Here is a 46,527-nt window from a genome sequence, read left to right as displayed (position 1 = left end):
GGTTCCGCGAAATAGTGCACAGAAAAAATCAGTGATGAGGTAAATGATAAGCTATTGATTTCACTTTGAAATATGGTGCCGCTTAGCAGACTCGAACTGCTGACCCCATCATTACGAATGATGTGCTCTACCAACTGAGCTAAAGCGGCCCGGAACCATAGTTCCAAATTCCCGAAGGAGTATCGATCTTTATATGACCGAACGGTGCGCTGATAACCAAAAGCATGCAGGAAAGCAAGCTCCAAAACGCATATTCTTCACGTTTGTTCAGGCCAATTGGAAACAAAGCCTCCATTATGCGTTACAGGAGGCTTTGTTATCTTAACGATGGCAATTATACGTTTCGACAGATACGGTTGCGAGCCTGCTCATATTCCTGAGCCAGTCGGCCAACCATCTGCGCTGCGGGTGCGATTTCCTTAATTGCACCAATGCCTTGTCCGCATCCCCAAATGTCCTTCCATGCTTTCGTGCCTTCCTGGTGGGCTTTGTCGAAGTCCATCTTGGATGGATCAGCCTCCGGCAGGTGATCAGGGTCCAGGCCGGATTTAGCAATGGATGGTTTGAGATAATTGCCCGCTATTCCAGTAAAGTAGTTGGAATAGACGATGTCAGCAGCGTTGGATTCGACGATCATCTGTTTGTAATCGTCAGAAGCGCGAGCTTCTGTTGTCGCAATGAATGGCGAGCCGATATAGGCAAGGTCTGCGCCCATGGCTTGGGCTGCGAGAATTGCCCCACCATTGGCAATCGCGCCAGAAAGGAGCAGGGGGCCATCAAACCATTCGCGAATTTCTTGAACGAGCGCAAAAGGTGAAAGCGCCCCTGCGTGACCACCAGCGCCTGCGGCAACGGCAATGAGACCGTCTGCGCCTTTGCGGATCGCTGAGTTGGCATGACGGTTGTTGATGACGTCGTGCAGTACTATCCCTCCGTATGAATGGATAGCTGCATTGACTTCAGGAACAGCGCCCAACGAGGAAATGACGATAGGGACTTTGTATTTCACACACAGACCAAGGTCATGTTCGAGCCGCTTGTTGGAGCGGTGCACGATCTGGTTAACCGCGAACGGAGCGGCTGGGCGGTCAGGGTTTGCGGCATTGTAGGCAGCGAGATCTTCGGTGATTTCGGCCAACCATTCGTCAAGCTGCGCTTCAGGGCGCGCATTGAGCGCTGGAAATGAGCCGACCACGCCTGCCTTGCATTGCGCCAGCACCAAAGCCGGATTGGAGATGATAAACAGTGGCGCTCCGACCACGGGAATGCGCAGCTTGTTTTTCAAAATATCCGGCAATGCCATTTCATCCTCCAAAAATTGACGTTTCCGTAAACGTAATATGTCTAGCACGGCTTTTGCCAAGAGCAACCTGAAAAATTGGAGAAGGTCCTGCGCAATATTAGTGCTCGCCATAAGGCTGTTTTGCTAAAGGTCAGGGGAAAATCATGCTTAAAGTTAATATTTGGTATCTTTGACAGTTCTCGCGGGTAGCCAAAATGGGTCTAGAACAGGTAAATGCCTTGATTCAGACGTTAATTTCGCTGAGGCTCATTTAACCGGCTGTGCCCGACGGACCCAGCCAACAGACGCAACCAAGGAAGAGCAGCCCTTTGGAAAGTATCGAACGCGCAATCAGAAATGCATTCGCAAAGTCGGACGCGCATAATCCGGCCACTCGTCAGCGCATTTATGAAGCGGCTTGGGGTGCGCACGAGCGCGCGTTGACGGCAAATGCTGCCCTTAGCGAAGATCAGAAGCAGCAGCGACGTCAGAAGATCAAAGATGCCATTTCAGAGATCGAGGCTGAGTTTAAATCCGGTTCTGTAGCAAATGCCAAGCGAGAGCCGTCGCTGGGTGCACCGGATTCGTCCGACCCTGTTTTGGGCGAGGATGCTTACGAAGCTGGTCCTGCGCTTGATAACGCAGATATCCGCTCGACTTCGAAAAAGAAAAAGCGTGGATCAGCCGATTTAGGTTACGAAGCGGGCGTCTCTCGCAAAGATCGCAAGAAAAAGCGCCGCTCACCACTTATCAGTGTCGGCATCCCGGTAATGGTCATCGTTATTCTGGGGTTGATTGGCTTCTCGCTTTACAACAGCTTTGCGGATTTCACGCGCGGTAATGGTTCCAGCCCGCTTTTGACCGATAATCGCATGGCGCCGATTAAGGAAGGTGAAGATCCGGAAGGACGCACATGGATCAATATTTTCACGCCTACCGAAGCAACGCGCATGTCAGTGCAGGGTAGTGCAACGGCCGAAATCATGCGCGAAGGCACCAACAGCTTCGCACGGGTTCTGTCGAAGGGCCCTAATGACAGTGTCACATTTGACGTGGGCGAAGGTGTGCTGAACCAGCTTATAGGCAAAAAGGCGACCTTTGACATTGTTGCCCGCAGTGACGATGGCAAGCCAACGCAGATGTCGGTTAATTGTGATTTCGCAGGTCTTGGTGATTGCGGACGCAGACGTTATGACGTGCGTGATTCCGTGAGTGATTTCCTGTTTGATCAGGATTTTCAGGCAGGTCAGTCCGCCGGTCGTGCAGGCAAGATTACGATCAATTCTGATCTCAGTGGTGCAGGCAAGCCTGTCGATATTTTTGCAATTCGCGTCACCACGGCTGCTGAGTAAAAGCATACTCAGCTCAGCAGTTTCTCCAATGTTTCAAGTCGATCCGCTTCGCGGGGTGGCTTGTCCCAGCGAAGACGTGAAAAGCGCGGAAAACGCATGGCAACGCCCGACTTGTGTCGGGTGGAACGGTTCAGTCCTTCAAAAGCAACTTCAACCACTAGTCCATGATCTGGTTCCGCGCGGACTGAGCGAACGGGACCAAAACGCTCAATCGTGTTTTCGCGAACAAACTTGTCGAGAAGCTTTAACTCCTCATCAGTAAAGCCAAAATAGGCTTTTCCTACTGGCACCAGAACAGGCTCGTCTTCGGGTCCGGTCCACACGGCGAATGTGAAGTCGGAATAATAGCTCGATCGTTTGCCATGCCCACGTTGGGCATAAACAATCACAGCGTCCACGGTGAATGGATCGCGTTTCCATTTGAACCACGGCCCTTTGGGACGTCCCGTAACATAGGCACTGTCATAGCGCTTCAGCATCACGCCCTCAATCACCGGGTGAGGCGGGTTCAGGCGCAGGTTTGCCAGTTCGCTGAAGTTGTTGAACGGCAATACGGGCGATAGATCGAACCTATGCTTGTCGAGCTTTTCAATGAAGCGCGTAAGTCGCGCGCGCCGTTCAGAGAAAGGCAATGGACGCAGGTCTTCCCCTGTTTGCTGCGTGCCCTCCTGCAAAAGATCATAGACGCGTATGAACGCGGGATACTCCTTTAATTGCTTTGCTGAGACGGTCTTGCGGTTTAGTCTCTGTTGCAAATCGGAAAACGTTGCAGTTTCAATGCCAGTTTCACCGTGATGCCCTACGAGCAACTCGCCATCAATCGAGCCTTCAAAATCCATGGCTTCGAGTATATCTGGAAAAGCACCTGAAATGTCGTCACCAGTGCGCGAATAAAGCCGTCGAACACCATTTTCCGATACCGCCTGAACGCGAATGCCATCCCATTTCCACTCGGCACTATAGTCAGATGGATCGAGCGTTGGAATTTCAGATTCATCAAAGGCAGTCGCGAGCATGACTGGCCGGAAGGGCGCATCGGTAGTGGCTACGGGTTTTGAACCATGACCTTCAAGCCATGCGAACAGCGCTGAAAAGGGTGGTGCCTGTCCGTGCCAGAGTTCTTCAATTTCGACGACCTCCACGCCGCCAAAATCCGCCAGCGCCTGTTTGGCAAGACGAGCAGAAACACCGATACGCAACCCACCTGTGACAAGCTTAAGCAGCGCGTATCGTTCTGAAATGCCTAGCAGATCGAGCCAGCCTGCCACAAGCAGCGGCCCCTCGCGGCGCGAGGCGTTTCGCAATTCATGCACGACCACACTGAGCGGCAAATTGGCACCCACTGGCGTTTCATTCGGACCGGGCCAGATCAGTGAAATAGTTTCGGCAAGATCGCCAACATAATCATAGGAATAGGCGAAAAGCGTGGGATCGCTGCGCTCGGCTATCAATGCGCGCAGCATCGCGGGTTTGACACTCTGCAGTTCCAGATCACGCGTGATGGCTGCGAGTGCTAAGCCACGGTCAGGATCGGGCGTGGTACGAAAATAATCGACCAGCAGCCGCAATTTGCCGTTGCGCTGTGGTGTGAGGACAAGCCGATCAAGGAGTTCAGCGAATGCGCGCATCAATCGCCCTCATCTTCATAGCCGACCAGATGCAGGGGGCGTGCGGGGATGCTTTGTAATTCACACCAGCGAACGAGGGCTTCTTCGCGCCCATGTGTGACCCAGACTTCTGCAGGCTTTATCTCGCTGATGGTTGCCGTCAGCTCGTTCCAATCACAATGATCAGAAATAATGAGCGGCAATTCTACGCCGCGTTGCTTTGCGCGCTGGCGGATACGCATCCAGCCCGATGCGAAGGCAGGCAACGGATCGGGAAAACGCCGCGCCCAGCGGTCAGAAAAAGCAGATGGCGGGCCGACCACGATTTTTCCTGCAAAGTCGGGCGAGGCTTCGCCTCGTTCAAGCGTTGCAGGTTCCAGCTGACCAAGCTCAATGCCTTGCGATTGATAATAATCGCAGAGCTTTTGCAGGCCGCCGTGAATATAAATCGGCTCATCATAGCCTGCATTGCGGATAAGCTTGATCACCCGCTGTGCTTTGCCGAGCGAATATGCGCCCACAAGATGTGCGCGCTCGGGAAACTGAACGAGTGACTTCAGCAAAGTTGCGATTTCGTGTGAAGCTTCGGGATGACGAAAAACGGGAAGGGCAAAGGTTGCCTCCGTGATGAAAACATCGCAGACAATTGGTTCAAACGGCGCACAGGTTGGATCAGCGGCGCGTTTATAATCGCCTGATGCGACGATCCGTGTACCATCTTTCTCGACTGCAATTTGCGCAGAGCCAAGCACATGGCCAGCACCGTGGAAGCTCACCCGAACACCATTGATGGTCAGTGTTTCACCAAGTAGAGCTGGTTGTGTGCTGTCTGCAAAATCGACGCCATAGCGGATCGCCATGATGTCGAGTGTTTCTTGCGTCGCAAGTACATGAGTATGTCCGGCGCGCGCATGATCAGAATGCCCGTGCGTGATCAGCGCGCGGTCTACCGGACGCACCGGATCGATATAAAAATCGCCGGGTGGGCAATAAAGGCCTTTTGGTGTGGAACGCAAGAGCTCGTCAAAACGCATGATTGATTAGATAGGTCAGTCACTTCTCCCTGGAAAGAGCACAGAAACCGGACTGCTGACAAAAAGAGAACAAAAGTGAACAAACATCTTGGCGGAAAGCGTTGCGAGCATTAGATTGGGGGAGTGACGCTGAACCTGACCCCGACTTCTGAGACTGCAGCTTTCCATCTGCCAGACCGTTTTGTGAAATGGTTTGCGGAAAAGGGCTGGTCGCCGCGCGCCCATCAGTTGGAGCTGCTTTCGCGTGCAGAACAAGGGCAATCCACGTTGCTGATCGCCCCTACTGGCGCAGGTAAAACGCTGGCTGGTTTTCTGCCCGCATTGGTTGATCTGGAGCGGAGTGGCGGCAAAAAGCCGGGTATGGCGAAGCGTGGTGTTCACACGCTTTATATTTCGCCGCTCAAGGCACTTGCTGTCGATATTCATCGCAATCTGACAGTGCCGGTTGAGGAAATGGGTCTCGACATCACCATCGAGACGCGGACAGGCGATACGCCTGCACATAAGCGCCAGCGACAGAAGCTGGCACCGCCTGACATTTTACTCACCACGCCGGAACAGCTTGCACTCTTGATCGCATCCAAAGGGGCCGAGCAGTTTTTCAAAGGTCTGCGCTATGTGGTGCTCGATGAGCTGCATTCACTAGTCATTTCCAAGCGCGGTCATTTGCTGGCGCTGGGCCTTGCGCGCCTGCGCCGTCTGCAACCGCAGCTGCAGACCATTGGTCTTTCGGCAACGGTGGCCCAGCCGGACGAATTGCGCCGCTGGTTGGTGGAGCAAGATGGAACAGAGCCAAAATCCGGTCTTGTGACTGTGCATGGCGGTGCCAAGCCTGAAATCACCATTCTTGATTCCGAAGAGCGTGTCCCCTGGGCGGGGCATTCTTCGCGCTATGCCATTCCGGATATCTACGAGGCCGTTCGCGCACACCGAACGACATTGCTCTTCGTCAATACGCGCAGTCAGGCTGAAATGCTGTTTCAGGAACTCTGGCGCGTCAACGAGGATACGTTGCCGATTGCGCTTCATCATGGATCTCTCGATGCCAGCCAGCGCCGCAAAGTGGAACAGGCCATGGCAGCCAACACCTTACGAGCCGTGGTTGCTACCTCGACGCTCGATCTTGGTATCGACTGGGGCGATGTCGATCTGGTCATTCATGTTGGTGCGCCAAAGGGGGCAAGCCGCCTTGCGCAGCGTATCGGGCGCGCCAACCACCGTATGGATGAGCCAAGTCGCGCCATTCTGGTGCCTGCCAATCGTTTCGAAGTGATGGAATGCCGTGCAGCACTCGACGCCAACTATCTTGGCGCGCAGGATACGCCGCCGCTGATCGATGGTGCGCTTGATGTGTTGGCGCAACATGTGTTGGGCATGGCTTGCGCCGAGCCGTTCAACGCCGATCAGCTTTATAGAGAGATTCAGAGCGCGGCCCCATATTCGAACCTTTCGCGAGAAATTTTTGATCGTATTCTCGATTTTGTGGCCACCGGAGGTTATGCGCTCAAAACCTACGAGCGCTTCGCCAAAATCCGCAAGACTGTTGATGACACATGGAGGGTTTCCAATCCGCGCATTGCGCAGCAATATCGTCTGAACATTGGCACGATTGTTGAAGCACCGGAACTGAATGTGCGCCTCACACGTGGTGGCAAGGGTGCCAATGCCCGTGCTGTTGGAAGAGGTGGTCGCGTTCTGGGGCGGATTGAGGAATATTTTCTCGAAACGCTGACACCGGGCGACACATTTCTTTTTGCAGGCAAGGTGCTGCGATTTGAGGGCATTCGTGAGAATGAATGCATGGCTTCTAATGCCGCAGGACAGGATGCGAAAATCCCGGTTTATGCAGGCGGGAAATTCCCGCTTTCCACCTACCTCGCTTCGCAGGTACGCGCGATGCTGGCGGATCGTTCGCGCTGGCAGTTCCTGCCGGAACAGGTACGGGAGTGGCTGGAACTGCAGCAATTCAAATCTGTTCTGCCACGCACAGATGAGTTGCTTATTGAGACTTTTCCAAAAGGCGGGCGCTTTTACATGGTGGCCTATCCTTTCGAGGGACGGCTCGCACATCAAACGCTCGGCATGTTGTTGACGCGTCGTCTGGAGCGCATGGGCGCCCATCCTTTAGGGTTTGTTGCTACCGATTACTCGCTGGGGCTGTGGGGCCTCAAAGACATGGGAGCAATGATCAGCGCTGGCAAACTCAATCTTACACGCCTGTTTGACGAGGATATGCTGGGTGACGACCTCGAAGCATGGCTTGATGAAAGCTATCTTCTGAAGCGCACCTTTCGCAATTGTGCCGTGATTTCGGGGCTTATCGAACGACGACATCCGGGACAGGAGAAAACAGGCCGTCAGGTGACGGTCTCGACCGACCTGATCTATGATGTGTTGAGAACCCACGAACCGGACCATATTTTGCTACAGGCAACCCGCGCCGATGCTGCGACCGGGCTTCTGGATATCAAGCGTCTTGGTGACATGCTGGCGCGAGTGAAGGGGCATCTTCTGCACAAGCCGCTTGATCGCATTTCGCCGCTGGCGCTGCCCGTCATGCTTGAAATCGGACGGGAACGTGTTGCAGGTGAGGGCGATGAGTTGCTGCTTGAAGAAGCGGCGGATGACTTGATCAGAGAAGCGGTAGGATGAACACAGCAGTCTGGGGAAATGGTGAAGCTTATAGTCTGGCGCATGCGGAAGTGCGCGGGGTTGCGACCATTTATGATCCCTGCGGTGCGCTCTTTCTGCCGGATCTGCACATGCTGGTGGTCTCTGATCTGCACCTCGAAAAAGGCTCGTCCTTTGCCCGACGCGGACAGCTCATTCCGCCTTATGATACAGCAGCAACACTCGACATGCTGGCAGCGGTCTTAGCACGCTATCAACCCCGCACGGTAATCAGCCTCGGCGACAGCTTTCATGATGCGAAGGCCAGTGAACGACTGCCATCGCTTTATGCTATCCGGCTCAAATCACTGATGGAACATCGCGAGTGGTTCTGGATCACTGGCAACCATGACCCCGACCGTCCGGCGGACCTGCCCGGTGATTGCGTTGAAGAACTTGCTGTTGGGCCGCTTACTTTCCGACATGAGCCATCGCGGACACTGGCGCAAGGCGAGGTGGCTGGTCATCTTCATCCCGCAGCACGGATTGTTCGGCGCGGACGCTCGGTGCGACGTCCGTGTTTTGCAAGCGATGGCGATCGGCTTATTATGCCCGCATTCGGTGCTTATACAGGCGCGCTCAACGTGCTCGACCGAGCGTTTCGCGGGTTGTTTGTCGATGCAAGCTTACGCGCCTATATGCTAGGGCAGGGCAAGGTTTACCCGATTGCACACGGCGCGCTGGTGGGTGGCTAGAGCGCCGTGCGCCCTCCTGGGCGCACAAAGGTCACTCTAACGCTCTATATTTACGGCATAATTTTACCTTAAACTGATTCAAGTTTAAGTAATTATACCGCAGTGGCCTGATTCCGACATTTGCATCCCTGGGATACAGGTGTCGGACAAATGTCGGAATCATAAAGACCACTAGCAAGTTTATGAATCTAGTGGATTTTCGGAGTTTGACGTTTGAAACAGTGTGTGTCAGTCGGGGTTCAAACATCAAATTCAATCCACTAATCTTTCTTGAACAAAATACGACCAGCCCAGCCGGTGAAAACAGCCAGGAACACCGCGAACAAACCATAGTAGAAGCTGTATTTGTGCGCGGCATCATAGATGCTTTGCTCGACGCCGGCCTTCACGATTTCAAGGCTGGCATTGGCTTCGCGCAGGAAAACACCGTTGCGGAACAAAAGCGCGCGTGCCCGATGGCGTCCGACTGGCACATTTGCTGACAGGTTCAGTGTTGCTCGGAACAATGTGCGCGAAATAAATTCCACACCGCCAATGCGCTGGCTATAAAGCCCTTGCCGCAGTTTCATCTCACGCAATTCATCGCCGAACTTCGGAATATTGCCCGACAGGCTCGCAGGGTCTTCCGGCCTCAGATAAAAATTGCGGACACCAACTGAAAGCTGGCGGTAGATTTTGTCATCCGCAATATCCTGCAAGTTGCGTGTCGAAGCCAAGGAGTAGGAAAGCGGGACACCAAGGAAGGTTTCAGAATCTGCATTTACCCAGACACCCAGATAGCGTTGTTTTTTGCGTACGACCAGATCGCGCGCTGGTCCTTGCAGAACGACGATAATGTCGTAGCGTCCCTGCCGTTGGATCATCGGATCGGCATTATCAAGCGCACCAAAGATCGTGAGATCCGTACCGCCAAAATTAGAGGTAATGGCGATCGTTTCGGTTGAAAGGCCAATCTCGATGGTTTCTTCAGCCGGGTTTTGGAGTTGCGGCACACCATTGCCATCACCGATGGAGTTGATCTGCGCTGATACTGGCGTTGCTGCAAAGCCGAGTAGCAAAGCGGATATGAGGCTGAGTTTCCTCATGTCATATATCCGCAATGGTGATCGAGAATAGATTGTCTGGCCGCACAAAAAGGCCGAATGCAAGACGCAGGCCTACAGCGAGAACCAACAAGGCCAGCAATAGGCGCAGCTGTTCGCCACGCAGTTTCTGGCCCGCGCGCGCGCCATATTGCGCACCAATCACGCCGCCGAGCATCAGGAGAAACGCCAACACAATGTCGATGGACTGGTTGGTTGTCGCCTGCATCACGGTGGTGAATGCTGTGACAAAGGTGATCTGAAACAGCGATGTACCAACCACAACATTGGTGGGGACATGCAGCAGATAGATCAGCGCAGGCACCATGATGAAGCCGCCGCCGACACCCATCACCGATGACAAAAGGCCGATAAAAAAGCCGATGCCGAGCACAGGAATGATGCTGACATAAATGGTTGATGCACGAAACCGCATCTTGAACGGCAGCTTATGTATCCACGTGTGCTGACCCGGACGGCGGATTGCGCCTGCCTGTCCTTTTTTTACACGGCGAAGCGCACGCACGCTTTCAACCAGCATCAGTCCGCCAACCGTGCCGAGGAAGAAGACGTAAAGGATCGAAACGATCAGATCGAGCTGTCCTAAGTCTCGCAACCACGAGAACACGAAAATACCGAGTAGTGACCCGACTATACCACCCGCGACCAGAAAAAGGCCGAGCTTGATGTCGAGCGTTCGCCGCTTGAAATGCGCAAGCGCTCCAGACACCGATGAAGCAATGACCTGATTGGCGCCTGTGGCCACGGCAATTGCCGGTGGAATGTTATAAAAGATCAGCAAAGGTGTGATCAGAAATCCACCGCCAACACCGAACAATCCTGAAAGAAAACCAACGGCAGCGCCCATGCCGAGCAGAACCAGCATGTTGACCGATAATTCCGCAATGGGAAGGTAAATACCCAATTCCGAACCCGGTTTTTACAACGCACAACACGCAGCCCGTTGCGGTCGCGCCATGCCGCAAGGTCTGTCTTGAAGCCCCAGAGCAGATTTCGATCTCACTGAATCGATCGACGCTCTAATCGCTTGTTTTAACGCGCATCTTAGTCGTGAAATCGTTTCTGCACGTTTAAGGATGCGTTCTAAAGGTCTTGCTCTCTCAAACAGGGGAAGTCAAACCCGGATTGAGAATAGAGTTACTTTGAACGATAATGAGAAAAGAAAATGGCACATTGTTGTTTGTGAACAACATTATGCCCCTCCGTGCTCCATAAAAACGTCATATTCTGACGGCGCGACTTGGAGTGCGTACCTTGTCCGGAAGGCCGTTTTCCCTTTTCGGGATGTGCTGATTATTCGTATGAGCCTTGCCGGTTGCTCAGTACAATATTGATGTGTTCTTTCGGGGTAATAATTGAATGCGTCGAAGACGGATAGAATTGCGCTTTGATTGCAATTGGGTCCGATATTTTATTATCGATGAGGCTGCCGTTCTTTATCACATAAAGATATGGATTGGTAATGCTTGCACTATAGGCTCCTGCAAACTTACTCCCGGATGTGATGCCGAACGAGGTCGCTGCATCAGAATAATAATGCCCATTCGTGACAGCCCAGTCTTCTGTCGGAGCGGAGCGCGCCATCGAGGTTTTTTTGCCGTCCGGCGTTGAGAAATTGAGATTGTACGAAAGCGCCATATAGATATTTTTTAGTTCTGAATTTCCGGAAAGAACTTTGAACAGCGACTTATATGGGTGGATTTCTTCAGCCGGAATGAGACGGCCGTCCAATGACGATATCTCGAAATCAATCGCATCCCCTTGGAAGCCTTTGACATCCTTGTCCAGTGCAAGGGGTATTTTAGCAATTATGCCATTTTCCATCTCGTTATTTACATGCAAAAGCATCACATGGCCCCCTTGTTCTAATGATTAAATAATGAGTGGCGGCAATTGGATTCAAGCTGTTACTTCTGGCAGAAAGTAAATCCGTTGATGGACCGTTTTGCAGCGGTTAGCGACGTTGACACTGTGGAAAATCTTTGTAATTCGCAAAGGTACAGCGAGGCGGGAGGGATGTGCCATGATGAAATACGGTATTCTGGCTCTTACGGCATTTATCCCGTTACCAGCGATGGCGAATTGTATACCGCCTTGGCAGACGCAATTTGCGTGTAATATTCCCGAGCGTAATGCGCGCGCAGAGTTTTGTCGCATCGCCGACCCAAAGGCCCATCCGGATAAAAAAGAAGCCTATTATAATTATGTGATCGGAACCAAGCCGTCGGAACTCTATTTCGAAACCAATTCCACGTGGTTTTCGACAAAAGACACGAATATCGATCACCCAACCGATATGACGATGGCAATGGGCTATGCACGCGGTGACTACGTCTATGCGTTTGTTGTGACTGAAGACAAGCGTGAAGCGGACGGCATCAGAGATGCCGAAGTGCGCGTTTATTCATCGACGGATAAATTTACCAACGACACCAAAGACAACGAGACCGCAAAATTATACTGCGATCCCGCGTCGATTATCGCCGATCAAGACAGCATCAGACCTTGATCTGACGTTTACTTGTTCTTCTCGAGCAGGAGTTGCACGAGCTGCTGATTGACCTCGCCAGTTGGCTCTTGCCCATGGGCCTTCTGAATTTCAGCAATGGCATTGCGGGTCTTATTGCCCATCAGCCCGTCTGCTGTCCCTACATCATAGCCATTCTTCTGGAGGATGAGCTGGATGTTTCGAACGGCTTTCTTCATATCGACCGAGGCAGTTGTGACGGGCTTCTCATCGGACCAGCCCTCGGGCATATCGACTGAATTGGCTTCCTGATTAAGCGGCTTAGCCTTCCAAAGTTCAACGCTGCCCTTCGCACGTTCAAGCTGCTGGGGCTTCATTGCTTCGCCGATCTGGTCACGTTTGTCGGCTGCATCCTTGTCGCCAGCTTTGGCCGCAAGCGCAAACCATTTATAGCTCTCTTCGAGATTAATCTGCATTCCTAGACCCTTGGCGGCCAGAATGCCGAGATTATACTGGCTATCCTTGACGCCGAGTTCTGCGGCTTCGGTAAACCAGCGCACGGCAGATGCATTGTCGGGTGTACCATTGGCGCCTGATGCAAAAAGCACAGCGAGATTATGCATAGCGCTGGCATTACCCTGCTTGGCTGCCTGCTGATACCAGTCGACTGCTTTGGTAAGGTCACGGGGCATGCCGAGCCCCTTCTCATTGAAATTGCCCATGCGATAGAGCGCTGGCGCAAAGCCTTTTTGGGCCGACTGATCATACCACTTTGCAGCTTCGGCCAGGTCTTCCTCAACGCCACGGCCTTCCATATAGCGATTGCCGATTTCAAAAAGCGCACGAGAGTCACCGGTCATTGCTGCTTCACGCAATGCTGCGGGGCCAGCCTCAACAGGCACTTCGGTTACAGTAACTTCCGGTTCTTCAGCCGGTGTCGTATCGGCAATTGCCGGCTCTAGAGGTGCCGGAGTTGGCATTGGTGCATTCAAATTGCTTTCCTGCTGCGGCTTGGCAATCTCTGTCTCAGGCACAACCACTTCTGGCATTGGCTGCGCTTTAGGTGCAGGCAAAGCTTCATTTGCGGGAGCGATGGAAGCAGTCGTTTCTTTGTCGATTGCGGGGGCTTCTGTCTTTGCGGAAAGCTCTGCCTGTTGATTGGCTTCGAGGAAAGCCGAACCTGCCTGCAAGCCAGCAATTGCCAGCATCACAGCACCAATTGCCAGCAGAATAGGTTTGCGCTGACGATTGAAAAGATCGCTGATCGATCCTTTCTTCTTCTGCGAAGCTTTTTCAGATTGCTGTTCGAGCCTGGTCGATTCCTCTGCTGCCTGCTGCGCAGTACGACGTGCTACGCTGATCAGGTCGGCTTTGCCACCTGTTTCAGCTTTCGTACCTTCTTGCTGACTGCGTTCTTCGCGCACACGCTTCATGATCGTGTTGAGGTCAAGCACGCTGTCATTGTCGGGCTGAACTGAATCCAGAGACGCACTCAGTTCTGGTTCCTGCCGCGTCTTCGGTGTCAGCTTTGCGAGTTTCTCATCTGCGTTTGGCGCATCGACAATCGGCTTCGAATGGTTCTCGGAGGCCTGATTTGCCAAGGTTTTGGGAGCAAGGTTCGAAAACGTTTGCGGTGCGGCAGAGTAAGGGTTTGCGACCGGCTTGGCTTGTGGGTTTATCTGCGGGAGATGTGGTTGCGCATCGATCTGCTGTTCAAGGCTTGCAAGTCGATCAACGACTTTAACGAGGGTCTCGTGGACAGCCTCAAATGTCTTGCCGTTCCGCTCATCAGCATTACGGGCAAGCGCCTCAAGCGATTTCATATCGTTGGCGAGCTGTAGTGCAATCGCAGTGTCATGTTGCGAGCCATGCTTCAATACATGGGCAACAGCAGTTTCAGCGGCTTCGCGAGCTGCGTCCAGAACCGTTTCGCGATTGTCTGAAATCGAACGCTCGATTGCATCAAGGCGTGGCTTGATTTCTGCAAATTCGGCTGACGGCTTGGCCAGTTGACGCGCGAGATTTGCGATCTGGCTTTCGAGGCCGCGAATAGCTTCGCTTTCTGCAAGCGCGATTTCTTCCGCCTGAGGCGTTTGCAACAAGCTAAGCGATATCTGTTGCGAAATATCGTCCAGACGACCTTCAAGCGTATGGAGCATGCCACCTTCGGCGTAATGGCTTGCATATTGCGCATCGAGGCGCTTGGTCAGTTCCTTGAACCGATTGTCGACCTTTTCCAGAAGTACTGGATTTGGCTCAAGAGCCCATTTTTCCGCAGAAGCGAGCTTTTGGTCAATTGCTTCCAAACGTGCATCGACATTGTGGTAATCGGACTGGCTCAGGTTTTCCATAACCTTGCCAACCTGATGGGCAAGGAGATTGATTTGCTGTGCCAGCTGATCGATTGCCTGTTCAGGCAAACGCGATCCTTCGCTTAAGGCATCAATGCGCTGCGAAAGTTCACCGAGGCGGCGAAAGAGCGTGTCGGCATTTTGTTCGGCAACAGAGCTGTCGAGTTGCTGCGTTAGTTCATTAAGGCGACGTTCGATGCGTTGCAGACGAGGTGCTTCTTCGTGATCCGAGTTCTGATGGCGGTTGGTTGCGATTACGGCACGGCTGATTGCATCCAGACGGCTATCAATCTGGCGCAATACGCCGTCGTCAGAAAACGAGGTGCCCGGCGCTTGGCGCTGTTCCGCAAAACGTGGTGCAAAAGCCGGGGCTGGTCGCGTGTTATGCTGTTCGGCCTTATTCTGCTCATCGCTCAGGCGGCGCAGATGCTCAGCAATTTCTGCGAGACCTTCAATACGCCTATCGGTTTGCTGTGGTTCAATAGCGCGGGGACGAGGTGCAGCGCTGCCAAGCTGACCTAAGCGCTTTTCCAATTCTGCCAATGTGTTGTGCAACTCGTTCATAGCACTCGACTTCGGTGCCGCAGGCGTATGGCGCTCACGCAGGGCGTTGAGTTCATCTATGATAGAGCGTGAACCGGATGCCTGATGAGTGTTTGCCATGTGAAATTCACTTTTCCAAAAATAGAAGCTAGCCGAAAGCCGAATTCACGAACGAGTCGAAGCCATGATTGCTGAGGCTATATTCTTACAATCGTGGTAAATAAGTCGTTAAAATCTATTGCTGATTGCATAAAAACGGCCTCCTTTGGGGAGGCCGTTTTGGTGTTAAGTTTTGGAAAAGCCGGTATTATTCGGTTGCGAGCACTACACGTGGACGCAAAGTTAGGGCTAGGGCCAAGAAGACCAGGCAGGCAATCGTAACGAATACCGGCAGGCCGTGGGTCAAATATTGTTGAGCGATGCCGGCAAAGAGTGGTCCGATCAATGCGCCGACACCCCACATGAGGCCCATACTGGCATAAATGCCGACAAGTTGCGCGCCTTTGAACTGGCTCCCCACGACACTCAACATTATGGTATAAATACCGACGAAAGCACCACCCCACACAAACAGCAGCGTATAGGTGAGCCATGGCATAGTAAGAGCCCATGGCCAGACGGCTGCGCCTGCGGCTGAAAGGGCTGCGAGAATGATGAGCAGGCTCTGACGGCTCATTCGATCACCCAGAAAACCAATAGGAATTTGGAGGACGATTGCACCGAACATCATGACGGACATGAGCTGCGTTGCCTGATTTTCGTTCCAGCCGAGATCGACGGCATAGAGCGGCAGAAACGATAGGCCAGCCGATTCAATGGCAGCATTCAACACTGTTGCGGCGAGTGCGACGGGCGCAAGTGCCAAATAATGCAGCGGGCTTCCATGTGGTTTGTCGGTAATCGGCGGCGCGCTGACTTTGGGGCTTGCAATCAAAAATGCTGCTACAATCGCAAGTGCAGAGCCGATCAGATAGGGCAGGAACCCACTTGATCCCACCAATGAAAGGATTAAAGGCCCAAGCGCAAACCCAAGTGACAGGGCAGCTGTGTAAATGCCCATCGTCTTGGAGCGATTCTCGTCCGTACTCAGCGAATTGAGCCAGGTTTCTGAAACGACGAATAATGTTTCTGATGCTGCTCCCAGCAATATGCGCAGTGGGAACCAAAGCCAAATCAGTGGTATTGCGGGAAACAGGCCGAGAAGCAGCGCCGCAGCGGCGAGGGCTACGATAACCAACAAGCGCATGCCGAGCAATGCACTAAGGCGCGGAAGCAAAAAGGCCATGCAAAGTACGCCGACCGCATGCATTGCGGCGTTGGCACCGATAATGGCTTCGCTGAACCCCATTTCATCCAGGTCGAGTGCAATGAGCGCGGCACTAAGACTATATGTCAGGCCGAATATCATTGCAGTACTTGTGACCGCAGTGCGGGAGAATACGACATTGGAAGGGGTTTGTTCAGTAGTCACAGCGATGATCCGAAGGGCTTGATATTAGAAATACTTAGATATCAAGCGGGACGAGCAATCAACTGGTTATGACAATTCTTTTCTGGTTGTACTTGAAGTGTTAAACCAGTTTTCGAGACGTTTAGTCATCGTGACGAAACAAAGAGGAATGCCGAATGAATCCGCCCGCCTATTCGACTTTCGCGCGTACGCCGTCTGTTGAGGAGTATTTGCATCTTCGCGCGGTGGCCGGATTAAGTCCGTTTTCGAAAGAGGCGGCAATTCAAGGACTTAAAGGCACTGCTTTTGCCGTTGTGATTGTGCACGAGGATAAAGCGATTGGAATGGGGCGGTTGATTGGAGACGGAGGCTGCTTTTTTCAGGTGGTAGATATTGCAGTCGATCCACAACATCAGGGGCGAGGTCTTGGTAAGGCGATTATGGACGCCATTATGCAACATGTGAATGCGGAGCTTCCTGATTCAGCCTATGTGAGCCTGATCGCCGATGTGCCAGCTAACAAGCTTTATGAAAAATTCGGCTTTCAGGAAACTGCACCAAGATCGCTTGGGATGGCATATCGGGTAAAGAAAACGGCTTAGATGCTGCCGATGGTCTATAAATTACAGCCTTTCTGTTAGTGCAAACTTTCTAAATTATCTGTAACTTTCAGTAGCATGTTGCTGATGTTACGTTGGATTTGCGTTCCGACTTCTGGGCAGGGGCATCGGTTCGCAGTCGCTCCAGCAGCCCTCGCTGCGGAGCGACTTTTGTTAGTGGTTGCTGCACTAACCATTTGCAACTGCAACAAACTGTCATTTTTGTTTTTCACGATCGTATTTATTTATGGGGTGCACCCTGTTTGCAGGAAGGCACCCGTATCGCGCACCCCAAGCCCCCCGCCCAAATGCGCGATGCGGGCCTTTGTATTTGATGAGGCTGCTATCTCTTCAGTTGCTTGCAAGTCTAGCTGTAATCATACAGAAATAGTATGATTATGTACTTGCTCGTTTGATTTGCTTTATTCAAACAATACTGTTATCAAGCCGCCTCTTGGGAGGATTAAACCGCCTGCGCGCGCTCAGTCGCTGCCGGGCGGTTTTCCATTTCAGGGTCGCTTCGAAAACTGTTTCGCACTTTTCAAGCTACGCATTTAAGATGCGTGTCGTAGCCAAGTTCTTGGGCTCGCATATCAGCTATGCATATTTGCATCTTGTAATCAGCATGGCTGCTGCCTATTTTCGGGATGTTCAGTTTCACTCCTCCTCCCAGAAACTGAACTCGAAGCGCGGCACTCCTCCTCCCAGTCGCGCTTTCCAGATCAGCCCGCTTCGCACTCCTCCTCCCAGCGAAGCGGGCTTTCTTGTCTTCAGCCCCGAATTTGGTTTTTATAATTTCACCACAGCTGGTGATCTGTTTTCACGCGCGCTTCTCCAGCATTTTTCAATTTGGCACAGCACTTATTATGCAGTCGCCGCTTGTTTAATCGTTATTGAATTCAGCTCGAAAGTTGAAACCGTAGCTCGCTGATTGTCGGGCTTTAAGCAAAGTGATCCCCACAATTTCCTGAAAAACAGCGGTGCACGAATAAGTGTAATTTTTGACGTTTACGGAAACGTCAAAGTGCGCTAGTTTTGCCCTAGATTTGGACTCTGCCTTTCAAAAAATGGGAAAGTAGATATCCGAAAGTGGTAAAAATGGCTGGTTTTTTGAGTTTTAGACCCCATTTTTGTCAGCAAGGACATGCTGTCATGCATTTGAGTGCTTGATGTGACAGACATGCCAAACATAGGTGGGAGCCTGTTCCGCTTCATGCGGGGCTGAGCGGGTTATTGATTTGGAGGATTTCGATGCCGAGCTATCGCGCGCCAGTTGAGGATACAAATTTCGTTCTCAATGACGTTCTGAATTACCAGCGTTATAACAATCTGCCGGGCTTTGCCGATGCGACGCCTGATGTCGTCGAGGCAATCCTGTCTGAAGGCGCAAAGCTTGCCGAAGGCACGCTGTTTCCGGTCAACCATTCGGGCGACCAGGAAGGGTGCGTTCGCGCATCTGATGGTTCGGTAAAGACGCCGAAGGGGTTTAAGGCCGCTTATGACCAGTATCGCGAGGGCGGCTGGCTTGGTCTTGCGGTTCCTGAGCAATATGGCGGGCAGGGGCTTCCATATCTGCTGCATACGGCTGTTGGCGAATATATGTCGTCGGCCAATATGGCGCTCACCATGTATCCGGGTCTGACGCAGGGCGCGATTGCGGCGATCCTCACGCACGGCACCGATGAGCAGAAGGACACCTATCTGCCAAAGATGGTAGAAGGCACATGGACCGGCACGATGAACCTGACCGAGCCGCATTGCGGCACTGATCTGGGTCTGCTGCGTTCAACGGCGACGCCGCAGGGCGACGGTTCCTATAAGATTTCCGGCCAGAAGATTTTCATCTCGGCTGGTGAGCATGACATGTCGGAAAACATCATCCATCTGGTGCTTGCCCGTATTGACGGCGCACCGGAAGGCGTGAAGGGCATTTCGCTGTTCATCGTGCCGAAGTTCATTCTGGATGCCGACGGCAATCCGGGTGAGCGCAATGGCGTTTCCTGCGGTTCCATCGAAGAAAAGATGGGCATTCACGGCAACTCCACCTGCGTCATGAATTATGATGACGCGGCTGGCTATCTGATTGGTGAGGCGCATAAGGGCCTGCGCGCCATGTTCACCATGATGAATGAAGCGCGTCTGGGCGTGGCACTTCAGGGGCTTTCGATCGCTGAAACCGCTTACCAGAATGCCGCGATCTATGCGCGTGAGCGTATTCAGGGCCGAGCCCTTTCGGGTGCCGCAGCGCCTGATAAAAAGGCTGATCCGATCATCGTGCATCCGGATATCCGCCGCAATCTGATGAATATCCGCGCTTATAACGAAGCCGGCCGTGCGCTTATCCTCTGGACCGCACTTAATTCCGATATTGCACATCGTGCTGGCGACGAAACCGAACGTCAGACTGCTGACGATCTCGTTGGGCTTTTGACACCTGTGCTGAAGGGTGTTCTGACCGACAAGGGTTTTGAACATGCTGTCATGGCGCAGCAGGTGTTCGGTGGTCACGGCTATATCGAAGAACATGGCATGAGCCAATATGTGCGCGATGCGCGTATTGCGATGATCTATGAAGGTGCCAACGGCATTCAGGCGCTTGATCTGGTTGGTCGTAAGCTGGCGCTGAATGGTGGGCGTGCGATCACTGCTTTCTTCAAGGAAGTGGGCGAATTCTGCGAAGTCAATCGCGAGAATGAAAAACTCTCCTTCTTCACCAAGCATTTGAAGAAGGGTGTCAACGACCTTCAGGCCGCGACCATGTGGCTGATGCAGAACGCGATGGCAAAGCCGGATAATGCCGGTGCTGCATCGAATGATTACATGCATCTCTTTGGTCTGGTGGCGCTTGGTTACATGTGGGCGCGCATGGCGAAGGTCGCCGAGGAAAAGCTGGAATCGGGCGAAGGCAATAAGGCTTATCTTGAAGCAAAGCTGGTTACTGCGCGCTATTATTTCGAGCGGATCATGCCGGAAAGTGTCGCCCATCTCGCGCGTATCCAATCGGGTGCGGACAGCATGATGGCGCTTAACGCAGACGCATTTTGAGTTAGAGATCAGGCTAAGTTTTCGAACTTAGCGGGAAGGAGATAAAATGGCTGAGGCTTATATTTACGATCACGTCCGCACCCCGCGCGGACGTGGCAAGAAGGACGGCAGCCTGCATGAAGTGCCTGCGGTTCGTCTGGGCGCGAAGGTTCTGGAATCCTTGCGCGACCGTAACGGCATCGATACGGCAAAGGTCGACGACATTATTTTCGGATGCGTCGATCCGGTCGGCGAAGCAGGAGCCGTCATTCCGCGCTCGTCAGCATTTGAAGCAGGCTATGATTTCAAAGCGCCGGGCATCCAGATTTCGCGCTTCTGCGCGTCAGGTCTGGATGCAGTCAATCTGGCTGCTGCCAAGGTGGCGTTTGGTTCCGACGATCTGGTGATCGCGGGCGGTGTGGAAAGCATGTCCCGCGTTGGTATGGGTATGTCGGGCGGTGCCTGGTACATGGACCCATCGGTCGGCTTTCCGGGCTATTTTATGCCGCAGGGCGTTTCCGCCGATCTGATTGCCACGAAATACGGCTTCTCGCGTGATGACGTTGATGCCTATGCCGTTGAGAGCCAGAAGCGCGCCGCAAAGTCGTGGGAAAAAGGCTATTTCAAGAATTCGGTCATTCCGATCAAGGATCAGAACGGCCTCACCATTCTCGATCATGACGAGCATTTGCGTCCCGGCACCGATATGCAGGCGCTCGGTCAGCTCAATCCATCCTTCGTGATGCCTGGTGAAATGGGCGGCTTTAATGCTGTTGGCATTCAGGCGCATCCGGAAGTCGAAACCATCAATCACGTTCATCATGCCGGTAACTCGTCTGGTATTGTTGATGGTGCAGCAGGCGTTCTCGTTGGCTCGAAGAAGGCTGGCAAAGCATTTGATATCAAGCCGCGCGCGCGTATCCGTGCTTTTGCCAATATCGGTTCCGATCCGGCGCTCATGCTGACCGGCCCGGTCGATGTGACGGAAAAGCTTCTCAAGCAGGCCAAGATGAAGCTCTCGGATATCGATCTGTTCGAGCTGAACGAAGCCTTCGCCGCTGTCGTGCTGCGCTATATGCAGGCGTTCGAGATTCCGCACGATAAGATCAACGTCAATGGCGGTGCGATTGCGCTCGGCCATCCGCTCGGCGCGACTGGTGCGATGATCCTCGGCACGGTGCTGGATGAATTGGAGCGCCGCGACCTAAACACCGCACTGGTCACTTTGTGTATCGGTGCTGGCATGGGTACGGCCACGATCATCGAGCGCGTGTAAGGGGAGGAGGCGAATAATGGCTTATGTAAATTTCAAAGTTGAAACCGACACCGATGGCATCGCTCTCGTCACATGGGACATGCCTGAAAAGTCGATGAATGTTTTCACCGTCGAGGCGATGCAGGAATTGAGCGCCATCATCGACGCGACGACGGGCGACGACAAGGTCAAGGGCGTTGTTATTACGTCTGGCAAGGAAACGTACTCCGGTGGTGCGGACCTGACCATGCTGGAAGGCATGTTCAAAGAGTTTCAGAAGCAGAAGGCCAAGGATCATCAGGCCGCTGTTCAGTCGCTGTTTGATAATGTTGGCCGCATGGGCGGGTTGTTCCGCAAGCTGGAAACCTCTGGCAAGCCATGGGTTTCGGCCATTAATGGCACCTGCATGGGTGGCGCATTTGAAATGTCACTCGCTTGCCATGCCCGTGTGGCGTCCGACGCTCCGGGCGTGAAAATGGGCCTGCCGGAAGTGAAAGTCGGTCTGTTTCCCGGTGCTGGCGGTACACAGCGTGTACCACGTCTTGCCAACCAGCAGGACGCTTTGCAGATGATGACGACCGGCTCCAGCCTGACAGCGCAGCGCGCCAAGGCGATGGGGCTTGTCACCGAAGTAGCACCGGCCAAGAAGCTCGTCGAAACTGCAAAGAAGCTCATCAAGGGCGGTCTCAAACCAGTACAGCCATGGGATGAAAAGGGTTTCAAGCTGCCGGGCGGCGCGATTTATTCGGCTGCTGGCGCGAACCTCTGGCCTGCGGCAACCGCTATCCTGCGCCGTGAAACTTCCGGTAATTATCCAGCAGCACTCGCCATCCTGAAATCGGTCTATGAGGGCCTTCTGGTGCCGTTCGACACCGGTCTCAAGATCGAGCAGCGCTATTTTACTGAAATCCTTCAGACGACTGAAGCGGGCATGATGATCCGTTCGCTCTTCGTGTCGTTGCAGGAATTGAACAAGGGCGCACGTCGTCCGGTCGATGAAAAGCCGACCAAGTTCAAGAAGATAGGCGTGATCGGTGCGGGCTTCATGGGCGCAGGTATTGCTTATGTTACAGCCAAGGCGGGCATTCCTGTGGCGCTGATCGACCGCGATCAGGAATCTGCCGATAAGGGCAAAGCCCATGCCGCAGATCTGATTACCAAGGAAATGCAGAAGGGCCGCGCTACGGAAGCCGACAAGGAAAAGCTTCTGTCGCTCATCACCGCAACACCTGACTATGCTTTGCTCGAAGGCGCTGATCTGGTGATCGAAGCCGTGTTTGAGGACCGTGAAGTCAAGCGGGTGGCAACTGAGAAGGCCGAGGAAGTTCTCAAGACCTCTGCGGTTTTCGCTTCCAACACCTCGACCTTGCCTATCACTGGCCTTGCCAAAGTCTCCAAGCGTCCGAAGAACTTCATCGGCATTCATTTCTTCTCGCCAGTTGACAAGATGATGCTGGTGGAAGTGATCCTCGGCAAGAAGACGTCCGAGAAAGCTCTAGCCGTAGCGCTCGATTATGTCCGCGCAATCAAGAAGACGCCGATTGTCGTCAACGACACACGCGGTTTCTACGTCAATCGTTGCGTGCTGCGTTATATGTCGGAAGCCTACAACATGCTTGTTGAGGGTGTGCCTGCTGCAATGATCGAAAATGCCGCCCGTATGGCCGGTATGCCGGTTGGTCCTCTTGCGCTCAACGATGAAACGGCAATCGATCTTTCGCAGAAGATCCTCAAGGCAACATTGGCTGATCTTGGCGAGAAGGCTGTCGATCCGCGCCATGTGGAACTGGTGGACAAACTCGTCAACGAGTTTGACCGCAAAGGTCGCAAGAATGGCAAAGGCTTCTACGAATACCCGGCCAAGCCTGCCAAGAAGCACCTCTGGGCCGGTCTGAAAGACCTCTATCCACAGCAGAACCCGGATAAAATTGACGTGAAGGAGCTGAAAGAGCGCTTCCTCGTGACGATTGCTCTGGAAGCTGCGCGCGTGATGGAGGAAGGCATTGTCACCGACCCGCGTGAAGCGGACGTCGGTTCCATTCTGGCCTTCGGCTTTGCGCCTTATACCGGCGGTACGCTTTCCTATATCGATGGCATGGGCGCGAAGAAATTCGTCAAGCTTGCCAAGGAGTTGCAGCGCAAGTACGGCCAGCAGTTCAAGGCACCCAAGCTGCTTGCTGACATGGCCGATAATGGCGAAAGCTTCTATCAGCGTTTCAACCCATATAAGGGCGAAGCGAAGAAAGCAGCCTGATCGGGCATTGAGCTAAAATATTACAAAACGCGCGGCATTTCGATGTCGCGCGTTTTTTGTTTGCGAATAAGAAAATTTTCCCTGTGATATCGCACATCTTGCGTAAAATAGGGATTTCCGGTAGGTTGGGCACAACATATGATAGGTGTTTAGGTTTAAAATCCTCTTTGGCGGGTCATAGCAATGTTTTCTCATGATAGCGTCTGGGCTGCGATAGATGCATTGGCAGAACGCAGTTCGTTAAGTGCGTCTGGCCTCGCACGTCGCGCTGGGCTGGATCCGACGACCTTCAACAAGTCGAAGCGTTATGCTTCCGATGGACGCGCGCGCTGGCCATCGACTGAATCGCTTGCCAAGGTCATGGAAGCAACCGGCGCAACGTTTGACGAGTTTACCCGGTTGATCCGCGGTGAAATCGGAACACCCAACTATGGCGATTATTTGCAGGAGCCGAGTGCTATTCCGTTGCTTGGTATGGCTGAAGCAGGGACGGGGGGCTTTTTCGATGATGCCGGGTTCCCTGCCGGACAGGGGTGGGATGTTGTGCAGTTTCCTGCGGCGCCAACTGATAATGTCTATGCGCTGGAAGTTTCAGGTGACTCCATGTTGCCACTCTATCGCGACGGCGATACGTTGGTCGTGGCACCCAATGCACCGGTTCGCCGTGGTGATCGTGTGGTCGTTCGTACCAAAGACGGAGAGGTTATGGCTAAAATCCTGCATCGCCAGACACCGCGCACAATTGAATTGCATTCCTTTAATCCTGAATTTCCAAATCGTTCCTTTGAGACAAAAGATGTCGAGTGGATTGCCCGTATTTTGTGGGCGAGCCAGTAATGGCTAAACCGCAGAATAAGAGCCATGCCCGTATTGTTTTCGGTGGTTTTGCTGGGCTAACCGGGGCGATTCTTGTGGCGGCTTTTGTCGCGCCGTTCTATGGCGCGCTTGATCATCCGGTAACGGTTGTCGAAAGCGGAGAGGGCAAGAACCAGCCTGAAACCGCAGCCGGTAATGGAATTGTGGTTGAGCAGTTCGATTACAACGAGCCGGGGACAGGTGCTGGAACAGATCAATCGCCATCGGAGGATGTTACGCCCACGCCAGAGACAACACCGGACGGTGAAGGTCAGAACACGAATAGCCAGACAGATCAGAATCCGCTTGAGCGTGAACCTGCCCGTCCGCCTTTGAGCGATCTTGGGCTTGCATCAACGCCGAAGCCCCCAGAACCTCCGGCACCGAGCGCGCCGGTCGATGAGGGCGAGCCGATGCAGTTGCTGCAGCGACCGGTTGCTTTGGCTGCAGGAAAACTCGAAAGTCAGGGCCGTATCGTTGACCTGCAAGGCATCGAGACTGTGCCGCTTGAGCAGACCTGTCAATCAACATCGGGCGAAACCTGGCCTTGTGGGATGCAGGCACGAACTGCCTTCCGCCAATGGCTGCGTTCGCGCGCAATTATGTGTCGTCTGCCACAAAACGACAGCGGAGCGGCTGTTGCAACACAATGCAGTGTCGGCAGTGATGATGCAGCACTCTGGCTTGTGTCGAACGGTTGGGCGAAAGCTACGCCCGGTAGCGCCTATGTAGAGGCCGGACAGAAGGCAGAAGAGGCAAAGCTTGGCGTGTATGGTGACAAACCAGATACATCGCTGCCCAACCTTGGTTCCGATACCGGAGGCCCGCTGCAAAATCCTTCGCCTCTGGCTCCGGAAATTGAACCGCAGCCATCTTCACCATCGCCCCAACAAGGGGAGTTTCCGCCGGCCCCGGCACCTATGGTGCCAGCACCCGCAAATTAAAGCATATCTCCCAAAAGTGGGAACCGGTTTTCGGAACAAGATGTGCGTAAAAACAAATAGATAGAGCATCTCCGGCGTTTCATCTTAAACAGGAAATGCTCTAAGTGTTCTCCGCAGGTTAGCGAGCGGCTTTATTCAGCCGTTCGTTCTTGATTCTGGCGTGGTAAGCCGTCGCGCGGCAGCGTTATGACCACGAGACAGGAGATAATTAGTGCCACGCCCAGCCAACCCATCGGGGCGAGGCGTTCTCCTACAATGACGACGGCCAGCAGTGCGGCGACTACGGGTTCTATCAGGGTGATCGTCGTTGCCATGCTTGCTGAAATTCGCGCAAGGCCCATACCAAAGCAAAGATAGCCGATGAACATCGGCACTATGGCCATGTAGAGACCGACGGCTGCATTATTCCATGAAGCTACAAAGGGTGCACCGGTCATAAGCAAAACCGGCATCAGCAACAGTCCGCCAATTCCAAATGTTGCCCCCATTGCGACGGAGGATTGTATTCCGCGTAACATAAGGCCGCGTGCGGTCCAGGAATAAAGAGCGTAGGTCAGGCCTCCAAGAAGGCCGAGGCAGATACCGATCAGAACCGAGCTGCCTGTCTGGGTGCCGTTATGCATGGAGCCTTCCGCGATGCATAGCAGGATCATTCCAATCAGGCCGATAAGTGCACCCCACAGCCATTGCTTTGATAAGCGCGCACCATCAAACAGATATTCGATGAGAGCCGAGAGCAGCGGCGCGGAACCGATGGTCACAACCGTTCCGATGGTGACACCTGCCATCCGCATGGAGGCGTAAAATGCAAGTGGATAGATAGCGACCGCCAGCCCACCCAGAATCAGATTGCGCCAGTGTTTTGAGAGATGCGGCAGGGTGCGCAGTATTCCACGCCCGGCAAGCAAGGCTTGCAACAATCCGCCGATCCCCATTGCGGCAGCGCCGATAGCAACTGCGCTGACTTCGGGTGCAAAAGTCGCGGCTGTGCCAGTAGTTCCCCAGACAATGGCTGAAACGAGAACGGCCGCAACACCGATTGTATATTCACGGGATGAATTGCTCACAGAAGCTCCATCAAGTCTGACGCCATTGCGCGCGCGACCTGAACATACTCGCTATTGCCTTCAAGCCCCGATCGCGACATCGCTCCCTCCAGTAGAAAAGCCATGTGCCTGGCGAGTGCCGTGGCACGAGCAGGGTCATGTGGCCAAAGTTCTGTCAGATGGGTAGCAAGCAGCGCTTCGACTTCGCGCTTGTGATGCTTTACAGCCTGTCGCCCAATATCATCAGCAGAGAGTTCAGCGGCCGCATTCAACAAGCCGCAACCGCGAAAACCACGCTCATATTCATGCTCAGCGTGATCTTGATAAGCATCAAAGACCGCAAGAACCCTATCTGCGGGCGTGGGCGCATGTTGCAGCCGCACCTGATAGAGGTCCAACCACTCGGCATGACGTGCTTCGAGATATTGATTTACCAGATCAGCCTTTGAAGCGAAGTTGTTATAGAGGCTCTTCTTGGCGACGCCCGCTTTTTCAACAATGGCATCAATGCCCGTGCCACCAATTCCATTATTGTAAAACAGAACGGCAGCGGCTTTGAGCAGCTTGTCGCGCGCGCTTTCTGCTGGCGGAGGTTTCTCGGTATCCATAGCTTTGCCTCAATAGTAGGTAGGTCGTACTACCTACTATTGAGGTGTGAGTCAATCTGAAGGGACTTCGCTACCGGCAAATGCGGTAAGTGCAGCTTGCATTTCATTCGTGGAGAAAGGACCTCCATGCCCTTCGGTTTCTATGATGCGCAATTGACTGGCAGGCCATGCTTTATGCAGTCGCCAGCCAGTTATCGCAGGTCCGCTAAAATCTCTGCGCCCACAGATCAGAACTGCTGGAATATGCGAAATCCTCTCCATGCTGTTGAGGATTTCGTGGCCATCGCGCAAAAAGCCGTCATTGGCCCAGTAGTGGGTGACAAGCGTTGCGAAAGCGAGCCCAGCCATCTGGTCGAAACGGCTATCGATTGGTGTCCAGTTGGGGTCGAGCGAAATATGTGTCGTTTCCCATTGGTTCCAATCTCGTGCAGCCTGTAGACGATCCCTCAGACTACCGCTTGCCAGGCGTCTGGCATAGGCTTCCACAACACGTTCTCCGTCATGTTTGAGGGAGGACATGTCAAAGCGCTCCCATGCCTCCGGAAACAATGAACCAACACCTTCAGTGATCCAGTTCACTTCCTCTCGGCTGGTGGTTGTTACTGCAACGAGCACTATTTCTGAAACACGTTCGGGATGTGCCTGCGCATAGGCAAGTGCAAGCGTCGCGCCCCATGATGAGCCTGCAACCAGCCACCGATCAATGCTCAGATGTTTACGAACTGCTTCGATATCTTCAATCAGGGTCTGTGTGGTATTGAGATGAAGCTGATCGAGATCGTCTATCGCCAGAGGACGGCTGCGCCCGCAACCTCTCTGATCAATACCGATGACGCGGTATTTTTCTGGGGCGAAGCGCTGCCGATAGTTGCCAGATCGCAAGCCGCTTCCCGGACCGCCGTGCAAGTAAAGCACCGGTTTTCCATCGGGATTGCCAGATGCTTCCCAGTAAATCTCATTGCTGTGCGATACGGCAAGAAGGCCGCTGTCGAAGGGGTGGTATTGGGGATAGGACATCGGCGCTCCGGCTATAAAACCGGGCATAAAAAACCTCACCCGGTGGGATTCCGGGTGAGGCTTCTCATAAAAATATCAATTGCTTATGACAGCGTTCCGGCAAGTGCCTTCTGGATCAGAGCGCGGGTTTCATCGATACCATAAAGAGCGACGAAAGAACCAAAGCGAGGGCCGCGTTCCTGGCCGATCAGTACTTCATAGAGCATCTGGAAGAAGGAAACCGATACGCCGGGACCACCTTCAGGGCTCTTCTTGGTGTGATCCTGATATCGTTCGATTGCGCGAGCCACGTCCAGAATAGCATTCTGAATGTCATTGCCATCGGTGCCAGCAGGAAGAGTTGAGAGTTTCTCATCCAGCGCTGCAAGTGCTGCTCGTTCCACATCGTCCGGTGCGCGGAACTGCTTGGTCGGCTTGACGAAATCGTTGAAGTAACGGATCGCATAGCCAACGAGCGCGTCGAGTTCCGGATTGTTTTCAGGTGTAACACCCGGCACATGACGCGAGATGAAGCCCCAGAGAACAGCCGGATTTTCGGCATTCGATGCGCTCACCAGATTGAGCATCAGCGCGAATGTAATCGGCAGGTTCACCTTCGGCGGGTTGCCATAATGAATATGCCAGACCGGATTGTTCAGACGGTCTTTCCACTCCTGACGCTCATAAGCAGCGAGATAGGTGAAATACTCGTCCACGGCCTTCGGGATCACGTCGAAATAGAGCTTCTTCGCGGTCTTAGGCTTCTGGAAATTGTAGAGCGCAAGGCTTTCGGTCGGCGCATAGGCCAGCCATTCGTCGATGGCAATACCGTTGCCCTTCGACTTGGAAATCTTCTGGCCAATCTGGTCAAGGAACAGCTCATAGACGAAATGTTCTGGCGCACGACCGCCCAGAATTTCGCAAATGCGGTCGTAAATGCCAGCATTGGTCTGGTGATCCTTGCCGAACATTTCGAAGTCGACACCAAGAGCTGCCCAGCGCATGCCGAAGTCTGGCTTCCATTGCAGTTTCACATTGCCGCCAGTGACAGACAGGGTGGTTTCAACGCCATCTTCATCGTCAAAAGTAACGGTGCCGGCCTTGGCGTCCACGCTCTTCATCGGCACGTAAAGCACGCGACCAGACTTTGGCGAAATCGGCAGGAATGGGCTGTAAGTCGCCTGTCGCTCTTCACCAAGCGTTGGCAGCATGACTTTCATGATGTCGTCATAACGTTCGACGGCCTTCAGCAGTACCGCATCGAACTTGCCTGACTTGTAATATTCGGTAGCACTTGCAAACTCGTAATCGAAACCGAAGGTATCGAGGAAGCGGCAGAGCATGGCATTGTTATGTTCTGCAAAGCTTTTGTATTCACCACCAAATGGGTTTGGCACAGCAGAAAGCGGTAATTGCAGATAAGGCTCAAGTGCGGACTTGTCTGGCACATTGTCCGGGATCTTACGCATGCCGTCGAGATCGTCGGAGAAGCAGATAAGGCGCGTCTTGACCTTGTCTTCCGTCAAAATGCGAAATGCATGACGCACCATCGAAGTGCGGGCCACTTCGCCAAAGGTGCCGATATGCGGCAGCCCCGATGGGCCGTAACCGGTTTCGAAGATCACCGTTTCCGGCATGCCGGTCTTTGCATAACGCTTCAGGATTTTTTTAGCCTCTTCAAAAGGCCATGCTTTCGCTTCCGCGGCCGCCGCGGTCAGTTCCGGGGTCAGCGTAATGTCGGGAAGGCGATGCGAAGTCATGGTTATATCCTGATATCCTGTGAAGGGCTTTATTCGTTGAAAACGGTGTATGTATACACGCTTATGCTCTATGGCGCGCCCCGGCGCGCGCGTCAATCTTTGCTAACCTTATTGCTACCGAATTTCCTTGCGCAAGTGTGATAGGCTTCCTACGTTTCCCGTCGATTGACCTTAAGTTTTGATTCCGATCGCATGGTGCAGGAGCATTTGATGAACAAGATTTCACCGCAGGACGCTCTCGTCTACATCATGGTGACGACATCCGCAGCCGATACGGCGATGACTGACGCAGAGCTTGCTTCCATCGGCAATACGGTTTCGCGCTTGCCAGTATTCCAGGGGTTTGACTCCAAACACCTGCCGAAACTTGCAAGTGATTGCTACGCGCTTTTGGCCGATGAAGACGGCTTGGAAAAAATTCTCGATCTTGCGCATGAGGTACTGCCTGAAAGGCTTTATGAGACGGCTTATGCATTAGCCGTTGAGGTGGCCGCCGCCGATCTTCATGTGGAGCAGGAAGAACTGGAGTTTCTTCAGATGCTGCGTGATCGCTGGGATCTTGACGAATTGACGGTTGCGGCAATTGAACGTTCTGCGCGTGTGCGTTTCCGCAAACTCGATCCGGCAGTCTAACTCAGGCTCTATGCGCCGCCGATTTGTGTGGCGAAGCGCTTGCGATATTCAGCGGGCGTTACGCCGACATGGCGGACAAAGGCGCGGCGAAATGTGTCCGCGTCTGAAAATCCGCAATGGGCCGCAACCTGTTTTGGGGCTTCATGTCCCAGTTCCAGAAGCTTTCTTGCTGTGTTCACGCGAGCCTCTTCAACCCATGTTGCGGGTGTGACACCAACTTCGCTGCGAAACAGTCGCGAGAAATGGCGGGGGCTCAGGTCCATCCGCCCTGCGAGGCCGGCGACACTATGATCAAGCGCCGGATTGGCGGCGACCCAGCGCTGAAGCTCTTGCAACGCGCCGCGACCCGCCGGAACCGCTTCGCCTTTGCGGCTGAATTGCATCTGACCGCCAGGGCGCTTGAAAAACATCACCAGCTGGCCTGCAACACGCATGGCGATCTCGCGGCCAATATCTTCTTCAACAAGCGCCAGCGCGAGATCAAGCCCCGCTGTCACCCCTGCCGCCGTGCGTACGGGGCCGTCACTCACCTGTATGGAATCTTCATCGACATGGACTTGTGGATATTGGCTTGCAAGCGTTTGTGCAACGGCCCAGTGCGTGGTGACGCGCCGTCCGTCGAGAAGCCCTGCCGCTGCCAGAAAGAAAGCGCCACTGCAAACTGAACCATAGCGCCGAGTTTTCGGTGCATTGAGGCGCAACCAGTTTATAATGGACTTGTTAACCGGACGCTCAGTCATATTGGGGCAACCGGCAACAAGAAGTGTATCTATGGGTTCGTTTGGCGCGTCATCGATTACCCAATCCGGTAATAGTTTTACCCCTGATGAACTGCGCAGTGGGCCGGGCGTACTTGCTGCGACCGCAAGCTTATAAACCTCGCGTCCTGCCTGCGCATTGGCTTCCGCAAAGACGTCGAGCGGACCGGAAACATCGAGCAACTGGACACCAGGCAGTGCAATCATAACTATGTTTTTTGTCTTAGCTGGCGCTGGCGTCCGCATTTATCTCTATTTGTCCGAATTTAAAGTGTAGCGACGATTGCAGACAAAATAGACCAATTCTATCCTCCTGACCAGTAGCAACCCTCAAGACAACAGGAGAAACCAATGTCCTCTATCGATAAAGGCGCAGCGATCCCGGATAGTAAGCTGGCGAGGGCGATCACAGATTACATCCGTGACACTGAAACAGACCTTCTGTTTAATCATTCCAGCCGTGTCTATCATTTTGGTGCACTGGCTGGCCTCCAGCGCGGACTGAAGTTCGACCGTGAATTGCTCTATGCCGGTGCGATGTTCCACGATATCGGCCTCATGCCGAGCCACAGCAGTGACCATGAGCGTTTTGAGGTTGATGGCGCTCATGCTGCGCGTGATTTCCTGCGTAGTCACGGCATTTCAGATGAAGATGCCTATACCGTCTGGACGGCCATCGCGCTTCACACGACACCGGGCGTGCCGCAGCATATGCACCCAGTCGTGGCGCTTGTAACCGCTGGCGTTGAGATGGATGTGTTGGGACTGACCTATGACCAATACACGGATGCCGAACGTGAGGCCGTGGTCAAAGCGTTTCCGCGCTCGCCGAAGTTCAAGGAAGATATCATTCAAGCCTTCTATGACGGCATAAAGCTCAAGCCGGATACGACTTTCGGCAACGTCAAGGCTGATGTCATCGCCGATAAAGAACCGCATTTCCATCGCGGAAATTTCTGTAGCGTTATCCGCTGCTCACACTGGCACGGTTAGCCTATCAGCCAATAAGCAAGAGCGCCCCCCATTGGGAGGCGCTCTGTTTGTTTTAGAGCGCCGTGCACCCTCTTGGGCGCACAAAGGTTGCTCTAACACTTTATATTTACAGCATAATTTTAACTTAAACTGATTCAAGTTTAAGGAATTATGCTGTAGCCGAATTTTCAGCAAACGACCGGAAGCCGTCGAGCTTTGCGCCATTCGATCGCGGTCCGCATCAGGTGGGCAGCATCCGCGAATGTTGCGTTTTCCTTCCAACGCTCCGTGTGGATAAGATTGGACGGAATGATGTCCTTCAATGCTTCAAGCGTATGACGAGGCACTGTGTCGGTACAGCTCCACAAGCGTCGGAAAACGACACTTATACGCGTGACCTTACCGTTGATTGCTACGACTGGTTCTGCTGTTTCCAGGTTCCAGTGCTCATAAGCATCGACTGCGTCCTGAAATGCGTGATGCAAATAGATCGGTGCGTGACCGTCATGAAGTGGGGGCAGCAAACTAGACATTTCTGTTTCCTCTCTTCCAATGGTGGTTCAGCTTCAGGCATTTACGGAAACTTCGATACAGGACTCCGCAAATGCGGTTCAAGAAGAGCTGATATTGGCTCTTCATGCATGTGCCGTATCAGTATTCTCCTCACGAAATACGACAACACATAATTAACCATGATCTATGGAAGAGTGGGTGTTTGGCAAGGAGAAAATTTCTTTAAATGTGCTGAACGGGGAAAATCAATTCAGCTGCAAGCAAGGTATTTGAGCTGCTTATACGCACAAACTTTAAGGATTTTTTGCGGCTTCCGAATTAGGGTTCACTCTGAAAAAGAGGAACAGTTTTCGATATTTATTGCCATGGTGACAGAATTTGCCCTGCAATTAATTCAAGGCCAGTGTAGACAAGAAAAACGGGAATTGAATTTCAGAGGCAGTGGCATGGCTCGGTTTATTGCATCGCGCAGAGCATTTCTGGTTGGCTCAACTTCGCTGGTGGCTCTGCCGCTTTTACCGCGATGGGCGGCGGCGGAAGACAAGGCGCAAAAGGGTGGGCGGCTGGTTGTTGCTGCGGATTCTGAACCGCGTAATCTCAACCCGGCTATCGTCGCTTCGAACGGTGTCTTTTTCGTTGCAAGCAAAGTGATAGAGCCACTCGCCGAAGCTTCTTTCGATGGTGAGAATGGTCTTGAGCCACGCCTCGCAACCAGCTGGAAAGGTTCTGACGATGGGCTGACCGCCACCTTCCATTTACGAGAAGGTGTAAAGTGGCATGATGATACGCCTTTCACATCCGCAGACGTCGCTTTTTCTGCGATGGAAGTCTGGAAGCCGTTACAAAACCTCGGACGTGTCGTGTTCAAGACGCTCGAAAAAGTTGAAACACCGGACGAGCATACGGCTGTTTTCCATTTCAGTGAGCCAACCCCCTTCCAGCTTATCCGCAATGCGCTGCCTGCGCTGACTGCGGTTCTACCGAAACATATTTTTGAGGGCACTGACATTGCTGCCAACCCCGCCAATGAAAAACTCATCGGCACTGGACCTTTCAAATATGCCGAACACAAGACCGGTGAATATTATCGGCTTGCGAAGAATGAGAATTATTGGGGTGAGGGTGAGCCTTATCTTGATGAAATCATCTATCGTGTGCTGCCGGACCGTGCAGCAGCAGCCGGAGCGCTGGAAGCGGAAGAGATCGACCTGGCAGCATTTTCTGCTGTCCCTCTCGCTGACCTCGACCGTATCTCAAAAGTACCGGGGCTGACAGTTGTTTCCAAAGGTTATGAGGCGCTTACCTATCAGCTGGTGGTGGAGATCAATCATCGACGCAAAGAACTGGCAGACCTCAAGGTGCGGCAGGCAATAGTCCATGCCATTGATCGCGATTTTGTGGTGAAGACCATTTTCCTTGGCTATGCCAAGTCTTCGACCGGACCCGTTCCGCAATATGACAGCCAGTTTTATACTGGCGATGTCGCTGCTTATCCCTTCGATGTGGAAAAGGCGAACAAGCTTCTGGACGAGGCTGGCTACAAGCGCGGCAATGATGGCACGCGCTTTGCACTGAAACTGCTGCCAGCACCTTATTTCAATGAAACCAAGCAGTTCGGCGATTATCTGCGGCAAGCGCTTGCGGTTATCGGAATTGATGCGCGTATCGTCAACAATGATTCAGCCGCACATCAGAAGGCGGTTTATACGGATCATGATTTTGATCTCGCAATCGCGCCAACTGTTTATCGCGGTGATCCTGCTATTTCGACCACCATTCTGGTTGAAAGTGGAATTCCTGCGGGCGTTCCGTTCTCCAATCAGGGCGGTTATGCCAATGCAGAACTGGACGCGGTGATTGCCAAAGCCGCGCATGAAATCGATGAAAAGAAGCGTACTGCGCTTTATCATCAATTCCAGCAATTGGTGGAGGCCGATCTGCCACTCATCAACACGGCCGAATGGGGCTTCATTACAGTTGCCAATGAACGCGTGAAAAACGTCTCCAACAATCCACGCTGGGCAGTCTCTAACTGGGCAGATATCTGGATTGCACAGTGACGAACTGTAAGGTTGATAGTATCGTCGGGTCGTGACGCAGATTCTTGCTCTTTTCAGGAAACGATTGATCGGCAGCATAATCGTGCTGCTGATTGTTATCATTGGTTGTTTTCTGATGCTGGAAACAGCTCCCGGCGACGCTGTGGATGCCTATGCCGTCAGTTTTGGCGGCGATGCTGCAGCTATTGCCGAAATGCGCGCACGCTGGGGGCTGGATCAGTCAATCTGGCACCGGCTCGGCGCTTATCTTGCCTCCCTTGTTCAAGGCAATCTTGGGTGGTCCGTCAGTTTTAATCGCCCCATTCTCGACGTGATCTTTGAGCGTTTGCCCAACACATTGTTGCTTATGGGTGCTGCGACTGCGCTGTCTTTTGCCGTCGGGTCAGCTTTGGGTATTGTGGCCGGTGCAAAGCCCGGCAGCTTCCGCGACCGTTTTCTGTCTGTCGCTTCGCTTGTGCTTTATGCCATTCCCGGTTTCTGGTTGGCGCTGGTGTTGGTGATCCTCTTTTCGATCCGGTTGCGTTGGCTGCCGTCGAGCGGGATCGAAACCATTGCCTCCGGTAAAGAAGGATGGGCTCGCGCCATCGATATAGCGCGCCATTTAGTGCTGCCAGTTGTGTCGCTGGCGCTAATCTATCTGGCGCTTTATCTCCGTGTCATGCGTGCTTCGATGGCTGATATCTGGCGCATGGATTTTGTCCGTGCGTTGAAAGCGCGCGGTATCTCGCGCCCACGCATTGTGTTGCGGCACGTGGCGCGCAATGCATTGCTGCCGCTTGTGACCATGCTTGGGCTGCAAGCCGCCTCCATGCTTGGCGGGAGTGTTGTGATCGAAAGCGTTTTTGCCGTGCCGGGTCTCGGACGACTGGCGCAGGAGGCAGTTGCAAGCCGTGACACACCGTTGTTGCTTGGTGTCATTCTGACAAGCGCAATCATGGTGATCGTGGTCAATATCCTCGTCGATCTTCTTTATCTCTGGCTCGATCCGCGCATTACTGCGGGAAAGGCCGGATCGTGAGCGGGTTCAAACGCTATTTCGGGACCGGTGAGGGCATTGCGGGTGCGATTATTCTGCTTGTATTGATTGCTGCGGCTTTCTTCGCGCCCATGCTCTTTCCCGGTGATCCACTGCGCATTGTTGCAACACCTTTGCTTGCCCCCTTCGACAATGCGTCTTTTCCGCTTGGAACAGACCGGTTGGGTCGCGATGTGCTGGCCGAGCTCTTTCATGCAAGTCGCACATCGCTGATCGTGGGCCTTGCCGCCGCTGCCGCTTCCATCATGATAGGAAGCATCGTCGGCACGTTGGCGGGGTTCGCTGGCGGACTGGTTGATGAAGTGCTGATGCGAATAACGGAAGCTTTTCAGACCGTACCGGGCTTTCTCCTGGCGCTTGCTTTGGTCAGCATTGCCGGACCGTCGCTTTCAGTATTGGTTGCTGCAATCGCCCTGTCGAGCTGGACGCAGGCCGCACGTCTTACACGTGGGCAGGTGCTGTCTATCCGCGAGCGAGACTATGTCGCGTCTGCTCGCGTTATTGGAATGCATCCGCTGGAGATTGCTTTCCGGCAGATATTGCCCAATGCATTGCCGCCAGTTTTGGCGCTTGTGCCGGTTATTGTTGCATCCGCTATTCTGATTGAAGCCGCCTTGTCATTTCTCGGATTGGGTGATCCCAATCGTGTGACATGGGGCGGCATGATCGCTGAAGGGCGCACGGTCCTGCGTTCTGCGCCGTGGCTGTCGATCTTACCGGGGCTGGCACTGGCGCTTACTGTTGTCAGCGTTTACCTCGCAGGCGAGGGGATTACGAATACGACTGCACGACGAGAGATGCAATCATGAGCCTTCTCGTTCAGCTTGAAAATTTCAGTGTTCACTATGGTCGGGATGCGGCTCTGCACGATGTTGCTCTGGATATAAAAGCCGGAGAAATCCTCGCTATTATTGGTGAAAGCGGCTCCGGCAAGAGCACTCTGGCGCTGGCAATAGCCGATCTTCTGCCTGTCAATGCTACGGTGTCGGGCTACATCAATTGGCGAGATGGGCAGCCGAAGCCGGGCCGCGATATCGGGTTTGTATTTCAAGACCCAGCTTCGAGCTTCGATCCGCTGATGCGTGTTGGCGCGCAACTGGTTGAGACAATTCGCGCTCACGAAAAGGTCGACGGCAAAGCGGCAAAACGCAAAGCGATCAGGCTTTTAGAACGGGTTCATATTCTCGAACCGGAAGACAGTTTCTTGCGATATCCGCATCAGTTTTCTGGTGGTCAGAAGCAGCGCATCGCCATAGCTCTTGCCATCGCTGCAAATCCGCGTGTGTTGATTGCCGATGAGCCGACAAGTGCGCTCGATACAATCGTGCAGAAGGAAATCGTGACGCTCCTGCGCGAACTGGTGCGCGCAGATGGCATGACGTTGATTTTCATCACGCATGACATTGCACTGGCCTCAAATCTGGCAGATCGCATTGCTGTATTTCATCGTGGTGAGCTTTTGGAATGCAGCACCGCGCGCGCGATTATTGGCAATCCACAAAGCGACTATACGAAGGCGCTCATCAGTGCCGTTCCCACGCTGGGGCCAATTCATGGATAAGGCTCTGCTGCAGGCAAGCGAACTCAGTGTGCGCTACGGCGATAAGCTCGCACTTGAACGGGTAAGCCTTGAAATCTTCCAAGGTGAAACGCTGGCGCTCGTTGGTCCTTCGGGCAGCGGAAAATCTACGCTTGCGCGCGCATTGTTGCGACTACATACGCTTGATACAGGATCAATCCATTTCGAGGGCGAAGATTGGCTCAGACCACAAGGTTCGGTTCTTCGCAGGCGTCGCGCACGCTTACAGATGGTATTTCAGGATCCGCTTTCCGCATTCAATCCGCGTGCGACTGTGCATGAAGTGCTTCGCGAGCCGCTGCGTATTCACGGGCTGAAACGCGATATTGCCGAGCTTATGCAGAAGGTCGGCCTTGATCCCAAACTGGCGACACGCGGTGTGCATGAGATTTCCGGCGGTCAGCGTCAGCGGGTCGCAATAGCACGTGCACTTGCCACATCGCCATCGCTCATCGTTCTGGATGAAGCTGTCTCGGCACTTGATGTTACGGTGCGTGGTGCAATTCTGAAATTGTTGCAGGAGATACAGAAGGCCGAAGGCACGGCCTATCTGTTCATCACGCATGATCTGGCGGTTGCTGCACAAATGGCGGACCGCATTGCGGTGATGGAGCGCGGGCGGATTATTGAATGTCGCCCGACGCAGGAGCTGATCGCAGCGCCGCAAGCGCCTGTTACAAAGGCGCTTATCGAAGCTGTTCCGAGGGTTCTGGTTTAGACCTTCCCAAGCTCGATCGAACGCTTGCGCGCGGCGTCAACGGCCTCGGCAACCAGATTCTTGAGGCGATCTTCTCCCATCAAAATGTCCAGTGCAGCTGCAGTGGTACCTTTGGGGCTTGTCACCTGTTCGCGCAGTTTTGTCGGGCTGTCGTTGCTTGCAGATGCAAGTGCACCGGCGCCCATCACAGTTTGCATCGCAAGCAATGCAGCGGTTTCACGCGGAAGACCAGCGGTGACGCCGGCATCGGTCAGAGCTTCAATGAAATGGAACACATAAGCAGGGCCGGAGCCGGAAACAGCGGTCACCGCATCCATCTGCGCTTCATCATCGATGCTTGCCACCTTGCCGGATGTCTTGAGAAGGCTTTTTACAAAAGCCGCATCATCCTCACTCACATTGGCGTTCTTGTAGGTCACAAGCATGCCCTTGCCGATTGCAGCCGGTGTATTGGGCATGCAGCGCATGATCCGGGCGTCACCGCCAAGATGCTGTTCAAAGAATGAAACCGGGATGCCTGCTGCCACGCTGACAAAGGTCGCGTTCGGTGCAAAACGCTTATAAGCAGGCAATACGTCGCCCATGACCTGTGGTTTGACCGCAATGAGGATCATACGCGGGTTCAGATCATCGGAAAGGGAGTCCGCACTCGAGCAGGCATTAACTCCAGCGCCAGCCGCGCGGCTCTGAAGTGCCTCTGATGGTTCGACAACATGCACATTCTCGGATTGCAAAATGCCGCTGTCGAGCCAGCCTTTCAGCATGGCGAAACCCATATTGCCGCAACCAACGAGAATAACTGTATCTTGCATGAGAATGTTCCGCCTTCATGAATCGAGTGTTGAAGCACTGTCGTTTATTGTGTCCGGTATAGCCTTCCGTAGACACAAATCGCAAGGCTGGATGGCAAAAAGTCCGAAGGGTGATACGGCTTTATCAGTCCAAACTTGGGAGAAATTCGTTGTTGAATATAAGTGGTTTTATAGATAACTCTCGTTTCTGAGATTGAACATTGACTGATAATTCTATTGTAAAACATCGCTTTAAAAGGTGAAGCAAATGCTTGGAAGAGCTTTCCATATCGTGCGTGTCGCTGCGATTGCGGCAGGTGTCATGGTTGCCGGTATCATGGCTGCAGGTGCAGCAGCTGCTGAAAAACCTACCGGTCCCAAATGGGGTGTTGAAGAAATCAGCAAACTGTCTGATACCGATCTTGTGGTTTCGTCACCTGCGGGAAAAGCCTTTATGGACAAGCTGGCTCCAGATCACGAAAAGGCTTGTGGCAAACCAGACGAAAATCGCCCTGATTTTGATGAGTTCTGCTCATGGGCCTTTAATAATGATGAGGCAGATTTTGATATCCTGCTTGGTATCAAAGACAACAAGATTGTCAGCTTTGTAGCATCCTCTGTGCCTGAAAAGAGCGATGTCTGGCTGTGTGAAAAGACGCAGAAGGACATTCCTGAAAGCGATTTGCAGACCTGTAATGTTCGCTCTGCCGATGAAAAGAGCCGCACGCATTGGTCAGCAAGCTGGGAAAGCTTCCTGAACTCGATCAACTAAACCCTTGGGTCGTTGATGGTTATATTGAGCGACGCTGACGCAAGTTAGCGTCGCTCTCAATTTATAATTTTGCTGTGATTTATTGATTGCTTACTTTTTCTGTTCCAAGATGCTGAGCAAATAGCATTGAGGGGAACAATGGATCCGGCCTTAACGACTGGCGTGCCGCCTGCGGAAGCATTTACCCATGTCCGCATCATCATCGGCATCATTCTTGGTCTTTGCGTATCACGCCTTCTGACGGGCTTTGCGCGGTTTATCCAGCATCCGGGGAAGCAGAAAATCTATCCGGTTCATCTGGCGTGGGTGGCCTTCATTCTGCTTTCGGTCATCCATTTCTGGTGGTTCGAGTTCAGTCTGAGAACCATTCATCTTTGGACATTCGAGAAATATTTCTTCGTGATCTTCTACGCTGGGCTTTATTTCCTGCTGTGCACGCTGCTCTTTCCGGACAGCATGGAGGAATATACAGGCTATCGGGATTACTTTATTTCTCGGCGCAAATGGTTCTTCGGCATTCTCGCACTGGTTTATGTCGCCGACGTCATCGACACCCTTCTCAAGGGGATGGAACATTATCAGCTTTACGGGATCGAGTATCCTATTCGCGTGGGTGCGCTGATTGCGGGAAGTCTTATCGCGATGTTCACCGATAATCGGCGCTATCATGCGATATTCGTGACCGTCGCACTCCTATATGAAATAGCCTTCACACTAAGGCATTTTGCGACTTTATCCTGAAACTTCAGCTTTCGAGATTGTCATATCCATTGATGACGCTTATTGGCATGTCTGCTGGATAAAGGCGATGTATCCCAAGGCATCGCTTGTCTAGAGCGCTTGTCGGTCTGAACGGAACAGACCAGCGCTCTAATTATTTGATTGAAGCGTATCTTATCCGAAAGCCGTTTCGCACCTTTCGGGATACGCTCTTAAACGGAGCATTCGATATGGCCCAATTGATCGATGGCAAGAAGCTCGCCGAAGATGTGGTTTCCACGGTAAAGCGTGAGACCGAAAAGCTCGTTAGTGCGACCGGGGTTGTACCTGGCATTGCAGTGGTGATTGTCGGCGAAGACCCGGCAAGCCAGGTCTATGTTGCCTCGAAGGGCAAAAAGGCCAAGGAATGCGGTTTTGTATCCGTTCAGCACGATTTGGCTGAAGATGCAACTGAAGTCGAACTTCTCGATCTGATCGACAGCCTCAACAATGATCCGGCCATCCACGGTATTCTGGTGCAGCTTCCGCTGCCAAAACACATCGATTCAGGTCGTGTGATCCAGACTATTTCGCCGGAAAAGGACGTCGACGGCTTCCATTTCATCAATGTAGGCAAGCTTGGCACAGGTGAGCTGGATACAGCTTTTGTTCCATGCACTCCGGCTGGCGCAATGATCATGATCGAGCGTGTTCATGGCCGCGATTTGTCGGGCCTGAATGCCGTGGTGATTGGCCGTTCCAACATCGTCGGCAAGCCGATGTTCAATCTGCTGTTGGCAGCAAATGCGACTGTGACCGTTGCTCATAGCCGTACCAAGGACCTGCCTGCGATTGCGCGCACTGCCGATATTCTGGTTGCCGCTGTCGGTCGCCCGCAGATGGTAAAAGGCGATTGGGTCAAGCCCGGCGCGACAGTAATTGATGTGGGTATCAACCGCATTCCTGCGCCTGAAAAGGGTGAAGGCAAAACACGTCTAGTTGGCGATGTTGATTTTGCAGATGCGGAAAAATTGGCCGGTGCCATCACGCCGGTTCCCGGTGGCGTTGGTCCGATGACCATTGCCATGCTTATGGCAAATACACTGACAGCTGCCTGCCGCAGTGTTGACTTCGAAAAGCCAGTATTTTGACGCAATTTAAAGGCGTTTTTCGCGCCTTTTCTTGAATAATTGTCCAGCTTGAGAGGCAAGGCGGCTTAAAAACCGCTTTGCCTTATTTCATTGGCGTCGTCTTTCAGAAGACGGAAGCACCTTCATCGGCACGGCCAGCAATCTGACGGAAGGCGCGGAAGAGTTCACGCCCCATTCCGTGCTCGTTGCCCGAAAGGTCCGGGCGCTGTTCGCTGCGCTCAGCAAGAAGAGCATCATTGATAAGCACTTCCAGCGTTCCATTCACCGCATCAAGCCGCACAATATCGCCGTTGCGGATTTTACCGATTGCACCGCCGTCGAGGGCTTCCGGGGTCACGTGGATTGCGGAAGGTACTTTGCCGGATGCGCCAGAAAGACGCCCATCAGTAACGAGTGCTACCCGCTGACCACGATCCTGCAAAATGCCAAGCACGGTCATCAACTTGTGCAGTTCCGGCATACCATTGGCTTTCGGTCCCTGATAGCGGACAACTGCGATGAAATCGCCAGTGAGATCACCCGCCTTGAATGCGGCCTGCAATTCCGACTGATCATTGAAGACTTTTGCAGGTGCTTCAATAACATGGCGTTCGGGCTTCACGGCTGAAACCTTGATGATCGCGTTGCCGATATTGCCAGTCAAAACCTTGATGCCGCCTGACGGCTGGAACGGCGAATGGATCTTCGCCAGAACCTTGTCGTCACCGCTTTTTTCAGACACCGGCTCGCGCACGACATTGCCATCGGCACCGAGCTTGGGTTCGATCGCGTATGGTCGCAACCCTTCGCCCCAGACTGTGCGGACATCTTCGTGCAGAATGCCGCCGTCAAGCAGCTCACGGATCAGGAAGCCCATACCGCCTGCAGCATGGAAATGGTTTACATCGGCAAGTCCATTTGGATAAACGCGGGCCAGCAAAGGCACTACGTCAGAAATCTCCGAAATATCCTGCCATGTGAGCTTAATGCCTGCCGCAGCCGCCATGGCGATCAGGTGAATCGTATGATTGGTCGAGCCGCCTGTGGCGTTCAACCCAATGATACCGTTCACAAAAGAGCGCTCATCGAGCATCTCACCGACTGGTGTATATTCGTTGCCGCATGCGGTGATCGCCAGCGCGCGTTTGGCCGCTTCGCGGGTAAGGGCGTCACGCAGAGGTGTGCCCGGATTGATGAAGGATGAACCGGGCAAATGCAGCCCCATGATTTCCATCAGCATCTGGTTGGAGTTTGCCGTGCCATAGAATGTGCAGGTGCCCGGACCGTGGTAGGATTTCGATTCAGAGATCAGCAATTCCGTACGCCCAACCTTGCCTTCGGCATAAAGCTGACGGGTCTTGGCTTTCTCATCGTTCGGCAAGCCGCTCGTCATGGGACCAGCCGGAATGAACACCGCAGGCAGATGCCCGAACGTCAGGGCGCCGATGATTAGTCCCGGCACGATCTTGTCGCATACGCCGAGGTAGACGGCAGCATCGAACATATCGTGCGAGAGGCCAACGGCTGTGGCCATGGCGATCACTTCGCGTGAGAACAGCGAAAGTTCCATGCCAGCGAAACCTTGTGTGACGCCGTCGCACATTGCTGGCACACCACCTGCGACCTGTGCCACACCGCCAGCTTCACGGGCAGCCTTGCGGATCAGCTCAGGATAGGTCTCAAACGGCTGATGCGCCGAGAGCATGTCATTATAAGCGGTGATAATGCCCAAATTGGGCACGACATCGGCGGTGAGTGCCGCCTTGTCATTCGGGCCGCAGGCTGCAAAACCATGAGCGAGATTGGCACATCCAAGCACAGCGCGATGCGGTTTCTTGGATGCAGCCTCGCGGACGCGTCCAAGATATGCCTCGCGGCTTGGTTTCGAGCGCTCAACGATGCGCTCGGTAATTTCCTTGATGCGGATATGTGCAGTCTGCGTCGTCATGGGTATCACCTGCTAAAATAGTGCGAGGTTTGCCTGTGGTTTATTCCAATAGAGCGCCGTGCGCCTTCTTGGTCGCACAAAGGTCACTCTAACACTCCATATTTACAGCATAATTTTACCTTAAACTGATTCAGGTTTAAGGAATTATGCTGTAGCCCGAATGCAAACTGCTGCGTTCTTAACTGGAACTGATCTAACTGGTCCAGTAAAGCTGGATCGGCTTGCGGGCATGGCGGAATACCGCACGCACCGGCATTTCAGTCTCGTCATCGCCAGCCAGCGCTTGCTCAAGTGTCGCCTGCTTGGCCGCACCTTCAATGTGCAGAACCAGCATATCGGCTTCAGCGAGCAATGGCAGCGTAAGGGTCAGGCGCTTCTCGCCAGCACCTTCGGCATGGATTGGCAGAACTACGGCCTTTGTTGTCGGGTCAATCGCCTGATCGAGCCTGTCGGCATTAGGGAAGAACGATGCCGTGTGGCCATCATTGCCCATGCCGAGCACAACGACGTCAAAAGGACGGCGCAGTGCATCGATACGATTGGCGGCAGCAAGAGCTGCAGTTTCAGCTGTTGCGGCCGGATTATAAAGACCGACGAACTTCGCAACACCTGCATGATCGCGCAATAGATGATCGCGCACCAGCTTTTCGTTTGAACGTTCGTTTGTTGGGGGTACGAAACGCTCATCGACAAGCGTGATTGTGACGAGCGTCCAGTCGATCATCTTGCGTGATAGGATGTCAAACAGCTTGAGCGGCGTTGTGCCGCCGGAAACAGCGAGTGTCGCTTGCCCCCGCTCAGCGATAGCGGCAGCCAGCTTGTTCGCAATCGCTTCAGAAAGCGACTGTGCCAGTTCCGTTCCGCTGGTGAAATCGTGCCGTTCGATGCTCATGCCATACCTTTCAAGTCAGGACAGTCCAGAGCGAGCACCCCTTGTCGGGTATTCGCGCTCGCTCTTTCTTTTTTGGCACAAAGACTGATCCGGAATTTTCTGTCAACGTTTCTTCCGGGTTTGGGGGTCTCGTGCGTAGAACGGTTCCAGTTAAGATTGAATCGTTGGAACCGCTCTAACTATTGGCTTTGACGCATTATCCAGCGCTAGAGCGTGTCGCGCTTAATCGCACCCATGGCGCTCGCTCTAGATTCTTTTAACTGTCGCATGTTCGCGGGAGCTCAAATGAATCCATTTGAGCGCGACATGCTTTAGAGACTTTCGTGCCAGGTCCGTCCATCGCGCTCGATAAGAGCGATGGAAGACGATGGGCCCCATGTACCTGACGTGTAACCCTGAACCTGCTGGTTGTTCAATTCCCATCCCTGAAGGATCGGATCAACCCAGCGCCATGCAGCTTCCACTTCATCGCGGCGCATGAACAGTGTCTGATTGCCTCGGACAACGTCCATGATCAGGCGTTCATAAGCATCCGGGTTGCGTTCGCTGAACGATTCCGCAAAGCTCATGTCCAATGGAACGTGACGCAGGCGCATTCCGCCCGGACCTGGATCCTTAATCATCAGCCACTGCTTCACGCCTTCATCAGGCTGCAAACGAATGACGAGCTGGTTGGCCACAACCTTACCAGCATTTTCACCGAAGATCGAATGCGGGATCGGCTTAAAAGTGACGACGATTTCCGACACGCGGGTGGCAAGACGCTTGCCGGTGCGCAGGTAGAAAGGAACGCCTGCCCAACGCCAGTTGTCGATTTCTGCTTTGAGCGCCACGAAGGTTTCCGTGTTGCTGGTGTCGCTGCCGAGATCTTCCAGATAACCCTTGACCGGGCCGCCTGCAGACGCGCCGGCGCGATACTGACCACGAACGGTAACATCTTCAACATTGGCGGTCGTGATTGGCTTCAGCGAGCGAAGCACCTTGACCTTTTCGTCATGCACTGCATCGGCTTCGAGTGACGAAGGCGGTTCCATAGCGACGAGGCAAAGCAACTGGAGAATATGGTTCTGCACCATATCGCGCAGCGCGCCAGCGGTATTGTAATAACCGGCACGACCTTCAAGGCCGACAGCTTCAGCAACTGTGATCTGCACGTGGTCGATATGCGCCGAATTCCAGAGCGGCTCATAGAGTGCATTGGCAAAGCGCAGAGCCATAAGGTTCTGAACGGTTTCCTTGCCGAGATAATGATCGATACGGAAAATCTGATCTTCGCGGAAAACGCTGCCGATCGTGTCGTTAAGCGCATTGGCGGATTCAAGATCGCGACCAATTGGCTTTTCAACGATGATGCGCGTGTCGCGAGTGATCAGGCCGTGCGTCTTGAGGCGGCTGGCAATGTCACCGAACAGAGTCGGGCTTACGGCAAGATAGAAAGCGCGGATCTTCTCTGGCTTTTTGCCAATGGCTTCCTTGAGAGCGGCCCAACCATCTTCAGACTTCGCATCGACTGCAACATAGGTAAGACGCGCAATAAATGCTTCGACTTCCTTGGCGTCGATTTCCGAAGCCTTCACGTGCTCGTTGATCGCATCCCGTGCAAACTTGCGATATTCCTCATCTGTCATAGCGCTACGCGAAGCGCCGATGATGCGTGTCGGCTCACTGAGCTGACCTGCACGCTGACGCTGATACAGCGCAGGAATCAGTTTGCGTTCGGCAAGATCGCCGGAACCGCCGAAAACGATGCAATCGAAGGGCTCTACCGGTATTATCTGGCTGGTCATATATTGCTCTCTTCCACTTCTAACGCAAATCAGTCTGCTACAGCATCGGCCCAAAAATCGGAATCGATTTTTGGAAAGTACGATGCGTAGATTAATAGTTCAGAGCGTCCTTTGTACGCCCAAGAGGGCGCAGGGCGCTCTAATAGCAGAATGCGATTTTCGTACAGCCTCTGTCTATAATTTAATCGATTTAAATTCAACCATCCAATGTAACATTCTCGCGAATGTTGCCAATTACAGCTGTCATTGCATCTCGGTTAACCGCATATGCATAGATGACATGTTCAACATAGAGCCATATTCAGGCATGAACACAGCAGTGCTGAACAAAGTTTTTACTGATT

The 46,527-nt window shown here is 53.3% G+C and carries 39 protein-coding genes and 1 tRNA gene; 21 read left to right on the top strand and 19 right to left on the bottom strand.

What is annotated here, in order from left to right:
- Positions 1-73 precede the first annotated feature (73 nt).
- Together OIV19_RS05810 and OIV19_RS05805 are read right to left on the bottom strand one after the other, a co-directional pair.
- Positions 74-149: transfer RNA gene (locus OIV19_RS05810), tRNA-Thr, on the bottom strand.
- A gap of 185 nt (positions 150-334) precedes the next feature.
- Positions 335-1,303 carry an NAD(P)H-dependent flavin oxidoreductase gene (locus OIV19_RS05805; RefSeq protein WP_264230954.1) on the bottom strand — a complete coding sequence of 323 codons (969 nt, stop codon included), beginning with the start codon at positions 1,301-1,303 and terminating at the stop codon, positions 335-337.
- Between the two features lie 308 nt (positions 1,304-1,611).
- Here OIV19_RS05805 and OIV19_RS05800 point away from each other — a divergent pair, with 308 nt between their 5' ends.
- Positions 1,612-2,634 (top strand): hypothetical protein, encoded by a 1,023-nt coding sequence (locus OIV19_RS05800; protein WP_264230953.1) that lies wholly within the window; start codon positions 1,612-1,614, stop codon positions 2,632-2,634.
- Between the two features lie 8 nt (positions 2,635-2,642).
- Here OIV19_RS05800 and OIV19_RS05795 read toward each other — a convergent pair whose 3' ends face one another.
- Both OIV19_RS05795 and OIV19_RS05790 read right to left on the bottom strand, forming a co-directional pair.
- Positions 2,643-4,262 carry a cisplatin damage response ATP-dependent DNA ligase gene (locus tag OIV19_RS05795; protein WP_264230952.1) on the bottom strand — a complete coding sequence of 540 codons (1,620 nt, stop codon included), beginning with the start codon at positions 4,260-4,262 and terminating at the stop codon, positions 2,643-2,645.
- Positions 4,262-5,275, bottom strand: a complete 1,014-nt coding sequence (locus OIV19_RS05790) for a ligase-associated DNA damage response exonuclease (RefSeq protein WP_264230951.1) — start codon at positions 5,273-5,275, stop codon at positions 4,262-4,264. The genes OIV19_RS05795 and OIV19_RS05790 overlap by 1 nt, the downstream gene beginning before the upstream one ends.
- A gap of 123 nt (positions 5,276-5,398) precedes the next feature.
- Between OIV19_RS05790 and OIV19_RS05785 the strand changes: the two genes are divergently transcribed.
- Positions 5,399-7,927 carry a ligase-associated DNA damage response DEXH box helicase gene (locus OIV19_RS05785; protein WP_264230950.1) on the top strand — a complete coding sequence of 843 codons (2,529 nt, stop codon included), beginning with the start codon at positions 5,399-5,401 and terminating at the stop codon, positions 7,925-7,927.
- Positions 7,924-8,640: a ligase-associated DNA damage response endonuclease PdeM gene (gene pdeM, locus OIV19_RS05780; protein WP_264230949.1), complete on the top strand. Its 717-nt coding sequence runs from the start codon at positions 7,924-7,926 to the stop codon at positions 8,638-8,640. The genes OIV19_RS05785 and pdeM overlap by 4 nt, the downstream gene beginning before the upstream one ends.
- 260 nt (positions 8,641-8,900) lie before the next feature.
- On the opposite strand, the gene OIV19_RS05775 is transcribed toward pdeM, so the two are convergent.
- The 3 genes from OIV19_RS05775 to OIV19_RS05765 form a co-directional block, all read right to left on the bottom strand.
- Positions 8,901-9,725, bottom strand: coding sequence for a TIGR02186 family protein (locus OIV19_RS05775; protein ID WP_151091642.1), 825 nt, complete (start codon positions 9,723-9,725; stop codon positions 8,901-8,903).
- 1 nt (position 9,726) lies between these two features.
- Positions 9,727-10,608, bottom strand: coding sequence for a sulfite exporter TauE/SafE family protein (locus tag OIV19_RS05770; RefSeq protein WP_235901760.1), 882 nt, complete (start codon positions 10,606-10,608; stop codon positions 9,727-9,729).
- A gap of 428 nt (positions 10,609-11,036) precedes the next feature.
- Complete coding sequence (locus OIV19_RS05765; RefSeq protein WP_264230975.1) at positions 11,037-11,591, bottom strand: hypothetical protein; 555 nt, start codon at positions 11,589-11,591, stop codon at positions 11,037-11,039.
- A 175-nt stretch (positions 11,592-11,766) separates the two neighbouring features.
- Here OIV19_RS05765 and OIV19_RS05760 point away from each other — a divergent pair, with 175 nt between their 5' ends.
- On the top strand, positions 11,767-12,252 hold the full coding sequence (locus OIV19_RS05760; RefSeq protein ID WP_151091640.1) for a hypothetical protein: 486 nt from the start codon (positions 11,767-11,769) through the stop codon (positions 12,250-12,252).
- Positions 12,253-12,260: 8 nt separating this feature from the next.
- Here OIV19_RS05760 and OIV19_RS05755 read toward each other — a convergent pair whose 3' ends face one another.
- Entirely contained in the window at positions 12,261-15,224 is a 2,964-nt protein-coding gene (locus OIV19_RS05755) for a peptidoglycan-binding protein (RefSeq protein WP_264230948.1), read from the bottom strand.
- A 187-nt stretch (positions 15,225-15,411) separates the two neighbouring features.
- Entirely contained in the window at positions 15,412-16,575 is a 1,164-nt protein-coding gene (locus OIV19_RS05750) for an MFS transporter (protein ID WP_191792679.1), read from the bottom strand.
- A 155-nt stretch (positions 16,576-16,730) separates the two neighbouring features.
- Between OIV19_RS05750 and OIV19_RS05745 the strand changes: the two genes are divergently transcribed.
- The 7 genes from OIV19_RS05745 to OIV19_RS05715 all read left to right on the top strand — a co-directional run bounded on the left by OIV19_RS05745 (position 16,731) and on the right by OIV19_RS05715 (position 25,485).
- Positions 16,731-17,156 (top strand): GNAT family N-acetyltransferase, encoded by a 426-nt coding sequence (locus tag OIV19_RS05745; RefSeq protein WP_095444600.1) that lies wholly within the window; start codon positions 16,731-16,733, stop codon positions 17,154-17,156.
- A 556-nt stretch (positions 17,157-17,712) separates the two neighbouring features.
- Positions 17,713-18,084 (top strand): hypothetical protein, encoded by a 372-nt coding sequence (locus tag OIV19_RS05740; protein ID WP_151091637.1) that lies wholly within the window; start codon positions 17,713-17,715, stop codon positions 18,082-18,084.
- A 320-nt stretch (positions 18,085-18,404) separates the two neighbouring features.
- Complete coding sequence (locus tag OIV19_RS05735; RefSeq protein ID WP_264230947.1) at positions 18,405-20,198, top strand: acyl-CoA dehydrogenase C-terminal domain-containing protein; 1,794 nt, start codon at positions 18,405-18,407, stop codon at positions 20,196-20,198.
- A 46-nt stretch (positions 20,199-20,244) separates the two neighbouring features.
- Positions 20,245-21,453, top strand: coding sequence for an acetyl-CoA C-acetyltransferase (locus OIV19_RS05730; protein ID WP_264230945.1), 1,209 nt, complete (start codon positions 20,245-20,247; stop codon positions 21,451-21,453).
- Positions 21,454-21,469: 16 nt separating this feature from the next.
- On the top strand, positions 21,470-23,686 hold the full coding sequence (locus OIV19_RS05725) for an FAD-dependent oxidoreductase (protein WP_264230944.1): 2,217 nt from the start codon (positions 21,470-21,472) through the stop codon (positions 23,684-23,686).
- 183 nt (positions 23,687-23,869) lie between these two features.
- A complete protein-coding gene (locus OIV19_RS05720; RefSeq protein ID WP_095444588.1) occupies positions 23,870-24,523 on the top strand; it encodes a S24 family peptidase in 654 nt (217 codons plus the stop codon).
- Positions 24,523-25,485 carry a thermonuclease family protein gene (locus OIV19_RS05715; protein WP_264230943.1) on the top strand — a complete coding sequence of 321 codons (963 nt, stop codon included), beginning with the start codon at positions 24,523-24,525 and terminating at the stop codon, positions 25,483-25,485. Before OIV19_RS05720 ends, OIV19_RS05715 begins: the two co-directional genes overlap by 1 nt.
- Before the next feature lie 131 nt (positions 25,486-25,616).
- Here the strand turns inward: OIV19_RS05715 and OIV19_RS05710 are convergent, their stop codons facing one another.
- The 4 genes from OIV19_RS05710 to OIV19_RS05695 are packed head-to-tail and all read right to left on the bottom strand — an operon-like array spanning position 25,617 to position 29,895.
- Entirely contained in the window at positions 25,617-26,552 is a 936-nt protein-coding gene (locus OIV19_RS05710; RefSeq protein WP_151091632.1) for a DMT family transporter, read from the bottom strand.
- Positions 26,549-27,139: a TetR/AcrR family transcriptional regulator gene (locus OIV19_RS05705; RefSeq protein WP_264230942.1), complete on the bottom strand. Its 591-nt coding sequence runs from the start codon at positions 27,137-27,139 to the stop codon at positions 26,549-26,551. Before OIV19_RS05705 ends, OIV19_RS05710 begins: the two co-directional genes overlap by 4 nt.
- A 51-nt stretch (positions 27,140-27,190) precedes the next feature.
- Positions 27,191-28,183, bottom strand: a complete 993-nt coding sequence (gene pip / locus OIV19_RS05700) for a prolyl aminopeptidase (protein WP_264230941.1) — start codon at positions 28,181-28,183, stop codon at positions 27,191-27,193.
- Positions 28,184-28,239: 56 nt separating this feature from the next.
- A complete protein-coding gene (locus OIV19_RS05695; protein ID WP_264230940.1) occupies positions 28,240-29,895 on the bottom strand; it encodes a lysine--tRNA ligase in 1,656 nt (551 codons plus the stop codon).
- A 210-nt stretch (positions 29,896-30,105) separates the two neighbouring features.
- Between OIV19_RS05695 and OIV19_RS05690 the strand changes: the two genes are divergently transcribed.
- A complete protein-coding gene (locus OIV19_RS05690; RefSeq protein WP_095444582.1) occupies positions 30,106-30,528 on the top strand; it encodes a tellurite resistance TerB family protein in 423 nt (140 codons plus the stop codon).
- Between the two features lie 8 nt (positions 30,529-30,536).
- On the opposite strand, the gene OIV19_RS05685 is transcribed toward OIV19_RS05690, so the two are convergent.
- Positions 30,537-31,493 (bottom strand): GlxA family transcriptional regulator, encoded by a 957-nt coding sequence (locus OIV19_RS05685; RefSeq protein ID WP_264230939.1) that lies wholly within the window; start codon positions 31,491-31,493, stop codon positions 30,537-30,539.
- Positions 31,494-31,637: 144 nt separating this feature from the next.
- Between OIV19_RS05685 and OIV19_RS05680 the strand changes: the two genes are divergently transcribed.
- Positions 31,638-32,279, top strand: coding sequence for an HD domain-containing protein (locus tag OIV19_RS05680; protein WP_264230938.1), 642 nt, complete (start codon positions 31,638-31,640; stop codon positions 32,277-32,279).
- Between the two features lie 167 nt (positions 32,280-32,446).
- Here OIV19_RS05680 and OIV19_RS05675 read toward each other — a convergent pair whose 3' ends face one another.
- Positions 32,447-32,791: a BRA0787 family protein gene (locus OIV19_RS05675; RefSeq protein ID WP_151091626.1), complete on the bottom strand. Its 345-nt coding sequence runs from the start codon at positions 32,789-32,791 to the stop codon at positions 32,447-32,449.
- Positions 32,792-33,217: 426 nt separating this feature from the next.
- On the opposite strand from OIV19_RS05675, the gene OIV19_RS05670 reads away from it, so the two are divergent.
- Genes OIV19_RS05670 through OIV19_RS05650 form a run of 5 tightly spaced genes read left to right on the top strand, consistent with a single transcriptional unit; the run spans position 33,218 to position 38,164 of the window.
- Positions 33,218-34,831, top strand: coding sequence for an ABC transporter substrate-binding protein (locus OIV19_RS05670; protein WP_264230937.1), 1,614 nt, complete (start codon positions 33,218-33,220; stop codon positions 34,829-34,831).
- Positions 34,832-34,862: 31 nt separating this feature from the next.
- Entirely contained in the window at positions 34,863-35,849 is a 987-nt protein-coding gene (locus OIV19_RS05665) for an ABC transporter permease (RefSeq protein ID WP_264230936.1), read from the top strand.
- Positions 35,846-36,676, top strand: coding sequence for an ABC transporter permease (locus tag OIV19_RS05660; RefSeq protein ID WP_264230935.1), 831 nt, complete (start codon positions 35,846-35,848; stop codon positions 36,674-36,676). The genes OIV19_RS05665 and OIV19_RS05660 overlap by 4 nt, the downstream gene beginning before the upstream one ends.
- Positions 36,673-37,428 carry an ABC transporter ATP-binding protein gene (locus OIV19_RS05655; protein WP_264230934.1) on the top strand — a complete coding sequence of 252 codons (756 nt, stop codon included), beginning with the start codon at positions 36,673-36,675 and terminating at the stop codon, positions 37,426-37,428. The genes OIV19_RS05660 and OIV19_RS05655 overlap by 4 nt, the downstream gene beginning before the upstream one ends.
- Entirely contained in the window at positions 37,421-38,164 is a 744-nt protein-coding gene (locus OIV19_RS05650; RefSeq protein ID WP_264230933.1) for an ABC transporter ATP-binding protein, read from the top strand. The genes OIV19_RS05655 and OIV19_RS05650 overlap by 8 nt, the downstream gene beginning before the upstream one ends.
- Here the strand turns inward: OIV19_RS05650 and proC are convergent.
- Positions 38,161-38,976, bottom strand: a complete 816-nt coding sequence (gene proC, locus OIV19_RS05645; protein ID WP_264230932.1) for a pyrroline-5-carboxylate reductase — start codon at positions 38,974-38,976, stop codon at positions 38,161-38,163. The two genes, OIV19_RS05650 and proC, sit on opposite strands and share 4 nt — an antisense overlap.
- Before the next feature lie 247 nt (positions 38,977-39,223).
- Here proC and OIV19_RS05640 point away from each other — a divergent pair, with 247 nt between their 5' ends.
- The 3 genes from OIV19_RS05640 (at position 39,224) to folD (ending at position 41,577) form a co-directional block, all read left to right on the top strand.
- Positions 39,224-39,727, top strand: coding sequence for a hypothetical protein (locus OIV19_RS05640; RefSeq protein ID WP_264230931.1), 504 nt, complete (start codon positions 39,224-39,226; stop codon positions 39,725-39,727).
- A 138-nt stretch (positions 39,728-39,865) separates the two neighbouring features.
- Positions 39,866-40,468: a hypothetical protein gene (locus OIV19_RS05635; protein ID WP_151091618.1), complete on the top strand. Its 603-nt coding sequence runs from the start codon at positions 39,866-39,868 to the stop codon at positions 40,466-40,468.
- 209 nt (positions 40,469-40,677) lie between these two features.
- Positions 40,678-41,577 carry a bifunctional methylenetetrahydrofolate dehydrogenase/methenyltetrahydrofolate cyclohydrolase FolD gene (gene folD / locus OIV19_RS05630; RefSeq protein WP_264230930.1) on the top strand — a complete coding sequence of 300 codons (900 nt, stop codon included), beginning with the start codon at positions 40,678-40,680 and terminating at the stop codon, positions 41,575-41,577.
- 103 nt (positions 41,578-41,680) lie between these two features.
- Here folD and edd read toward each other — a convergent pair whose 3' ends face one another.
- The 3 genes from edd to zwf form a co-directional block, all read right to left on the bottom strand.
- Positions 41,681-43,504 carry a phosphogluconate dehydratase gene (edd, locus tag OIV19_RS05625; RefSeq protein ID WP_264230929.1) on the bottom strand — a complete coding sequence of 608 codons (1,824 nt, stop codon included), beginning with the start codon at positions 43,502-43,504 and terminating at the stop codon, positions 41,681-41,683.
- Between the two features lie 193 nt (positions 43,505-43,697).
- Entirely contained in the window at positions 43,698-44,396 is a 699-nt protein-coding gene (pgl, locus tag OIV19_RS05620) for a 6-phosphogluconolactonase (protein WP_095444568.1), read from the bottom strand.
- A gap of 311 nt (positions 44,397-44,707) precedes the next feature.
- Positions 44,708-46,183, bottom strand: coding sequence for a glucose-6-phosphate dehydrogenase (gene zwf / locus OIV19_RS05615; RefSeq protein ID WP_151091614.1), 1,476 nt, complete (start codon positions 46,181-46,183; stop codon positions 44,708-44,710).
- Positions 46,184-46,527 lie beyond the last annotated feature (344 nt).

Source organism: Brucella sp. HL-2 (assembly GCF_025846885.2).
Lineage (GTDB): Bacteria > Pseudomonadota > Alphaproteobacteria > Rhizobiales > Rhizobiaceae > Brucella > Brucella quorumnocens.
This window is presented reverse-complemented; position numbering and strand designations above follow the sequence as displayed.

Coding starts and splice junctions, on each gene's coding strand:
- OIV19_RS05805 (WP_264230954.1), bottom strand. CDS start 1,303: ATGGCATTGCCGGATATTTTGAAAAACAAGCTGCGCATTCCCGTGGTC.
- OIV19_RS05795 (WP_264230952.1), bottom strand. CDS start 4,262: ATGCGCGCATTCGCTGAACTCCTTGATCGGCTTGTCCTCACACCACAG.
- OIV19_RS05790 (WP_264230951.1), bottom strand. CDS start 5,275: ATGCGTTTTGACGAGCTCTTGCGTTCCACACCAAAAGGCCTTTATTGC.
- pdeM (WP_264230949.1), top strand. CDS start 7,924: ATGAACACAGCAGTCTGGGGAAATGGTGAAGCTTATAGTCTGGCGCAT.
- OIV19_RS05775 (WP_151091642.1), bottom strand. CDS start 9,725: ATGAGGAAACTCAGCCTCATATCCGCTTTGCTACTCGGCTTTGCAGCA.
- OIV19_RS05770 (WP_235901760.1), bottom strand. CDS start 10,608: ATGCTGGTTCTGCTCGGCATGGGCGCTGCCGTTGGTTTTCTTTCAGGA.
- OIV19_RS05765 (WP_264230975.1), bottom strand. CDS start 11,591: ATGCTTTTGCATGTAAATAACGAGATGGAAAATGGCATAATTGCTAAA.
- OIV19_RS05760 (WP_151091640.1), top strand. CDS start 11,767: ATGATGAAATACGGTATTCTGGCTCTTACGGCATTTATCCCGTTACCA.
- OIV19_RS05755 (WP_264230948.1), bottom strand. CDS start 15,224: ATGGCAAACACTCATCAGGCATCCGGTTCACGCTCTATCATAGATGAA.
- OIV19_RS05745 (WP_095444600.1), top strand. CDS start 16,731: ATGAATCCGCCCGCCTATTCGACTTTCGCGCGTACGCCGTCTGTTGAG.
- OIV19_RS05740 (WP_151091637.1), top strand. CDS start 17,713: ATGCGTGTCGTAGCCAAGTTCTTGGGCTCGCATATCAGCTATGCATAT.
- OIV19_RS05735 (WP_264230947.1), top strand. CDS start 18,405: ATGCCGAGCTATCGCGCGCCAGTTGAGGATACAAATTTCGTTCTCAAT.
- OIV19_RS05730 (WP_264230945.1), top strand. CDS start 20,245: ATGGCTGAGGCTTATATTTACGATCACGTCCGCACCCCGCGCGGACGT.
- OIV19_RS05725 (WP_264230944.1), top strand. CDS start 21,470: ATGGCTTATGTAAATTTCAAAGTTGAAACCGACACCGATGGCATCGCT.
- OIV19_RS05720 (WP_095444588.1), top strand. CDS start 23,870: ATGTTTTCTCATGATAGCGTCTGGGCTGCGATAGATGCATTGGCAGAA.
- OIV19_RS05715 (WP_264230943.1), top strand. CDS start 24,523: ATGGCTAAACCGCAGAATAAGAGCCATGCCCGTATTGTTTTCGGTGGT.
- OIV19_RS05705 (WP_264230942.1), bottom strand. CDS start 27,139: ATGGATACCGAGAAACCTCCGCCAGCAGAAAGCGCGCGCGACAAGCTG.
- pip (WP_264230941.1), bottom strand. CDS start 28,183: ATGCCCGGTTTTATAGCCGGAGCGCCGATGTCCTATCCCCAATACCAC.
- OIV19_RS05695 (WP_264230940.1), bottom strand. CDS start 29,895: ATGACTTCGCATCGCCTTCCCGACATTACGCTGACCCCGGAACTGACC.
- OIV19_RS05690 (WP_095444582.1), top strand. CDS start 30,106: ATGAACAAGATTTCACCGCAGGACGCTCTCGTCTACATCATGGTGACG.
- OIV19_RS05685 (WP_264230939.1), bottom strand. CDS start 31,493: ATGATTGCACTGCCTGGTGTCCAGTTGCTCGATGTTTCCGGTCCGCTC.
- OIV19_RS05680 (WP_264230938.1), top strand. CDS start 31,638: ATGTCCTCTATCGATAAAGGCGCAGCGATCCCGGATAGTAAGCTGGCG.
- OIV19_RS05675 (WP_151091626.1), bottom strand. CDS start 32,791: ATGTCTAGTTTGCTGCCCCCACTTCATGACGGTCACGCACCGATCTAT.
- OIV19_RS05670 (WP_264230937.1), top strand. CDS start 33,218: ATGGCTCGGTTTATTGCATCGCGCAGAGCATTTCTGGTTGGCTCAACT.
- OIV19_RS05655 (WP_264230934.1), top strand. CDS start 36,673: ATGAGCCTTCTCGTTCAGCTTGAAAATTTCAGTGTTCACTATGGTCGG.
- OIV19_RS05650 (WP_264230933.1), top strand. CDS start 37,421: ATGGATAAGGCTCTGCTGCAGGCAAGCGAACTCAGTGTGCGCTACGGC.
- proC (WP_264230932.1), bottom strand. CDS start 38,976: ATGCAAGATACAGTTATTCTCGTTGGTTGCGGCAATATGGGTTTCGCC.
- OIV19_RS05640 (WP_264230931.1), top strand. CDS start 39,224: ATGCTTGGAAGAGCTTTCCATATCGTGCGTGTCGCTGCGATTGCGGCA.
- OIV19_RS05635 (WP_151091618.1), top strand. CDS start 39,866: ATGGATCCGGCCTTAACGACTGGCGTGCCGCCTGCGGAAGCATTTACC.
- folD (WP_264230930.1), top strand. CDS start 40,678: ATGGCCCAATTGATCGATGGCAAGAAGCTCGCCGAAGATGTGGTTTCC.
- edd (WP_264230929.1), bottom strand. CDS start 43,504: ATGACGACGCAGACTGCACATATCCGCATCAAGGAAATTACCGAGCGC.
- pgl (WP_095444568.1), bottom strand. CDS start 44,396: ATGAGCATCGAACGGCACGATTTCACCAGCGGAACGGAACTGGCACAG.
- zwf (WP_151091614.1), bottom strand. CDS start 46,183: ATGACCAGCCAGATAATACCGGTAGAGCCCTTCGATTGCATCGTTTTC.